The organism is Komagataeibacter oboediens, from assembly GCF_018491655.1.
Classification (GTDB): domain Bacteria; phylum Pseudomonadota; class Alphaproteobacteria; order Acetobacterales; family Acetobacteraceae; genus Komagataeibacter; species Komagataeibacter oboediens.
In genome coordinates, this window is sequence record NZ_JABLUU010000006.1 from 1 (window position 1) to 56,044 (window position 56,044).

The following is a 56,044-nucleotide window of genomic DNA, read 5'->3' on the forward strand; positions in this document are numbered from 1 at the left end:
GGTCCTTGAATAATGTGATGGAGTAACAGGCAACGTGTCAGCGGAAGAACGCCACCATGAAATTATTACACTGGTGCGCACCCAGGGGTATGTCTCGAACGAGGACCTGGCCCAGAGGCTGAATGTTGCAGTCCAGACCATTCGCCGTGATGTCAACCTGCTGGCCCGGCGCGGGCTGGTGGCGCGACATCATGGCGGAGCGGGGCTGGCGTCGTCGGTCGAGAATATCGCCTATTCCGAACGTCAGGTGCTCAACCGCCGCGCCAAGGAGGCCATCGGCCACCTTGCCGCGCGGCAGATACCGGACAATTCATCCCTGTTTGTCAGCATCGGCACCACCACGGAAGCTTTTGCCAAGGCATTGCGGCGGCACAAGGCGCTACGTGTGATTACCAATAACCTGCATGTCGCAACGCCGCTATCCGCTCAGACGGATTTTCAGGTCATCGTGACCGGCGGGCTGGTGCGGTTTTACGATGGCGGGATCACCGGGTCCACCGCCAGTACCTTTATCGAACAGTACCGCACCGATTTTGCCGTGATCGGCATAAGTGGGATCGAGGAAGATGGCACGCTGCTGGATTTTGACGCCGATGAGATCAGCGTGGCGCAGGCCATGATGCGCAATGCCCGGCGCGTCTACCTGCTGGCGGACCAGACCAAGTTCGGCCGCAGGCCCATGGGGCGGCTGGGACACCTGTCACACGTCCACGGTTTCTTTACCGACCGCCAGCCATCCGAACGGATATGCGCCCTGCTGCGTGAACATGACGTGGACCTGCATATCGCCTGATGGGCATGACCGGGCGCGCTGACCCGGTCATGCCCGTGGCGTTACTGCGCCAGATAGCCGCCATCAACCGGCAGGACCGCGCCGGTGATGAAGGATGCGTCATCGGACGCCAGGAACAGGATGGCGCTGGCGATTTCCGCAGGCTTGCCCATGCGGCCCATCGGGTGCATCTCGACCACCTTGCGGATGGCGTCCGCATCCATTTTCGCAACTGCCGGGGTATCGATCGTGCCGGGTGCTACGGCGTTGACGCGCACGCCCTTGTCCGCCAGATCAATGGCCAGGTGCTTGGTAATGCCGGACGCCACGAACTTGGCCGGTCCGTAAACCGCCTGTCCCTTCTGCCCCGCAAAGGCGGAAATGGAGGACAGGCACACGATCGCGCCCTGTCCGGCATGCACCATCTCGGCTGCGGCATACTTGCAACTCAGGAACATGCCGCGCGCATCCACCGCCATGGTATGGTCCCACAGGTCCGCCGTGGCGGTGGCGAGGTCGGCCTCCGGAATGACGCCCGCATTGGCGACAAGGATATCGATCCGGCCAAAATGCTTCATGGTTTCATGGACGACGCGCTGGATGTCCGCCTCGCTCGTCACATCCGCCGGAACCGAGATGACGGGCACGCCGCTTTTTTCAAACTGGCTGACCAGTTCCTCCAGCGCATCGGTGTTCAGGTCGGTCAGCGCCAGCCGCGCGCCCTCGGCGGCAAAGCGTTCGGCGGTTGCACGGCCAATCCCGCTTGCGGCGCCGGTAATAAGGGCAACCTTGTCCTGGATCCGTCCGGTTGAGGTGGCGGTCATGGGGTCTCCTGCTGTCATGTCATGTATTTCAGTATGTTGGCACATATGTTGTGCCTGCCGTTATGCGGGCTAACGCGGGGATTGGGTAGATGTTGCCCGGTATGTTCCCTGTTCAGACCTGCCATCGGATAGTGGAAAAAGAGCGCAGGCGCGTCCTGTCACGATAGATCGGGTTCTTTTGATCGCCTGTGCCGATAGCGCGTTTTTCCGTGCTCTGGCGCGGGAAACGGGCGCAACCTGTGGGGACGGGCTGCCTGTCCATGGCCGAATTTGCTGCCGTGCATGTTTCGGGCGCAGGGTGGATCGCCTATAATCCCTTTCGACACGAGTTGTATGGATGTGGCGTATCGGGGTTTTCCATGTCGGGACCGGGACGCTGTGCGAGCGGGTTTGGAGCATTATCGAGATGGCACAAAAGTTTCGGATCGTGATTGTTGGCGGTGGTGTGGCCGGGCTTGCGCTGGCCACCCGGCTGGGCAATTCGGTCGGACGATCGGGACGGGCCGAAATCACGCTGGTGGACAAGAGTTTCGCCCATGTGTGGAAGCCGATGCTGCACTGCTTTGCCGCAGGCACGGCCGCGAATGAAAATGACCGCATAAGCTTCATGTCGCAGGCCAGCCGCCATCATTTCGAATTCTGGCCCGGTGAGATCACGGCCCTTGACCGCAAGGCCAAGACCATCTCGCTTGCCCCCATCAAGGACCCCCAGACGGGGGAAATGGTGGTGGATGCCCGCACGCTGGATTATGATGCGGTGGTCCTGTCCATCGGCAGCCGGGCAAATGACTTTGGCACGCCGGGTGTTGCCGAGCACTGCATGTTCATCGACAACCTTGTGGATGCAAACGGGTTCAATGACCGTTTCCGCATGGAACTGCTGCGGGCATTCGCCAATCATCAGGAACTGGATATCGCCATTGTTGGCGGCGGGGCGACCGGCACGCAGCTGGCGGCGGAACTGCACAAGGCGCTGGATCTGGCGTCATTGTACAGTTTTGGTGAAAAGCCGCCCAAACTGCGGATTACCCTGCTGGAAGCCGGGCCGCGCATCCTGCCAGCTTTCCCCGAAAGCGTGTCGGATGCGGCGGTCAGGCAGCTTGAGGCCATCGGGGTGACGGTGCGCGCGGGGGCAATGGTCAGCGGCGCGGATGAAAATGGCTTCATCCTCAAGGACGGCAGCCGGGTGCCTGCAACGTTGCGGGTGTGGGCCGCGGGCGTGAAGGCGCCCGATGTGACCAGGCAGTTCGGCGGGCTGAAGCTGTCGCGATCCGGCCAGCTGGAGGTCAGGCCGACCCTGCAGGTCATGGATGATGACAACATCTTCGCCATGGGCGACTGTGCCTTCATTGCTGAAAAACCCGTGGCCCCCACTGCGCAGGCCGCGCGGCAGCAGGCACATCACCTGGCGAAGGTCCTGCCCGGGTGGATGATGAGTGGCCGCCCGCTGCCCGCCTTTACATTCCATAACAAGGGCGCGGTGGTTGCGCTGGGTGATTACAATGGCTGGGGCACGTTCCCCGGCGGCACGGTCTTTGGGGGTGGATGGCTGCACGGGCTGTCGGCGCGGCTGGTGCATCTCATGCTGTATCGCCAGCATCAGTTTGAACTGTACGGGCCGGTGCGGGGTACGATTTCGTGCCTGGTCGACTGGCTGGATGTGTTCGTGCGTCCCTCTGTCCGGCTGGACTGAGGGAAGGGCGGCATCATATTGAAAAACCGGGCGGATCAGTAGCCGGGCGCTGCAGGCCACGGGTTTCGGCCTGCCTGACGAAATCATGCAGCGTGACCTTGCTGTATTCCCGTGTCAGGATTCCGTCCATCTGATCCATGAAGGGGCGGACCACCGTATTGAACAGCGTGCCCCTGCGCCGCTCGGTCGGGATGTCATCATGCGCGGTGGCCCTGTATATGTCCGCCAGCAGGATCTCGCGCGCCGGGTGGCCCAGCCGGTATCCCCCATGCGGGCCGCGCACGCCCCGTAGCAGGCCGGACCGGGCGAGCGCCTGCAGGGTTGGTTCGATCCCACGTCGCGCCAGCCCGGTACGTGCGGCAATATCCATGGTGCTGACCGGCTGGCCCGCCGGGCTGTGGAATGCCACGTCCAGCATTATGATCAGGGCGGTGGTGGTCCGGTCACGTACGCTGTGCATGGGCGTTGCTCCCTGATTCATATATGGCGCAGATGGTCTGCAATCGTGGTCCTGCTGCCCGTATCATCCTTATGCGGTCAGGTGGGGACGGTGCGGGGGGCACCGTGCTCCTGCCGGGTTTCATGTCCAGATGATAGAAAACCGCGTGGATATTAGGCATGGTCTGATACCTTCGCCGGGTCAGGCTGTCCGCTCCAGCCATGCATCGCCGCGCGCCAGACGCCCGGCGGCAATATCCAGCGCGCAATCCGGTATGACGCGCGCGGGCTCCGGTGTGGTGACCGTTTCTACAGCGAAGGTCGTGTGTGCGATGGTCGTCTCGTAAATGCCGACAAGGCCACGTCTGTGGCGCAGATGCGCACGCGCACTGCCGCTGCCGGGCCGCAGGCGGATGTCAGCGGGACGGATCAGGATTTCTGCCGGCCCGTCGGTGGCCGGAGTTGCAACGGGCTGTATATCGGGCAGGGCAGGCATGAACACGCCATGTGCAACGTGGCCTGTAATCCGGACGACATCGCCGGTAAATGTCATGACAAAGGGATCAGCCGGATTATCCTCCAGTTGTCGCGCGGGGCCGGACTGCACGACGTGACCATTGCGCATCAGCACGACCGTATCCGCCAGTTCGGCGGCTTCCTGCCGGTCATGTGTCACAAGGATCGTGGTCAGGCCCAGCCGTTCATGCAGGTCGCGCAGCCAGCCCCGGATCTGCTGGCGCACCAGCGGGTCCAGCGCGCCAAAGGGTTCGTCCAGCAGCAGTACACGCGGTCCCGTCGCCAGTGCGCGGGCCAGCGCCACGCGCTGGCGCTGGCCGCCCGACAGTTCATGCGGATATCGCGCGCCCATGTGGGGAAGCTGCATGAGGTCGAGCAGGTCCGTCACCCGCGCGGCGATGTCCGCCTTGTCCGGTCGGGTGCGGCGGGGCCGGATGGATAGGCCAAAGCCGATATTGGCCGCCACCGTCATATGCGCAAACAGGGCGTAATGCTGGAATACGAAGCCGATGTTGCGTGCGTGTGCATCCTGCATGTCGACGCATGCGCCATCAATCATCACATGGCCATCCTGATGGGGGTCCAGCCCCGCAATGATCCGCAGCAGCGATGTCTTGCCTGCCCCTGATGGGCCGACCAGCGCGGTAAAGCTGCCATCGGGCACAAGCAGGCTGATGTCCTCCACAATGGGACGGCCGCCTTGGGGCAGGATGCGGGTGATATGGTCCAGTTGTACGCTCATGCGGTTTTTTCCGTCCTGTTCTGGCCACGTTCAAGAAACGTCCGGACTGCCACCACGATGGCCGCCATGAGGACAAGCAGCGCCGCCATGGTGAAGGCCGCCACCGTCTGGTAGCCGTTGTACAGGGTTTCGATATGCAGCGGCATGGTCTCGGTCAGACCCGGGATATGCCCCGATACGACCGAGACCGCGCCGAATTCCCCCATTGCCCGCGCCGTGGTCAGCAGCACGCCCGAAACCAGCGCCAGCCGTGCACCGGGCAGCGTGACGTGCCACAGCACCTGCCACAGGCTGGCCCCCAGCATCACGGCGGCTTCTTCCGCCGTGCGCCCGTTATGCGCCAGCATGGGCATGAGCGTGCGCGTGACATAGGGAAAGGTGACAAATATGGTGGCCAGCAGGATACCGGGTGGCGCGAACATGATGGGATGGCCCCAGCGTTCCAGCGCCGTACCCCACCATCCCTGCGTGCCAAACACCAGCAGCCATACCAGGCCACCAACGACCGGTGAAACGCTGAGCGGCAGCTCGATCAGGACAATCAGCAGGTTACGGCCCGGAAACCGGAAATGGGACAGGGTCCACGCCGCCATGACCCCAAAGATCGTGTTCACCCCGACCGTCAGCACCGTCATGATGATGGTCAGGCGGATGGCCGACAGCGCATCGGGGTCGGCAAAGGTGGCAAGGGCGGCGCCCATCCCGTGCGACAGTGCCATGGCAAGGACCATGAGCGGTGGCAACACCACCATTACACCCATCAGCAGGTAGATCAGGGCGGCGAATGCGAAACGTGCCATGTCAGGCACCTCCCTGCGTGCCATGGGACAGGTGACGGCGCAGCAGGCTGATCAGCGCAAGCGACAGCAGCGAGATCATGACAAGCACAAGCCCGATCAGTGTCGCCCCCTGCGTATCGTATTCCTGCAGGCGGATCACGATCAGCAGGGGGGCAATTTCCGTATGAAAGGGCTGGTTGCCCGCAATGAAGATCACCGACCCGTATTCCCCGATGCCCCGGGCAAAGGCCATGCCAAAGGCCGTGACCAGCGCTGGATACAGCGCAGGCAGGATCACGCGCAGCAGGACCTGCATCCGGTTTGCGCCCAGTATCCGGGCTGCATCCTCCACATCACGCGGCAGGTTGCGCAGCACCGGGGCGACGGTGCGCACCACAAATGGCAGCCCGACAAACATGATGGCCAGCACGATGCCTGTTTGTGTAAAGGCGATGCGCATCCCCAGCCGCCCCAGTGGGCCGCCAATCCAGCCATTGGGACCATAAAGCGTGGCCATGGTGATGCCGACCACGGCGGTGGGCAGGGCAAAGGGCAGGTCCACCAGCATGTCGATCAGGCGGCGGCCCGGAATGTCGCTGCGTGCCAGCGCCCATGCAATCAGAAGTCCGGGCACCAGATCCACCAGCGCGGCAATCAGCGCCGAACGGAAGCTGACCCCCAGTGCGGACAGTATCCGCCTGTCATGTGCCGCATGGGCAAAGGCCAGCAGTCCGCTATGAAGCCCTTCGCCCCAGGGACGTGCGATCAGTGCCACCATGGGCAGCATGACCAGTCCCGCCAGCCAGAACAGGGTCAGCCCCAGTCCCAGCCCGAAACCGGGCAGGGCGTCACGCTGCCAGCGTGCCCGGATGGGGAATGCAGCCCGTCGCATGATCATCTGGAATAGATGCTGTCGAATATGCCGCCATCGGCAAAGTGGTCTTTCTGCACCCTGGTCCATCCGCCAAGACTTGCGATGTCAAAGGTCGCGGTATCGGGAAACCTGTCGCGGTTTGCATCCAGTATGGTCGGGTTGACGGGGCGGAAATAATGCCTGGCCCCTATTTTCTGACCTTCGTCGCTGAACAGGTATGTGACATAGGCCTGTGCCACATCTGTCGTGCCATGGGCCTGCACGTTGCGGTCCACCACGGCCACCGGCGGTTCGGCCAGGATGGTTATGGGGGGCACGACAATGTCAAACTGATCCGGCCCGATGTCACGCGCCGCCAGCAGGGCTTCATCTTCCCACGCCAGCAGTACATCCCCCAGTCCGCGCTGCACAAAGCTGTTGGTGGCGCCGCGTGCACCGGTATCGAGTACCGGCACATGCGCGAACAGGGTCTTCAGATACGCACGCGCCGTATCCGCCGTGCCGTCGGGCTGGCGCAGTGCCCATCCCCATGCCGCAAGATAGTTCCACCGCGCCCCGCCCGAAGTCTTGGGGTTGGGCGTGATGACCTGCACGCCGTCACGGATCAGGTCGGGCCAGTCATGGATGTTTTTGGGGTTTCCCTTGCGGACCAGAAATACGATGGTGCTGGTGAACGGCGTGGAATTATGGGGCAGACGGCCCTGCCAGTCCGTTGCCAGCAGCCCGTGCTGTGCAAGAATGTCAATGTCATAGGCCAGGCCAAGGGTCACGACATCGGCTGGCGCGCCCTCCAGCACAGAACGTGCCTGCGCGCCCGACCCGCCGTGGGATGTACGGACCTGAACGGGGCTGTTTCCGTGGGTCTGGGCCCACTGGCGGGAAAAGCTGCGGTCAATGTCCTGATATAATTCACGTGTTGGATCGTATGATACATTCAGCAATCCGGTTGCCGCCCATGCCCGCAACGGGGGAAACGCCATGGCGACCCCTGTCGCCATGGTGGCATGCAACAGGCCGCGCCTGGTGATGGACCGTACTTCAACCATCGATATATTCCTTTGTTATATAAGGAACTATTAAAAAAGTGATCTGGTTTCGGGGGGCAGGGCTGGCGCATGTAGACGCACTTGTCTGTTCCGTATTTCCGTGCTTTTCATAAAACACTAAAAAACAACGTTATATTATCTTTATGCCGGGAAAATGCGGTTGTCAATCATACGATGCATATCGTTTTATGTGTGGCAAAAATACCTCGGCAGTGATGAGCATTTTGTTTATGGAACAAAAAAATATCATTAAATAACAATGATATATTTAATATCCATTCTGCCAGAACGTAATTTTCGGCGGTTTTCTCACGCAAATCCATAAATACGCATTGACGTGTCTTTATCAACATAATACGTCATTGTTTAGTGTTTAATGAGCCGGTATATCCCGCATATAGCGAAGTGGTATGTGACAATGTTGCCATCCCTGAAGTCTGCCGTGACCCTGAACGACCGACCTGTCCGCATTGGCGGCCGGAAAGTGACGGACTGTCAGGTGCTGGCCATGCTGCTCAGTCTGCCGACCGGCCTTGTCACCATGGGGCAGGGGGCATATGCCGCCGGTCCCATGCCCGCCAGCGCGGCCGGGACGATCGCGCCGGTGGGGCAGGAATCGCAATCCCAACCTGAAAACATGGTGGTGCATATAACGCCACGTCCCCCCATTCAGGTGTATCCGCACGCCAACCCGGTGGGGCAGCCTCTGCGGATGAGTGGCGCGGAAAACCGCAAGAATGGCCACCAGTATGACTGGGGCGTGTTCAATCGCGGGAATGGGGAAGCCGCGGGCTTCGGCCCGGTCGGTCGGTATGGTGTTGCCCCCTGGGCGGAAGACTGGAGCAACCTGCGCGATCGGAAAAAACGCAATGATCCCTTTGACGTGCTGAAATACATTCCCCTGACGCGCAGCGGGAATGTCTGGATCAGTTTTTCGGGCGAGACGCGCCTGCGGAACTGGTTTGAAAGCCGACCGCAGCTGGGAACGCAGAAGCCCAATGATTCCGGTCGTTTTGCCGTGCGCAACCTGTATGGCGCAGACCTGCATATCGGGTCGCACCTGCGCTTTTTCGGTCAGCTGGTCAATGCCGATGCCGCAGGCTGGGGCGGGTATGGTTATGGGTCGACCTATCGCAAGCGTCTGGATGCGCAGCAGGCCTTTGCCGAAGTGCGCTGGAACATGCTGGGGGCGAAAAGTGGTTTCATGTTTGGTCGGCAGCAGTTTCTCGATGCGCCGTCGTACATGCTGTACAACCGCGAAACGCCAAACGTGCCGCTGTCATGGGACGGGTTCCGCGCCTACATGGTCTGGAAACGCATCCGCATTGATGGCTGGGATTTCGTGCAGACATACGACAGTGAAAACAAGATGTTTCACGATACCGAAAACTATGCCACGCGGCTTTATGGTTTCAACACGACGTGGGCACCACCGGATTTCACCTTCATGGGACAGAAGGGATATTCTTTCGTTGATGCCTTTTATATCGGCTACAAGCTGAATGGGTCTGCTGGTGCGATTGCGGGACCGAACAATACTTCGGTCACGGGGTCCAATACACGCAACAATTTTGGTATGCGGTGGCATGGGCTTGCCGGCCCGATTGAATTTTCGGTCGGCGGAATCTGGCAGGGTGGCGTATTCCGCCAGTCGGGCACGACACAGGCACGCAATGTCAGTGCCTATGCCATCAATTCATCATTGGGGTACCGGTTTTCGGACAAAACGCTCAATACATTCGCAGGTATCCAGACGGATGTGTATTCGGGCGGTAACTCCAATGACCGCTCCGGCACGATTGGCACCTATATTTCGCCCTTCAATCCGCAGACCAACTATCTTGACACCACAACCTACATGACCGGGTCCAACCTGATCAGCTTTGCCCCCCTGATCCGTATTACGCCATTCAAGTCCGTCAGCATCCAGATCAAATATCCCCTGTTCTGGCGTGACAGTGTGAATGACCCTGTTTACCGATCCTCGGGGTTTTACAAATTTGCCGGTAATTTCCGGGGAAAGTTTATTGGCATGGCGCCACAGGCATCCGTGGCGTGGCAGATCAATACACATGTGTCATGGACGCAGTATGTGTCCCGTTTCATGACCTCGCGGTCACTTAATGAAGCCGGTGGGTCCAGCGGAACATATTACCAGTCGAATTTTGTATTCCGGTTCTGATAGTAAAATAGAAAGGAATATGGACCAATGAACTGTAAGACAGACATGCAGAATGGCGTGCCCCATATCCTTCTGGCCTGTGTGCCGTTCTGTACGATTATTGGCGTGTGTTATGCCGTATTGAGTGGTGGCCTCACGCTGGGGGATCTGCCATCCGCCACGTCCTCTTTGTTCAGATATTGACCTGAGCCGGCACGGGAGGGGTCTGTTCTATCTGGTCGGGTATCGTGCCTGTACACAACAGAAAGCGGCATTGGCATCCGGTCAGCTGTAAGGCACTTTCCGGGTGTCGCTCGTTTTTGGCAAAGACGACGTTTTCCGGAACATCCTGAAAACCGGCCGCACCCGCAATGCCTCTGGCATTGACGGGCCGTTCACGTACTTCTTCATTTTTCCATCACGACACCATCTGGCGGGGCAGGGGAGCCATACGGTTCCATTCCCTGCATGGGCTGTCTGCCATTCCGCCTGATTATCATGCGGCCTGCTGCTACAGGGTGGCCTGACACACGTCTACTGTCCTGTCATGATGGCTGTTCCCACCATGCGAAGCATCATGATGGCCGCCCTGTTCCGTAATATCCAGGAATGTATCGGCAGGGTGCTGCATAATACTTTTATTTATAAGTGTATTCCGCTTTGCGCGGGAATTGGCCTGTTCCGTGGCATGACCCGCCAGAGATGAAAAATACCCTGTCCACGTCATGCTGCTGCGTATGGAAAATTCGTGTCACCAAGTGTCTATATGCACCAGATGCGACCATTTTCGAGGCTGGAAACAAGACACAAAAATTAAATATTTTCGGATAAAAATTCATAACATACTGATATATAATAACTTACACCGTGGGACTTATGACACCAGATGCATAACTCACGGTTACGTTACCTCATTTCAGCTTGCGGTTTGGGTGCTGTCTATATATCGAGGGATATAGATGGTGCCCCGGTAGATACCGGGGTGTGTCCAGAAGGCGGCCCGGTTCAAAAGGCGCTCATGTTCACGCGACATGGCTGCCGTTTGAACGGGACCGTCATCCAGACCAGATCCATGACTATGTTTTGGGTTTACTGTAAAAATCAGGAATGGTTAGAGGGATCTAATCAAAAATCATACGTAATTTCTTTCTTTCCCCTGATTTGAAAATAATTTCTGGAGTAATATTTCCATGTCATCAGATAGCATATCAGCAGCCCCCCCGTTCAAGGCCCGTTATGGCAACTACATCGGCGGCAAGTGGGTTGCCCCGGTTGAAGGTCATTACCTGACCAATACATCCCCCGTGGATGGTCGCGTGCTGTGTGAAGTTCCTGCTTCCACCGCAGCGGATGTGGAGCTGGCACTTGATGCCGCGCACAAGGCGAAGGCCGCATGGGGCGAGATGGCGCCGGCCGACCGCGCGCTGATCCTGCTCAAGGCAGCGGATGTCATGGAAAAGAACCTCGACCTGCTTGCCCGGGCCGAGACATGGGACAATGGCAAGCCCATCCGTGAAACCCTGACCGCCGATATTCCGCTGGCCATCGACCATTTCCGTTACTTCGCCGGCTGCATCCGCGCCCAGGAAGGCACGCTGAGCGAGATCGACGCCACCACCATCGCCTACCATTTCCACGAACCGCTGGGTGTCGTGGCCCAGATCATTCCGTGGAACTTCCCGCTGCTGATGGGTTCGTGGAAGCTGGCTCCCGCACTGGTCGCCGGTAACTGCGTGGTCATGAAGCCCGCCGAAAGCACGCCCGCTTCCATGCTGGTGCTGATGGAACTGATCGGTGACCTGTTCCCGCCCGGCACGCTGAACATCGTCAACGGTCTGGGCAAGGACGTGGGTGCTGCCCTGTCCAACAGCGACCGTATTGCCAAGATCGCCTTCACCGGTTCCACCCCGACCGGCAAGATGATCGCGCATGCCGCTGCCGAACACCTGATCCCGGCTACGCTGGAACTGGGTGGCAAGTCGCCGAACATCTTCTTTGCCGACATCATGGACCATGATGATGACTATCTGGACAAGGCGATCGAAGGCTTCACCATGTTCGCCCTCAACCAGGGCCAGATCTGCTCCTGCCCCAGCCGTGCGCTGGTTCATGAATCGATCTATGAGAAGTTCATGGAGCGCGCGCTGCCCCGCATCAAGGCGATCCGCCAGGGCAACCCGCTGGACCCCAACACCATGATGGGTGCCCAGAACTCCCACGGTCATCAGGAAAAGATCCTGTCCTACATCGACATCGGCAAGGGCGAAGGCGCCCAGTTGCTGACCGGTGGTGGTCGTCCGGATCTTGGCGGTGACCTGAACAACGGGTGCTACGTGCAGCCGACCGTGTTCAAGGGCAACAACAAGATGCGCATCTTCCAGGAGGAGATCTTTGGCCCGGTTCTGGCCGTGACGACCTTCAAGACGGAAGAAGAAGCGCTGGCCATCGCCAATGACACCCCCTTCGGCCTTGGCTCGGGTGTGTGGAGCCGCGATGCAAACACCTGCTATCGCATGGGTCGCGGGCTGGAAGCTGGCCGCGTCTGGATCAACTGCTATCATGTCTATCCCGCGCATGCGGCATTCGGCGGGTACAAGAAGTCCGGTATCGGCCGTGAAACCCACAAGATGGTGCTTGAGCACTATCAGCAGACCAAGAACATGCTGGTCAGCTACAGCGACAAGAAGCGTGGCTTCTTTTGATCCGCTGACGCGGTGAAAATCGCACAGCCCTGATGGGCAGGGGGCGGCCGGGCCGGTTTTTCCGGCCCGGCCGTCCGGTGTCGTACCCCATGTGGGCAGGGTAAGAGGATATGGGTTGTTTTTGATTTATCATGCATGCGACAGGGTGTGTCCCACAGGGGCCGGGGCGCTGTGCGGCAGGGTTGGAGGGACGTAGGATGGCACAAAAGTTTCGGGTCGTTATTGTTGGGGGTGGCGTTGCCGGACTGGCGCTGGCAACCCGTCTGGGTAATTCCATCGGCAGGTCGGGCCGGGCGGAAATCACACTGGTGGACAAAAGCTTCGCCCATGTGTGGAAGCCCATGCTGCACTGCTTTGCCGCAGGCACCGCCGCGAACGAAAATGACCGCATAAGCTTCCTTTCCCAGGCCAGCCGCCACCATTTCGATTTCTGGCCCGGTGAGATCTCGGGCATGGATCGCAAGGCCAAGACCATCACGTTGGCCCCGGTTGTCGAACCCACGGGCGAGGTGATCCTGGATGAACGCAAGCTGGAATATGACGCGCTGGTACTGTCCATCGGCAGCCGCGCGAATGATTTCGGCACCCCGGGGGTTGCCGAAAACTGCCTGTTCATTGACAACCTTGTCGATGCCAACGGCTTCAACGACCGTTTCCGCGCGGAACTGCTCAAGGCCTTCGGAAATAACGAGCAGCTTGACATCGCCATTGTCGGCGGTGGCGCCACGGGCACGCAGCTTGCGGCCGAACTGCACAAGGCGCTTGGCCTTGCTTCCCTCTATACGTTTGGCAAGAAGCCGCCCAAGCTGAACATCACCCTGCTTGAAGCGGGTCCGCGCATCCTGCCGGCCTTCCCCGAGGCCGTGTCCACTGCGGCGCAGAAGGAACTGGAGGCCATCGGCGTCAAGGTACAGACGTCCGCCATGGTCAGCGGCGCGGATGACAAAGGCTTCATGCTCAAGGACGGCACGCGCATTCCCGCGACACTGCGTGTCTGGGCGGCAGGTGTGAAGGCACCCGATGTCACGCGCAAATTCGGTGAACTGAAGCTGTCGCGCTCCGGCCAGCTGGAAGTCCGCCCGACATTGCAGCTTGTGGAAGATGACAACATCTTCGCCATGGGCGACTGTGCCTTCATTGCGGAAAAGCCCGTGGCCCCCACTGCGCAGGCGGCCCGCCAGCAGGCCCACCATCTGGCCCGTTACATGCCTGCATGGATCAACGGTCGTCCGATGCCGGCATTCGCCTTCCATAACAAGGGTGCGGTCGTAGCTCTGGGTGATTACAACGGCTGGGGCACCTTCCCCGGTGGCAAGGTATTCGGCGGTGGCTGGCTGCGTGGCATCAGTGCGCGCATGGTCCATTTGATGCTGTATCGCCAGCATCAGTTCGAAATCTACGGCACGTTCCGCGGCCTTATGTCCTGCCTTGTTGACTGGCTGGACGTGTTTGTCCGTCCGTCCGTGCGCCTGGACTGACGCACGCGGTCCTTTTTTACCGCTGCCTGCCCGTCAGGCAGCGTCTTCTTCTGGCCCGTCGTCGTCATGACCGGGCCAGAGTGACGCCTGCAGTTCGTATGTTTTCTGCAAAAGCGGCACCAGCGCGGGCCGGCCCTTCAGCCGGATCCATTCATCCAGCGCCGTACGGAAAATGGCGATACCGCCCCGCGCCATAAGGCGCGCCGCCATGCGGCGGTTCCTGCGTTCGGTGATCCGCTTCGCCAGCCCTTCCGCCAGACAGTCTTCCCACTTGCCATATTTCTGCAGGCTGACGGTCTGAAGCGAAGGCGTCTTTTCAATCAGATAGACAAAAGCATAGGTATCCTGCCGGTTCGCCGCGATCCGGGGCACCAGTGATGTAAAGGCATGCATCATCGCATCCGCCGGGTGCATGTCGGCAGGGCAGGTCGCCAGCGCATCATTCAGCGTCTGGGTCATGCCCCGCGTCCATGCCAGCACGATATCCCCCTTGGTTTCGAACATGCGGAACAGGGTGCGGCGTGACACTTCGGCGGCGTCAGCAATTTCGTCCACCGTGGTCTGATCATACCCCTGGGCGGAAAACAGCCGCATCGCCTCGGCAATCAATGTGGTGCGCGCGCGTGCCTGCTTACGTTCACGCAGGCCCGGCTTGGGGGAAAGGGTGGGGGCGACGGGCTTCATTCAATCTCCTCTTGTCCGGGTCATCATGCAGCAGCGCATCGTGAACATTCAAGACGCGAGAAAATGGTGGCTCCTGTCCGGCATGGGCGTACGTGCCCATCATGCCCGTAACATTGACAGGCAATGGGTTCTGCCACGAGTATCGGATCATGTCGAGCCACGGGGGCGGAAGGGCGCCATGTCCCTCCACCTGCACGCAACGGTCCCGCCCCGTTCATGCCTGCCTGCGGCGCAAGGCCGGACAGTGCACGAAATGTCCCGGTACATATTTGGTCACGTGGACTGTGTCAGGCGCCAGCCTGCCATCTTTCCACCCGGATGGAGAGTGTCGTGTTACGTGCGTCGTATAAAAACGCTATGTTGACCCTTCTGCTGGCCGTAACCGGCGCAACCTCTGCTGTGGCGGCGGATGACCTGTCCCGGCCGGTGCAGGCAGGCCCGACGCCCGGACACATGATTGAATCCACGCCACTGGCGCCCGCCCTGGGACTGCCGGGGCAGGGGGCGGCCTATCATATCCTGTACACATCAACCGATGGCGTGACGGGCAGGGGCACGGTTACTGTGTCCGGTGCTGTCTATTACCCGTCGGGCAGGCCACCGGCGGGGGGATGGCCCGTTGTCGCGTGGGCGCATGGTACGGTTGGCAATGCCGATCGGTGCGCCCCGTCCGTCAATGTCCATACGCCACGTGATACGGCCTACCTGTCGGCATGGCTGAAGCGGGGTTTCGCCATTGTCGCTACGGATTACGAAGGGCTGAGCACGCCGGGGCCGCACCCATACCTCAATACCCGTGTCGAGGCATTCGGCGTGCTGGACTCCGTGCGGGCGGCACTGGGCAGCCTGCCCGACCTGACAGACCGGGTCATGATTGTCGGGCAGTCGCAGGGTGGAGCAGCGGCTTTTGCATCCGCGGGGTACGCGCCCCTCTACGCGCCTGAAATCAATATACGGGGTACGGTTGCAACTGGCGTGCCCTATATGTCGCCCGCCGTCATGCAGACGCTACCTGCGGTCGCCATGGCGTCCACGTTCCGTCCTGATCCACTTGCGACATATGTCCTGCTGATGGCGGCGGGTGAAGCGGGGATTGATCCGCATTTCCGGCCCGAAGATGTCTTTACTCCGCAGGCCATGCCGTTTTACCGGATGGTGGACACTACATGCGTTTTCCAGCTTGAAGACGCGGTGAACAGGGCTGGCCTGACCACGGCCGCCATCCTGCGGTCGCAGGCGGTCCGGCTTCTGGCTCCGGTGTTCCAGGCCATGATGTACCCGACACTCAAACTGTCACGCCCGGTCTTTATTGGAACCGGTAGCGAGGACCGCGACGTGGCGACGTCCGGGCAGCTTCTGCTGGTGCATGACGCCTGTGCCGCGGGCAGTAAGGTGGAGGCCCATCTCTATAAGGGGCTGGATCATTCCCGAACCGTTCTGGCGTCCTTGCCGGATTCCGCAATCTTTACGCAAAAGGTCATGACGGACCAGACGGTTTCCAGCATCTGCTCGCCGGTTCCGCAATAATGGCGTGGTAATGCGCTGGGGCAGGAACGTGGCGTGTATCCTGCTTTCCCGTCTGTAAAGACGTTTCTGGCAAAGCTTTTTTTCACACAGGGCCAGAAAGTGCCACCTGTGGCAATAAAGGCGCCGCCGGGAGACTTTAGTTATTTGCGGACTTCCACGCTTTCCTGCTGCCACCCCCCGCCCAGCGCGCGGGCAAGCTGTATGGTGGCGGTCGTGCGGGCGTCCTGATTGCTCAGGACGCTGGCCTGTGCATCCAGTGCCGTCATGCGCGCGCTCAGCACATCGCCAAACGTGCGCTGGCCACCTGTGTACAGCCCCATCATGTCACGGGCGACCTGTTCGGCCTGATGCTGTGCCCGGGTCAGGTCCATATCGCGGCCATCAAGGCTGAGGCGGTTTTCATACCCGTCCTCGACTTCCGCCAGGGCATGCAGGATGCTGTTGTCATAGCCTGCCACCGCTGCATCCAGCCGTGCGCTGGCGGCATGTATGCGGGCCTGTATGCGGTTGGCGGTAAAGATCGGCAGGTACGTGGTCAGCGCGATCAGTCCCCCCGTGCCCGACAGGCCGGGAATGCCGTCAAAGCGCAGCCGTCCGTCTCCGCCAAAGAATTCCAGGCCGAAACGGGGCAGCAGGTCGGTTTTCGCACTTTTCAGTCGGTTGAGAGCCGCATCCACCTGATCCCGCCGGGCACGGATATCGGGGCGACGCTCCAGCACGGTATCGGGCATCTGTCCCGCCGGTGCCGGGGGTACGTAATAGGTGGGCGGCGGCGTAAGCGCGGGCAGCCCTTCGGGTACCTGACCCGACAGCACGGCCAGTCGCCTGCGCACAAGGTCAAGCTGGGCCACCAGCACCGGCCTGCGCGCCTTCAGGTCAGACAGCTTCTGGTCAACGCCCGTCACGTCCGCCGCTGTTGCCTGCCCGGCGGTAAAGCGTGCCTGGGCATAACGGCGTAGCTGTTCAAGCATGCTGATGCTGCGGTCGGTCAGGGCGATCTGGCGCTGCACTCCCTGCGCCTGCAGGTAGTCACTGGCTGCATCGGCGGCGATGACCATCTGCACGCCGTGGAAATATTCTTCTTCCGCCTGCATGCCCGCCTTTGCGGCCTTCACATCCGCATGGCGCCCGCCAAACAGGTCCGGTTCCCATGATGCGCCGATACCGGCAAGATGCCCGTCGGTGCCAGGATCACCACTGGTGGGCAGGGCGCTGGGGTTGCGCCAGTACATGCCGCCACCCATCATGTTTCCCGTCGCGCCCACGGTGGGATACAGCGCGGATTTCGCGACCGTATGCATCGCACGCGCCTCACGCACGCGATCACGCGCAATGCGGATGTCGGGACTGGCGGCAAGGGCCGCGTCCACCGCCTGCACCAGGGCAGGGTCATGCCATGCTTCCCACCAGCGTGTCAGGTCTGTTGATGGGACCGTGGATGCGGGGGCCTGTGAAAACTGTCCCGGTACCACGACGTGCGATGCCGGTGTGCGCGTGTGGAATGGCGAACACCCCGCCAGACCCACGGCCATTGCAACGCCCCCCATGCAGGCGACCCGTGCCAATCTGTTCCTCATTATTCCTGCCTTGCCAACATGGATCTGAAGCGCGCGAGCGCAAATACAAGAAAGACAATCCCCGTCACGGTCACGGTCAGCAACGGCTGGATGATCGCCCCCAGCCCCGCATCGCGGTACAGAATGGCCTGTGACAGGTTTACGAACTGCGTGGTGGGCAGGAAGCGCACCACCACCTGCATGGCGGGGGGCATGCTTTCCACTGGCGTTGCCGCCCCCGACAGCAGGTACGCCACCGCATAGACCGGCACGACCAGCAGCCCGAACTGCGGCATGGTGGGGGCAACCGTCGCCAGCATGATACCCAGCGCCGTGGCCGAAAACAGGTACAGCAGCGAACACGCGGCAAACAGCGTGATCGATCCCGCCAGCGGCACCCCCAGCCAGACATGCACCACCAGCCACAGGGAAATGATGGCCCCCACGAAAATGACCAGCCCGTTGGTGACGATCTTGGCCACCGCGATCTCGCTGGCCGTGACGGGCATGACCAGCAGGTGTTCCAAGGTGCCATGTTCGCGTTCGCGTATCACCGCCGCCCCCACCAGCACGATGGACAGGATGGTGATGTTGGTCACGATCTGCATGACCGAGGTAAACCATTTCGATTCACTGTTGGGGTTGAAGCGGATACGGCTGGGTGCGGTAAAGGGGATCTGGTCCACCAGTGCGGGCGCATGCAGCATGTCGGTAACTTCCGCCAGCATGATTTCATTCAGGTACGCCGTGCCCAGTCCCGCCTGCGTCATGGCGGTGGCGTCCACCCGCAACTGTATGGCGGGCACGCGCCCGGCCATGACGTCGGATTCAAAATTGGGCGGGATGTCGACCACGAAAATGTAGTCGCCCTCATCCATGCCATGCAGGGCCTGCGCGCGGTCCACCAGCACGGGGGGCTTGAAATAGGGCGGCAGCACCGCGTCGCGCATCCGGCGTGACAGGGCGGAATGGTCTTCATCGATAAAGGCGATGGTGGCGTTGGAGACCTCCACCTTCACCCCGTTGGCCACCAGCAGCACGCCTGCGGAAAACGCAAATACGATCAGCCCCAGCAGCACGCGATCATGCATAAGGCTGCGCAGTTCCTTGCTACACAGAAGACCCACATTGACCAGCCAGCGCATCATGCCGTCATGCTTCCTGTTTTTTCAGCAGCAGGCGGGCCGCCAGCATATAGACGGCCCCGAAGGCAGCCAACGCGAGATACATGGGCCAGAAGCTGCTGATCCCCAGGCCCTTGGTAAAACAGCCAAGGCTGATCAGCTGGTACCATGATGCCGGAAAGCCCAGTCCCACGATGCGGCTGATCCCTGTCAGTGTTGACGCGGGATATAGCAGCCCCGAAAAATTGACCGCCGGGATCAGGCAGATGATGGACGTGCCGAAAATGGCTGCGACCTGCGAACTGACAAAGGTCGAGATCAGCAGGCCAAGCCCGGTGGCCGACAGCACGAACAAAACACCCCCCACCGTCAGCGCCAGCAGCGAGCCCTTCAGCGGCACGCCCATGATGATCACGGCCACCGCCACCAGCATGAAATAGCTGATCGTCGCCAGCGCCACATACGGCGCCTGCTTGCCCATGAGGTACTGCCCGACCGATGCGGGGGAGGCATACAGGTTGACGATCGACCCCACCTCCTTTTCACGCACCACGCCCAGCGCGGTCAGCATGGTCGGGATCAGGATCAGCGCCAGCATGATGACGCCGGGGGTCATGGCGTAAATGCTGCGGAATTCCTGATTATAGGAAAAACGCGGCTCGATCGTGATGGGTGTTGCCGGTCCCCGTGGCAGTTCCTGCCCCAGCGTGGACGCATATCCCCCAAGTACGCCGGTGACATAGGCGCGCACATTTGCCGCAAGGAAGGGAACCGCGCCATCAATGATCACACCCACTTCCGGCCTGCGTCCCGCTTCCATGTCGCGCGCGAAGCCTGCGGGAATATCCAGCGCCAGCTGGACGCGCCCGTTGCGGATAGCGCGGTCCAGCGTATCGGCATCGGCCACGGGGGCTCGTTCATGGAAATAGGCCGAGCCGCGGAAACTGTCGATCAGCTGGCGGCTGATGGTGGTCCGGTCATGGTCGCTGACGGTAAAGCCGACCCCTTCCACATCGAACGAAATGCTGGATGCCGCAACCACCAGCAGGATCAGCGGCCCGAGCAGCGCGAAGGTCAGGCGCAGCCGGTCGCGCAGCAGTTCGACTGCCTCGCGCCGGGCGAAGGCCCATGCCCGTGGCAGCCAGCTTCCGCCCACCCGGCCAAGGCGGGTGGCCAGCGTGCTGCTGACGCCGTGCCACCATGCGCGCGTGGGCGTGGCCGGTTTTGGCGGCGGGGTCTGCGCGTCGGTCGCGGCCTCGGCATCTTCCAGATAGGCGATGAAGGCCGCTTCCAGATTCGGCGCCCCGCGTTTCTTGACCAGTTCGGCCGGCGTGCCGACCGCCAGAACGTGCCCCCGGTGCATGAGCGAGATCCGGTCACACCGCGCCGCTTCGTTCATGAAGTGGGTGGACACGAAAATTGTCACATGCCCTTCACGTGACAGGCGGATCAGGTGCCGCCAGAACATGTCGCGCGCGGCGGGGTCCACGCCCGAGGTCGGTTCGTCAAGGATCAGGATTTCGGGGTTGTTGATGCATGCCGCCGCCAGTTGCAGTCGCTGGCGGATACCCAGCGGCAGGGATGCGGGGCTGACATCGGCATAGGGGCGCAGTTCAAACGAATCAAGCGACTGTTCGACCGCCTGCGCGGCGCTGCCTGCGGGCATGCGGTACAGCCGCGCCTGCAGCATGAGGTTCTGCCGCACGGTCAGTTCCTCATACAGCGAAAACGCCTGCGACATGTAGCCGATGCGCATGCGGGTTTTCATGTCGCCCGCCGTGATCTGTTCCCCGAACAGCTTTGCCGTGCCGCTGGTCACGTCCAGCAGACCGGTCAGCATCTTCATGGTCGTGGACTTGCCGCAGCCGTTGGAGCCGAGGAAGCCGAAAATCTCGCCCCGGCTGATGGTGAAGCTGACATCGCTGACCGCCGTGAAACTGCCAAAGCGGCGGGTCAGGTGTTCGGCCTCAATGGCGGGCGGCCCGCCGGGATCGGTATAGGGCGGGATGACGAAACCGCTGGCCTGCTGGCGCTTGTTATCGGGCAGCAGCGATATGTAGGCATCTTCCAGTGATGTGGTGTGCGTGCGTTCCAGCACGCTATGGGTCCGGTCACTGATCAGGACCCTGCCGCCATCCATGGCCACCAGCCACGAAAACCGCTCCGCCTCATCCATATACGCGGTGGAGACGATGACCGTCATGGACGGCCGTTCCTTGCGCAGCTGGTCCACCAGTGTCCAGAACTGCTGGCGTGACAGCGGATCGACGCCCGTGGTCGGTTCATCCAGGATCAGCAGGTCGGGGTCATGCACCAGCGCGCAGCACAGGCTGACCTTCTGTTTCATGCCACCCGACAGATGGCCTGCCGCCCGGTCGGGGAAGGGGGCCAGGCCCGTGGCGTCCAGCAGGCGCTGGATGCGCGCGTCACGCGCCTGCGCGTCCAGCCCGAACAGGCGGGCGAAGAAATCGATGTTTTCCCAGACAGACAGCGTGGGGTACAGGTTGCGGCCCAGCCCCTGCGGCATGAAAGCGACACGTGGCAGGAACGCCTCACGCGCGCGGCGGTCCCCCATATCCGACCCCAGTACGTTCAGCGTGCCGGCCTGCAGCCGCCGCACCCCCGCGATCAGGCCCAGCAGGGTGGACTTGCCCACCCCATCCGGCCCGACAAGACCGATGGTGGTGCCCGCAGGCAGGTCGAGCGTCACGTCATCCAGCGCCGTGACCGTGCCATAGCGGTGCGTAACCCCCGCAATGGTGATGCCCGCCGGGTTATGCGGCGTATCGGCGCTCATTGCGGGGCATCGGCTACATCAAGTGTCGCGGGCCAGCGGGCGGACGGGTCGGTGCGCACATACCCGTCGCCTGTCATGCCCGATTTCAGCACGTCGCCATAGTGTCGGGCCGTTTCGGGGGAGACACGCAGTTTTACCCGATAGACCAGCTTGTCCCGCTCGGTTGCGGTTTCGACATATTTGGGCGTGAACTGCGCTTCGGGCGAGATGAAGGAGATCGTGGCCGGGATTACCTGCTGGTGCAGGGCGTCAAGTGCAATACGCGCCTGATCCCCCACGCGCAGCCGTCCGGCCTGCTGCGAGGGGAAGAAAATGGTCAGGTACATGTCCGTCGGGTCCAGCAGCGAGGCCACGCGCCCGCCGCCGGGCAGCACGGCGCCCTTTTCCACGATGCGGTATTCGATCCGGCCCGCCACCGGTGCGCGGATCGTCATGTCATCATCGGCGGAGGCCGCTTCCGTCACCTGCGCCTGCGCGGCATCCACGGCCGCCTGTGCTGCGTCCACGGCCCGGCCTGCTGCATCGGCGGCGGCAGTCGTGGTGTCGAGGTTTGTCTGGTGCTGCGAAACTTCCATGTCGGATACCAGATGCTGGCGGAACATGGTGCGGGCATGGTCAAGGTCAAGCTGGGCAAGATGCTGGGCCGACAGGCGCGCGTCATGTTCCGCTCCCGCGCGGGCGACGTCGGCCTGTGCTGCACGCAGGCGCGCGCGGGCCGCATCGACCTGTGCACGCGCGGTGGTATCGTCCTCACGCGCCAGAACCTGGCCGCTGGCGACCGTATCCCCTTCATGGAAATCCAGTTCGGTGATACGGCCGGGATACTTGACCGCCACATCAATGCGGGCCAGTTCCAGCCGTCCGTTGGCGCATGCCAGGCCCGCGGGCAGGTCGCCGCGGTGCTGGACGACATACCATCCCGCCCCACCAGCCGCCACGATTACGGCAACACCCGCGCCAATCGCTGCATCACGCCACTTCATGCTGCGGCACCTTCCGGCTGTCCCGCGCAGGTCGTATGCAAATGAAATGACGCGATCATGAATCTTTCCTCAAAGGTCAACACGGGCAGCCCTGCCGTTACGGGGTATATGCGATGAAAAAGTAAGGTCATGCATTGATCCAGAGGCGGATATCTGAACTTTTCGACGGAAAAATCACACCCGGGCTGCAGGGAAGGCGGAAGATATTGGGAATTCTAATATGTATACGCATAAGTGTATTTTAAATTTAAAAAAGAAAGCAACCCGAAAAATATCCCGTACGGTGTATTTTACACTCTGGCATATGCCATGTGTGCGTTATGCGCGGCCCGTGTAACGGGGCCGGTCGTCAGTGCAGAAGGAAAGCAGCAGCAGGATGCCAGGCAAGGAACACACTCGTCCCGGTCGTATGGGACGCCCGTCCATTGCGGAGGCCGCGACATTGTCCGAACGGATTCTGGAGGAAGCCGTCCGGCTGTTCTTCGATCAGGGATTCAGGGCGACCAGCGTAGACATGGTGGCGGATGCGGCGGGGGTTACGAAACGTACCCTGTACGCACGGTACCGCAGCAAGGCCGTACTGTTTGAAGCCGCCGTCAGCGCCACGATTGACGTGCGGCTGGATGCGCTGGCGCTGCTGATGCCAGCCGACGGGGATATCCGGTCGCGGCTTGTTTCAGTCTGCACGCTGCTGCTGGACTGGCTGCTGACGGACCGCAGCGTGGGGATGTACCGCGTGGTATCCGCCGAAAGCCGGCAGTTTCCGGCCCTTGCCCGCAATATTCATTCACACGGCGCCCGCAGGGCTGCCGGCCTGATTGGTGATGTCCTGCACGAAGGTGTGCGCAAAGGGGAAATCGAAATTGACGATATCGGTTTCGCGGCGGATTACCTAACGGCTGCGGTAATCCAGTACCCGTTCCAGCAGGCAGTTCTGGGGCTGGTCGCGGCAAGGCTGGATGATGCCACGCGCCACCATATCGATCAGGCTGTGGAACTGTTTCTGGCCGGAACGCTGCCCCGCGGCCGATGGGCGGGGCAGCCATAGGCCGGCCACACTTCCCGTAAGGAAAGCGTGGCCCGGTTTCCCCGGTTATTCCTGATCGGGGGCAGGGGCGGAGTTGAGCTGGATGTAACGCTCGATCCCGACCTGACGGATCAGGTCGAACTGACGGTCGAGGAAGTCCTCATGTTCTTCCTCATTGACCAGGATCTTGAGCAGCAGGTCGCGGGAGACGAAGTCGCGCACGCTTTCGCAGTAGGCGATGCCTTCGCGCAGGTCGCCAATGGCCTTTTCCTCAAGCTTCAGGTCGCATTTGAGGATTTCCTCCACGTCCTGTCCCACTAGGATCTGGTTGTAGCGCTGCACGTTGGGCAGGCCACCCAGATACAGGATGCGCTCGATCAGCCAGTCGGCGTGGCGCATTTCCTCGATCGATTCCTCATATTCCTTCTTGCCCAGCAGGGTCACGCCCCAGTGGCGCAGCGTGCGGGCATGCAGGTAATACTGGTTGATGGCCGTCAGCTCGTTCGTCAGCTGCGTGTTCAGGTGTTCGATAACCTTGGGATCTTTGATCGGCATGGCGTGACTCGCTGTCATATATGGTGCAGGATACGATATATTGAATGTAACCTGGAGTTGTAAATCAAAAATTATTATATATCAGTGCATTAATAATGATAATTCTTATTCTCAAAATATTTGGGCATGTCTTCTTTTCACCCGTCCGCCATCGCGACATTTCCATGGGAATGACGTCCGGGAACAGGGCATGTGCCTGATCGTTACGGTCGCCGGTGAATCCGGCGGTTTTCTTTCATCATGCATGCCGGGTAATCCCTGCTGCGCCTGATTTCTCAGCTACAGGGTCGTCTCGCTGTCATGCTTTCCACCATCATTGCCGCCATGCTGCCCCTCATCGTGGTTTTCCTGCTGGGGTATCGTGCCGGATGGCACCATGATTTTACGGGGGAGCAGGTATCGGTCCTCAACCGGATGGTCATGCAGTATGCCTTTCCCCTCAACCTGTTTGTCGGGATTGCGGGGATGCCGCGTACCATTCTTGCGGGGCAGTTGCCGCTGGCGGCATCCGTGTTCCTGATTATGTGCGGCAGTTTTGGCGTGGCATATGGCCTGTCGCGTCATGTGTTCCGGCGGGATGCCGCGACAGCCACCCTGCAGGGACTGGCGATGGGGGCGCCGTCGGTTCCCTTTATCGGGTCGGCCATGCTGCCGGTACTGGTGGGCCATGCCAGCACCGCCGTCGCGATTTCGTCGGCCGTATTTGCCATGGTGCTGGTCCAGACGCCGGTCTGCATGGTCATGCTGGCCAAAAGTGCGCATAAGGGACCGTCGGAGCAGGCCCGGCTTGTGCCGCAGATCATCGCGTCATTCCGCGAACCGATCGTGTGGGCCCCGATTGTTGCGACCCTGCTGGTGGTATCGGGCATTCACCTGCCGAAATCACTCCTGAACGCCGGGGAACTGCTGGGTAATACGGCGGCGGGGGTGGCGCTGTTTGCGTCTGGTATTGTCCTGTTCCTGCAGCGGGTATCGGTGACGTTGCCGGTTGTTGTCACTGTGGCGGTCCGTAATATTGTCATACCGGCTGTATCATGGCTGCTGCTGACCCTGCTGGGCCTGTCGCATGAGGTTATCCGGACGGCCGTCCTGTCGCTGTCCATTCCGGTGGGAACGGTTGTGGTCATTCTTGCCGTACGGTTCGGGACAGATGAACAGGAAGCCGCGTCCACCCTGTTCCTGAGCGCCGTGGTGTCGGTGGTGACAATGGCGCTGTTTATAGCCTGCGTGGGGTAATGGCAGAAAACCACCTTGAAATTCCTCTTAAACCCCCGGAAAGTCTTTGGTGAAGCTTTTTTCAAAAAGCTTCGGAAAAGGTTATTTAAAAAAAAAGACAACACTGGAATTCTTATGCATCCATCCTATCTTAAGGTTCCCTGACTATACTTGTAATTCATTAAATTATGCCATTTATAATTGATAATTAAACAATATAAAACATATAGATATTTTCTTTTATGTTTGGTTGATTTCTAATTTCATCAAATATTCATATTATACGCCGTGGGCTGTCCTATATCTCTGCATGCCTATGGTCTGAATAGGCGCATGTACAGGAATGGATATCATGAAACCGGATTCCGAACCGAAATCGCCGCAGATCCATGAAGAATGGCGATCCGCCGTTGTTCTGGTGTGGAAGGATACACGGGGCCAGGCCAGGCAGACCCCTCCCGCACCGGTTCCTGAACTAGTGGAGGAAGATGAAGCCTACATCCATGATGAATTCTGATTTTCTTCCGCCCGTAATGTAATCAGGAAAACAGATGGAGAAGACCCCGACATGACCGAAATCCCCGGCAGCGATGCAGCATCGTGGGAACGGAACCGCCTGCGAGAGGAGGTACTGGACGATATTGATGAAGAAATAGAGCTGGAACTGGATGATGTCCGCCTGGGTTCGGACAGGGATAAGGGCACGCCTGATTTCAGACGGGCGTATTTCCGCGAACTGCTGACCCTGCAGGGGGAACTGGTCAAGCTGCAGGACTGGGTCAAGGAAACCGGGCACAGGCTGGTGGTAATCTGTGAAGGACGGGACGCGGCGGGCAAGGGCGGCGTGATCAAGCGCATTACCCAGCGCCTGAACCCGCGCATATGCCGTGTTGCGGCCCTTCCTGCCCCTAATGACCGCGAACGGACGCAGTGGTATTTCCAGCGTTACGTCAGCCACCTGCCGGCGGCGGGGGAAATCGTGCTGTTTGACCGTAGCTGGTATAACCGCGCGGGCGTTGAGCGGGTCATGAATTTCTGTACGGATGATGAGTATGAGGAGTTCTTCCGCTCCGTGCCCGAATTCGAACGGATGCTGGTGCGTAGCGGAATACAGATTGTCAAATACTGGTTTTCCATTTCCGATGACGAACAGGAACTGCGCTTCCGCGCCCGCATGGAAGATCCGCTGAAGCAGTGGAAACTCAGCCCCATGGATCTGGAAAGCCGGCGGCGGTGGGAATCCTATACGCTGGCCAAGGAGATCATGCTGGAACGTTCAAATATTGACGAAGCACCATGGTGGATCGTTCCTGCTGATGACAAGAAGAAAGCACGCCTGAACTGTATCAGTCACCTTCTGTCACAGGTGCCTTATCATGATGTCAGCAAGCCCGAGGTACGCCTGCCCGAACGTGTCTTCAGTCCTGATTACATTCGCCAGCCCGTGCCCGAGACCATGATCGTGCCGCAGACATACTGAATGCTTTTCAACATTGGGGACTGATACAGATAAACGGTTTCCGGATGCCGCCTTTGTTCCAAAGGCGGCATTATTTTTTGAAAAATACTCATCAGACATGATGCTGACCGGGACATCTCAGTCAGACAGGGCATAGTAATGTATATACGCTGTCCATGAAAAAACCGGGACCGCAGGGCATGCGATCCCGGTTTCGTCTTGTCAGCCATTCAGTGAATGTCAGGAATTCAGCAGATAGAACAGGCCGGCAGCAAGCGTGATGGTGACCGGCAGGGTGCATATCCACGCCAGCGCGATCTTGACCAGCATGCCACGGTTGATGCCAGATCCCGATCCCAGCATGGTGCCCGCGATCCCGGCGGTTATGATATGTGTCGTGCTGACCGGCAGGCCGGTATAGCCTGCGGTTGCGATCAGCCCGGCACCCACCAGTTCGGCCGATGCCCCCTGGGCTGGTGTCAGGTGGGTATTGCCGATCTTTTCACCCAGCGTATGCACGATCCGCTTGTAGCCGATCATGGTGCCGATCCCCAGGCACAGCGCGCTGAGCAGGCGCACCCACCACGGTGCATATTCCACGACCGGGCGCATCTGGTTACCGAGCACCTTAGCCTGCGCGCGCTCATGGGTTGAGGCGGAGGGATTGACGGATACAGCCTTCAGTCCCGCCACAACTTCATACATGTCCGCACGCAGGACGGAGGGAACGACATTCTGCGCATCGGTGTGGGACAGGCGGCCAACCGCCGCAATCGCTTCGTCACGCAGGCCGTCATGGTCGTACTGTTCAATCAGCGGTGCGGCGCTGGTGGCATATTCGGCAATATGCGGGATGCGCGGTGTGCTGTCGGGGGCAAGGGCAAAGGTTGCGGGCAGGATGCCGATAATGGTCAGCATGATCAGGCCAATGCTTTTCTGACCATCGTTGCTGCCATGGGAGAAGCTGACACCGGTGCAGGTCAGGATCAGCAGGCCACGGACCCAGCCACGGGTCGGTCTGTCACCCTGCGGCGGCTGGTACAGTTCGGGATCGTGGACAAGGTGCCGGATGATGAAATACAGGCCACCCGCGCCGATCAGCCCCAGCAGGGGGGAGATGGCCAGTGCGCGCAGGATTTTCCAGATCTGTGACCAGTCAACGCTATTGCCCAGGTCACGCGTGTGCAGCAGCGCATCCCCGATGGCAATTCCGATCAGTGCCCCGATCACACAGTGGGAGCTGGAGTTCGGGATGCCGAACCACCATGTAAACAGGTTCCACGCCAGCGCCGTGCCAAACAGCGAAATCAGCATCGGCACGGCTGGATCACCATTGGGGGGCGACAGCACGTCCGCCGGCAGCAGTTCAACCAGCCCGTAGGCCACGCTGATTCCGCCCAGCAGGACACCGACAAAATTCATGCAACCTGACCAGATCACGGCGGTCCGGGGTTTGAGTGACCTGGTATAGATAACGGTCGCAACGGCGTTGGCCGTGTCATGAAAGCCGTTTACGAATTCAAAGACACAGACAAGCGCAAAACATACGACCAGTGCGATGATCGAAAATGCCGAATAGGGGGCGAAGTGGAGCATGAAACAATACACCAGTAAGTTACTGTTGCACGCACCATAAATAAGTAAAAAGTAAAATATAAGAGGATAGTTTCGGGTTTAATATAATATTCATATTTGAATATATGCTAAATATATATCAGCATGTCGGGGCGGAAAAGGAATGTCTCACGCCCGCAGTCGCGTGGCTTCCATGGCGCGGGCGGGCTTGTACCGGCCCGTCCGGAACCGGGTGCGGGCCCGGGCTACGGCCGCTTCGAATGTGGGCAGGATGTCACCGTCCATCTGCGTGACACGTTCATGCATGGCGCGGAATTTGTATGGCTCGTCAGGGCTGTTGTGGAAAACGATGCCGACAAAGATGCCATCGATTTCTATAACGCTGGATTCAAACATAAGGGTGAGTCCTGTCTGTTTTACCTGGGGAATGCCGTAAGGCGCCGTTTAACCCCGCTGCGGGTGCTATGCAGTAGTTCAGGTGCCCGCGCAACCGAAAATAGATGAACTTTCTATGACATGCATAATATACATGGGATGACATTTATGTAGTGACTGGTGTCATAAAAACTTCATACAAAATAGATCAAGTTATTATTGCCACGGCGTGATGTTGCGGCCTAGTGCTGCTGATGTGTCATACACAGCAGGAATTACATGATGGAAAGTCCATCCACCATTACGGTCCGCGATGGCGTTGCAATGGATACGAATACGCGCGGGTGGTTCGGTGATCTGGTTTTCGGCATGCTCGCCCGCCTGGCCGGATGGTTCATCCTGCTTGTCATGGCCGGTATCATCATCGTGCTGGTGAGTGGGGGGTGGCGGGCATTTTCCGCCTTTGGCCCCGGCTTCATCACCAGCACGGCCTGGAACCCGATTTCAGATCACTTTGGTGCCGCGACCTCCATTTTCGGCACGCTGGTCACGACGCTGATCGCGCTTGTCTTTGCCGTGCCCTTTGCATTTGGCGTGGCCTTCTGGCTGGTGGAAATGGCTCCTCCGGCGCTGGCGCGGTTTATTGAAACCGCGGTGCAGCTTCTGGCGGCGGTGCCCTCCATCATCTTCGGCATGTGGGGGTTTTTCATAGTGGTGCCGTTCATGGCGCATTACATTGAACCTGTGGCCACGCATTACCTTGGCCATGTGCCCGGCATGGGCCTGCTGTTTCGCGGTGCGCCCTACGGGACGGGGCTGCTGACCGGCGGCCTGATCCTGGCCATCATGATCACGCCCTTCATCTGTTCCGTCATGACGGATGTATTCGTCTCCATTCCCGCCGTGCTGAAGGAAAGCGCCTTTGGCCTTGGCGCCACGCGGTGGGAGGTGATGCGCGATGTCGTGCTGCCGTGGTCGCGGCAGGCGGTCATGGGGGGCATCATGCTGGGCACGGGCCGTGCGCTGGGGGAGACGATGGCCGTGACCTTCGTCATTGGCAACAGCAACCGCCTTGGCTGGTCACTGTTTGCGCCGGGTAACACCATTGCCTCGCTGATCGCGCTGGAATTTCCCGAAAGCTCGGCCGGTAGCCTGAAGCTGTCCGCCCTGCTGGCGCTTGGTGCGATCCTTATGATCATTTCATTCATCACCCTGGCCTGCTCGCGCATTTTCCTGCAGCGCGGCGTGTCGAACTGAGGAAAGCCATGATGTCAGCCCCCCAATCGCAATCCATTGATGCCGGTGGATGGCAGCGCGGCGGCGCAATGGCCGTGCGGCGCAGGCTGGTTGAACGGTTTGTCAGCCTGCTGTGCAATGTGGCGACGGTTGTCGTACTGTTCCTGCTGTTTTCGATCCTGTGGACACTGGTGACGCAGGGGGCAGGGGGGCTGACGCTGCCGACCTTCGTGCACAGCACGGCATCCCCCGGCAGTGGCGGCGGCCTGGCGAACGCCATTATCGGCAGTTGCGAACAGACCGGCCTTGCCGCCCTGATCGGCACGCCGTTGGGCATGATGGCGGGGATCTACCTGTCCGAATTCGGTCAGGACGGACGGATTGTCATGCTGGTCCGGTTCGTGTCGGACATGCTGCTGTCGGTGCCGTCCATTCTGGTGGGTCTGTTCATCTACCTGATCATTGTGGAACCGGCAGGCCATTTTTCCGGCATGGCGGGCACGCTGGCGCTGGCGGTACTGTTCATCCCCATTGTCGTCCGCACGACGGAAGACATGCTGCGTCTTGTCCCGCGCGCCATGCGTGAAGCGGCCTATGCGCTGGGCGCGCCGGGGTGGCGGGTGATCCTGAGTGTCTGCCTGCGTTCGGCGCGTGGCGGGATCATGACCGGCATCCTGCTGGCGCTGGCGCGGATCTCGGGCGAGACTGCGCCCCTGCTGTTTACCTCGCTTGGCAACCTCAACTGGTCCACCAACCTGAACGAACCCATGGCCAGTCTGCCGGTCACGATCTACCAGTACGCCGGTTCGGCCTATGATGACTGGGTGCAGATGGCATGGACCGGGGCATTGCTGATTACTGTCGCGGTGCTTGCAACAAACATCCTGGCCCGCTGGTGGCTAACGCGCAATGGATCTGCACAATAATGAACAAACCTATCATGGATGATACGACGGGCCACGATACCTCAGCCCTAGCGCTGGCCATACGCAACCTGGACTTCTGGTATGGCAGCAACCATGCGCTGAAGGACATATCGCTGGATTTTCCCGCGCGTCAGGTCACGGGCATGATCGGGCCGTCCGGCTGTGGCAAGTCCACGCTGCTGCGTATCCTCAACCGGATGTATGACCTTTATCCCGGTCAGCGCGCAACGGGGGAAGTCCTGTTTGACGGGCGCAACATCCTGTCCCCCAGCCTGGATGTCAACGTGCTGCGTTCACGCATTGGCATGGTGTTCCAGAAACCCACGCCGTTTCCCATGTCCATTTATGACAACATCGCCTTTGGCGTGCGGCTGCATGAACGCCTGTCGCGCACGGATATGGACCAGCGCGTGGAAGGGGTGCTGCGGCGCGTGGCGTTGTGGAACGAAGTAAAGGATCGCCTCGGTGCATCGGCCGCCGCCCTGTCGGGCGGTCAGCAGCAGCGGCTGTGCATTGCGCGCACCATTGCAACGCGCCCTGAAATCATCCTGCTGGATGAACCGACCAGTGCGCTGGACCCGATTTCCACGGCCCGGATCGAGGAACTGCTGGATGAACTGAAGCAGGAATTCTCCATTGCCATCGTGACGCACAACCTGCAGCAGGCGGCACGGTGCGCGGATCGGGTCGCGTTTTTCTACATGGGCGAACTGGTGGAAGTGGATACGGCTGACAAGATGTTCACCGCGCCGCACGCCAAACGCACCCAGGATTATATTACCGGCCGCTTCGGCTAAAAGCGAAAGCAGTAATGATGCCACATGAATCCGTACATACGGTCCAGAGTTATGAGCAGGAACTGGAACAGCTCCGTTCGCTGGTAAACCAGATGGGTGGGCTGGTGGAACGGCAGGTGGCGCAGGCCATTACCGCCGTGGTCGAACATGATGAGGTCGCAGCCCTCGACGCGCCCGAAATGGACCCGCAGGTTGATGAACTGGAACGTGAGACCGAGGCACTGGTCATCCGCCTGCTGGCCCTGCGCGCGCCCATGGCGGGCGATCTGCGTGAAGTCGTGGTCGCGCTGAAGATCTCGGGCGATCTGGAACGTATCGGGGACTGCGCGGCTTCCATCGCACGCCGGGCCATGCGCAACGAACTGCTGTCATGTCCCATCTCACTGACGGGACTGCACAGCATGGGGCGACTGGTGCAGGAAAACCTGCGGCGTACCATCGACGCCATGGACCAGCGTGATCCCGAACTGGCGCGTCTTGTCTGGCATTCGGATACGGCGGTGGATGAACTATATGTTTCCCTGTTCCGTGAACTGGTGACGTACATGATGGAAGACCCCCGCAATATTGGTCCGTGTGCGCACCTGCTGTTCATTGCCAAGAACCTTGAGCGTATTGGCGACCATGCAACAAATATTTCAGAGCGTGTGTACTACGCCGTAACCGGCAATATCCTGCCGATCGTGCGCCCGCGCGGGAAAACGTTCGACTGAGGCGCCCTGCTTGCACGACCGCACCATGGCGGCGGTGCGGGCCATACGTATGTTGATGCGGCTGGATACGATTTCGCGGGTCACGGGGTGTATTGCTGGTTAGAGCATGTCGTCAGTTGGCATCTGGCACGATGAAGCCTGTAATCCCGTTTGATCTGTGATGTTTTCTCCCTGTTTTCAGGGAGAGAATGAATGCGACGATATGGCCTGAGTGACAGCCAGTGGGAACGGATAAAAGATCTTCTCCCGGGTCGTGAAGACCATGTCGTCGGAACGGCTGCCGATACCCGTCTGTTTGTGGAAGCGGTTCTGTATCGTTACCGTGCCGGCATTCCGCGGCGTGACCTGCCTGCCCGGTTCGGGGACTGGAAAAACGTCCACCGGCGACTGCGTCGCTGGTGCGAAGGCGGCGTGATCGAACGGATTTTCCGGCAGCTGGCCGCCGATCGTGACAACGACTGCATGATGATCGACAGCACGATTGTCCGGGCTCACCAGCACAGTGCGGGCGCCCGTAAAAAAGGGGCGCGGATCAGGCCATCGGGCGGTCCCGTGGGGGACTGACTTCGAAAATCCACGCCATTGTCGGTGCCGCAGGAAAGGCGGTCGCCCTGTCCCTGACGCCCGGGCAGAGAGCGGATATCACGGAAGCAGCCCCCCTGCTGGATGAAGTCGATCCTGCAGCCTTTATCGCCGACAGGGCTTATGATGCTGATCCGCTTATCGAAGAGCTCGAAGAACGGCAGATCACACCGGTTATCCCGTCAAGGAAAAACCGACGCGATCCATGGAAACTCAGCTTCCGGCTCTACAAAAACAGAAACATCATTGAACGCTTCTTCGCCAGGCTAAAGTCAACATTTCCCGCAGCAGTGTAACCCGTTTCCGTCATCATCGGAATTAACTGACGACACGTCCTGGTGGTCTGATGTCAGTCCCCACGGGCACGGGCACGGGCATGGGCATGGGCACGTTGCGTCCGTTCATGTCATGCAGGGCATGTGCCGGGAACGCAGCAGTTGGCATGGTCATTGGCGTCGGTGTTGTTACAATGGCGTTTTGCCGTTTTCTGTCCGGATGAGTCCTCGAATGACCGATTGCCCTTCTTCCCCAGCCGACCGTCTTGCCAGTGTGCTGTCCACACTGCGCGAAAATGGCATGGCGGCGCGGATCAGTACATCCCACTCGGTGCTGGAAGCCCACAGCCATGGCGAGGCCATGGATGCCGCGAACCTGCCCGGCGCCGTGGTCTTTGCCGAAGCGACGGATGATGTCGCCACTGTCCTGCGGGCATGCCATGCCCATCGGGTGCCTGTCGTGGCCTTCGGGGCCGGGACATCGGTGGAAGGACACGTGACCCCGGCGGATTACGCCATAAGCCTTGACCTGTCGGCCATGACGGACATCGTGGAAGTGAACGCGGAGGATCTGGACTGTCGCGTGCAGGCGGGCCTGACCCGACAGGCCCTGAATGCACAGATCCGCGATACCGGCCTGTTCTTCCCGGTTGACCCCGGTGGGGAAGCCACGCTGGGTGGTATGTGCGCAACCCGTGCATCGGGCACGGCGGCCGTGCGCTATGGCACGATGAAGGAAAATGTCCTCGGGCTGACGGTCGTGCTGGCAACGGGGGAAGTCATCCGCACGGGTGGCCGTGTACGCAAGTCCTCCACCGGGTATGACCTGACGTCCCTGTTCGTCGGATCGGAAGGCACGCTGGGAATTGTGACCGAGGTGCAGTTGCGCCTGCATGGACGGCCGGAAACCATTTCCGCAGCCGTGTGCCAGTTTGCCGACCTGAATGACGCCATACAGACCGCCATTGAAATCATCCAGTGCGGCATTCCCATCAGCCGCGTTGAACTGCTGGATGACGTGCAGATGGCGGCATCCATCCGCTATTCCGGCCTGACGGGATATGAACCGCTGACGACCCTGTTCTTTGAATTCGCGGGCGCGCCCGCAGCCGTGGCGGAGCAGGTGACCCAGACCGAGGGGATCGCCCTGTCCAATAATGGCCTGTCCTTTGCCTGGGCCGAGACGGCGGAAGACCGCACGCGGCTGTGGAAGGCGCGGCATGACGCATTCTGGGCCGCCAAGGCGATCGAACCGACCGCGCGTGTCATTTCTACCGACTGCATCGTGCCCATTTCCCGTCTGGGGGAACTGATTGCCGGTGTGCGGGAAGACATTGCCCGTTCCGGCCTGCGCGTGCCGCTGCTGGGTCATGTGGGGGATGGCAATTTCCACGCCCTGATCATTACCGACCATACACCCCAGGGCTACGGGCGCGCGCTGGATCTGGACCGGAAAATCGTGTCCCGTGCGCTGGCGCTGGGTGGATCCTGCAGCGGGGAACATGGCGTAGGCATGGGCAAGCTGGAATTTCTGGAAACCGAGCATGGCGAGGGCACACTGAGCGTCATGCGCGCGCTGAAGAATACCATGGACCCGCACCACATCCTTAATCCCGGCAAACTGCTGCCGCCGGGGCGTGTGTATCAGGGCTGACCTGCTTGCGCTGGGTGGACCGGGCAGGGGTGGCAATCCCTGCCGCGCCCGGAAACTTTGTACCTTGGGGCTGGCTGTAACAGTCAGACAGCTGCGTCATAGTCTGCAGGATGTTTCATGAACAGCCGCAGATATGCAAAGAGGCCAACAGCCACAAAAGCAACGACGCTCCCTATCGCCGGTTGCGGGCATCGTCCCGGCGTGCGGCAGGGAAGTCACGCTTGGACAGCATGCTGCACAGGCGATGGATCACATCATCCCATTTTCCGCTGTGGATCTGGCGTATGATACGCAGGGTAGGATACCACGGGCTGTCTGTCCGGCCCGAAAGCCAGCGCCAGCAGTTATCGAACCGGTCCAGCAGGATAACGGGACACCCCATCGCCCCCGCCAGATGGGCAACCGATGTATCAACCGACACAACCACATCCAGCCCCGCGATCAGCGCGGCCGTATCGTCCATGTCACGCACGCTTTCCATCGGGTCATACAGGCGCATGCCCGCGGGCATGTCGTGCATCTGCCGGGCATAGGTACCTTTCTGCAGGCTGACCAGACTGATCCCGGCCATTCCGGCCAGCGGTGCGAATTTCCGCAGCGGGATCGACCGTCGGCGGTCCATGGCATGGGCTGCGGGAATGTCAGGACGGCTGGCCCCACCCCAGACCAGCCCCACGCGCAGGTCCGTGCCCATGGGCAGGAATGGCGCCCACTGCCGCACCAGTTCCGCGCTGGCGTGCAGGTAGGGCACGCTGGCTCCCGCATGGCCAGGCGTGTTGCGCAGGACATGCGGCAGGCTGAGGAAGGGGCAGTGCCAGTCATGTGGCGGCAGGGATATCCGTTCACTGAATACACGCCGGATGCCGCCCATGCGCCGGATCAGGCCATGCAGCGTATCGGGGGCCTGAATGCTGACCCGCGCGCCCATGCCCACCAGCACAGGCACGAAGCGCAGCATCATCAGCATATCCCCCAGTCCACCTTCACGGGTGATCAGGATGGATCGGCCCCGCAGGTCGGCATCCGGCGGCAGGACAGGCAGCATGCGCTGTTCGGGCAGGCGCTGGCGGCCCGGCATTTTCCGCCGCCATTCATATTCGGCCCAGCCATCATCCATGCGGCCGCTTTTCAGTAGCGCCAGTGCATGGTTCATGCGCAGCCGCGCATCATCCGGGCGCAGCGCCAGTGCGCGGGAATGCGCCGCCAGTGCCGCATCCAGCCTGTTCCATGCGCCCAGCAGGTGGGCAAGGTTGGCCTGCGTCATGGCGCTGTCGGGATGGTGCTGCACAATATAGGACAGCAGGTCGTGCGCGGCCGCGAATTCCCCCTGTTCCATAAGGCAGACGGCCATGAGGTTGCCGGTACTCAGCTGTGCGGGCGACAGGGCCAGACCCTCGGCCAGGACTTCCTGCGCTTCCGCCGTCCGGCCGCGTTGCAACAGCAGTTCCCCCAGCATGTCATGGGTGCGGATGTCCTGTCGCGCGCGCTGGCGGACGGCGCGCAGCACTGCCTCGGCTTCTTCCACCCGGTCATGCGGCAGCAGCAGGCCCAGCATATCATGTGCCGGATGGCGCGCGCCGGGATTGGCCACGGCCTGGCGGCACAGCAGGCGGGCGGCTTCCTGCACGCGGTTGCAGCCCGCATGGGCATGCGCCAGCAGGATTTCAACACGCGGGGAGGGACGGCAGTCCTCCAGAATGGAACGGGCATGGGCGAACTGCCCCCGACGCAGCAGGTCCAGCGCAAGCGCCAGTGTATGGTCAGGTGTACCGGACATATGGGGCAGGGATCTGGTGCGGAAGAAAACGGATCATGCCATGTTGTGTCTTATATCGGGCCTGCCGCGCAAGGGGCGTGGCACCCCGCCATGATCATGGCATTTCGGGCGTGGTCAGGCCGAAATGCTGTTCCAGCAGGGTGACGTTGCGCAGGTCCGCCTTGAAGGCGGTGTCGAATACATCGCCCAGCACGGGCACAAGGTCGGCTGCGGCTTCCACCACAACATTGGCCAGCATGCGTGCAAGGGTGGGGCGGCCCACCCCCAGACGCCAGCTTTTCCATACGATGTAAAGTGAGGGCAGGAGCATGAGCGCCGTCCCGCCTACGGGCAGAAGCCCGATCAGCGTATCCAGTCCCCAGCGCGCCTTCGTGCCGGGAATGCGGAAGGCTGCATCAAGCAGCGTCGCAAGCCTGCGCAGGCGCGCCACTTCCTGACGGATGTCGTGGCTGCCCGCGGCGTGCGCGGCGGTGGGGGCATATGATGTGATCATACCCGTTAGTATGGTGTGGGCGGGGGGACGTTACAATGTGCCCGGCGGGTCGTGCGGCGCTGTTTTTTCACGGTCGATATGGCCCATGTCCCGGTCGGGGGCGATGACGTCCCGCACGCGCTGTTTCAGTTCCTTCGGTCCCGGGAAACCGCCGTCGCGCTTGCGTTCCCATATGGTGTGGCCGTCAACGGTGATTTCAAAATGGCCACCGCTGCCGGGGACCAGGGTGACACCGCCCAGATCCTCGCCAAAGGTGGACAGCAGTTCCTGCGCCATCCATCCCGCCCGCAGCAGCCAGTTGCACTGCGTGCAGTACACGATGGAAACATGGGGCCGGTGGGCCGGCGGGGTATCAGTGGTCATGGGATGCTGCTTTCTGCCTGTCCTGATGCCGGGCATACCCTGTCCGGCTGCCTCCTTATTGTGGGGGTTGGGGGCAGCCGGGGGCAAGGGGTCAGACGGCGTGGACGTGGCTTTCACGTTCCCACAGGCGCAGTGCGCCGCAGGTCTGGATGAAACGGGCCGCGTCCTGCGCGCTGTGTATGGCGATCACGCCGTTGTCGCGTGCCTTGGGGTGCAGCCCTGCTGCGGCCAGCACGATTTCGGCGGCATCGTTATGCGCAATGAACTTGGCATGGGCGAAAGCATCGGAAATGAAGTCGCGCATGGTGGCTTCGTGGCGCAGGACATTTGCCCCTTCAACCGTCGGCAGCAGGGCAACGGCGTCATACAGCACGGAAGGGCCGCCATTGATTTTCTGCTGCGCGGTCAGGTCGTGGCCCGCGCTGTCCTTCAGGCCGCCCACGGTGGGCGCGATCAGTTCCACCGTGGCATCCGCATTTTCGGCGGCATCGCGCAGGGCGGCCAGCAGGGTCGCGTCCACCCCGTTCGTGACGACAATGCCCAGCTTGCGGCCGGCAAAGCTGTCCGGTCCGCTTTTCAGGATGCTCAGCGCAGGCGATGGCTCCAGCCCCTCGACCACGGGCCGCGCCGCCGTCGCGGGTGCAGGCATGGGCGACAGGCCCAGCCCCGTCGCCACCGCTTCGGCCAGCCCACGATCCACATGCAGCAGGTGGCTGACCATGCGCGCGCGGATGGCGGGGGTTTCCACCTTGCTCAGTTCAAAGACGAATGCGTCACGCATATGCGTCTGTTCCACCGGGGTCTGGCTGATGAAGAACTGCCGGGCCTGGCTGTAATGGTCGGCAAAGCTTTCGGAACGCTGGCGCACCTTCTGGCCCGACACGGCATCGGGGTAAGACCGGTATCCATCCACGCTTTCACGCGGGCCACCGGTGGGCTGGGACCACGAATTGGGTTCGTAATTGGCCCGGCCCTTCGGGTTGTGCATGGCCATGTGCCCGTCCTGCTGGAAATTGTGGAACGGACATTTGGGCGCGTTTATGGGGATATGCGTGAAGTTGGGGCCGCCAAGGCGCTTGGTCTGGGTATCAAGGTAGGAGAAATTGCGCCCCTGCAGCAGCGGATCGTTGGTGAAGTCGATGCCGGGCACGACATTCTGGGTGCAGAAGGCAACCTGTTCGGTCTCGGCAAAGAAATTGTCGGGCATGCGATCAAGCACCAGACGGCCCACGCGGCGGACGGGCACCTGTTCCTCCGGGATCAGCTTGGTGGGATCGAGGATGTCGAAGGGGAAGCTGTCGGCAAACTCGTCATCAAACAGCTGCACGCCCAGTTCCCATTCCGGAAAATTGCCGCTTGTGATCGACTGCCACAGGTCGCGGCGGTGAAAATCAGGATCGGCACCGTTGATCTTGAGCGCCTCGTTCCACACGACGGACTGCAGGCCCAGCTTCGGCTTCCAGTGGAATTTGACGTAGGTCGAGCGCCCTTCGTCATCGATCAGGCGGAAGGTATGCACCCCGAACCCTTCCATGAAGCGGAAGGACCGCGGTATGGCACGGTCGGACATGGCCCAGCAGACCATATGCGTGGCTTCGGGCGACAGCGATACGAAATCCCAGAAATTGTCATGTGCGGTCTGGGCCTGCGGAAAGTCACGGTCGGGTTCCTGCTTGGCTGCATGGACGAAATCGGGGAATTTGATGGCATCCTGTATGAAAAAGACAGGGATGTTGTTGCCCACAAGGTCCCAGTTGCCCTGCTTTGTATAAAGCTTGACGGCAAAACCGCGCACGTCGCGCACCACGTCTGCCGACCCCTTGTTGCCCGCCACCGTGGAAAACCGGACGAAAGCTGGCGTGCGTTCGCCTACATTGCGGAAGATATCGGCCTTGCACACATCGGCCAGACTGTCGGTCAGTTCAAAATACCCGTGGGCGCCATAGCCCCGGGCATGGACCACGCGTTCGGGTATGCGTTCATGGTCGAAATGGAAGATCTTTTCCCGGAAATGGAAATCCTCCAGCAGCGCCGGTCCATTGGCGCCCGCGCGCAGGGTGTTCTGGTCATCCGATACCGCGACACCCTGCTGGGTGGTCATGACGGGGGTTTCACCGCCCGCGGTCTGGTGGGTTTCGCCGCCTGCTCCGACATGCGTGGTGGAGGGGGCAGGGGTATGTGATGTCTTTTTCATGATGGCGTGCGGGTCCGTGCAGGTTGGAAAAACAGGCAGGTGTGAGGGAAGATTCGACGTGTCCAACGGACCGGGGCGGGCAGGGTTCCATTCCCGTGCGGCATGACGGTTGCCAACAGCGCGGGGACAGGGCACAGGGGCGGCACGGATCACGTGTCGGGGGAGTGCTGCCGTTCATGCGTATGTTTTCTGGTTTCCTGTCCGGGCTGGCGCTGGCGCTGGTGCTTGTGGGATCGTCCGCGCGGGCGTCCGCGCCGGATACGGTTGATTTTGCCGACCTGACATGGACCGAAATCCGCGATGCCATCCATGCGGGCGACACCACAATCATCATTCCCGTCGGCGGCACGGAACAGAGCGGCCCCTACATTGCGGTGGGCAAGCATGACGTGCGGGCCATGATCCTTGCGCGCCGCATTGCCCGGACCGCGGGCCATGCCCTGGTCGCGCCGGTGGTGGCGTATGTACCCGAAGGGGGCACGTCGCCGCGCACGTCGCACATGCGCTTTCCCGGTACGATCAGCATTACGCCCGCAACCTTCCGGGCCCTGCTCTCGGATGCGGCCGAAAGCTTCCGGGTACAGGGTTTCCGCCGCGTGGTGCTGATTGGCGACCATGGCGGCTATCAGAAGGACCTGCGCGCGGTGGCGGATACGCTCAACCGGCGCTGGCTGTCGCAGGGCGCGCACGTGCTGTATGTCGCGAATTATTATGACGTGGTGCCGGGGGCCTATTCCACCTGGCTGCGCCAGCACGGGCATGCGGCGGAAGTGGGCATGCATGCCGACCTGTCCGATACGTCGCTTATGCTGGCGCTGGACCCCGACCTTGTGCGCACGCAGGCCCTGCGGGCGGCAGGCATGCCCACCCCGGCACAGGGCGTGTACGGCGGTGACCCCCGACAGGCCAGCGCGGCACTGGGGCAGGTGGGCGCCGACACGCAGGTGGCAGCGGCCGTGGCGGCCATGCAACACGATCCAACAGGACAGAATTCGCACTGATTGCACCGTCGGCACGGCGTGCTATAGGGGCCGCAAGGAACAGGATCACACTATGATACAAAAGAAAAAACTGCCGGTTCTGGGGCTGGGCACGCTTCTGCTGCTGGGCGGCAGCGCGCTTGCGCAGGCCGTGGACACCATTCCCGGAATGCCACCCGTGGTGGACCCGAAAAACATCTATACCGAAACGCGGGCCGGGAACCTGAATCCCGAAGTCGCGCAGGATCCGCCGCGTATCTATGTGCCCAACCTGCGGTCGAATAATGTGTATGTGATCGACCCGCAGACATACAAGGTCGTCGCACGCTTCAAGGTTGGCAAAAGTCCGCAGCATGTCGTGCCGTCATGGGACCTGCGTACCCTGTGGGTCACGAACAATGCCGAAGGCACGACCAATGGCAGCCTGACGCCCATCGACCCGCGCACCACGCAGCCGCTGCCCAATGTGGCGGTGGATGATCCGTACAACATGTATTTCACCCCCGATGGCAAATCCGCAATTACGGTTGCCGAGGCACGTGAACGGCTGGATTTCCGTGACCCGCATACAATGGAAATGCAGGGTTCGGTCTCCGTTCCGCAGTGCAAGGGGGTCAACCACGCCGATTTTTCGATTGACGGGCGCTATGCCATCTTCACCTGTGAATTTGGCGGCTACCTGGCCAAGGTCGATACCGTCAACCGTACGGTCATGGGCTACCTGAAACTGTCGGGCGGCGGCATGCCGCAGGATATCCTGACCGCGCCGGACGGCCATAAATTCTATGTGGCGGACATGCATGCGGACGGAGTGTTCGTGATTGATGGCGATACGTTCCGTGAAACGGGGTTCATCCCCACCGGTGTTGGCACGCATGGGCTGTATCCCAGCCGCGACGGTACCAGAATGTATGTGGCCAACCGCGGATCTCACAAGATCCACGGGCCGCCGCATGGCAAGGCGGGCGGGGTCAGCGTAATTGACTTCGCAACCGACAAGGTAGTGGCCAACTGGCCCATTCCCGGCGGCGGCAGCCCCGACATGGGCAATGTCAGCAATGACGGCGGGACGCTGTGGCTGTCCGGCCGGTTTGATGACGTGGTCTATGCCATCGACACCACGACGGGGGCGACACGCAAGATTCCCGTCGGGCAGGAACCGCATGGCCTGACCGTGTGGCCGCAGCCGGGACGGTATTCCATCGGGCATACCGGAATCCTGCGTTAATGGCCTGAATAAAGGGTTCCGGGTGCGGCCTTTCTAAAAAAGCGGCACCCGGAAGATCTTTCAACGGACCGGATGCCCTGGGGCGTGCCGTCAGTCTGCATCTGGCGCCATGAGGCTTGTACTCCCGTTTGATCTGTGATGTTTTCTCCCTGTTTTCAGGGAGAGAATGAACGCGACGATATGGCCTGAGTGACAGCCAGTGGGAACGGATAAAAGATCGTCTCCCGGGTCGTGAAGGTCATGTCGGCGGAACGGCCGCCGATAACCGTCTGTTTGTGCAAGCCGTGCTGTATCGTTACCGTGCCGGCATTCCCTGGCGTGACCTGCCTGCCCGGTTCGGGGACTGGAAAAACGTCCACCGGCGACTACGTCGCTGGTGCGAAGGCGGCGTGATCGAACGGATTTTCCGGCATCTGGCCGCCGATCGTGACAACGACTGCATGATGATCGACAGCACGATTGTTCGGGCGCACCAGCACAGTGCGGGCGCCCGTAAAAAAGGGGCGCGGATCAGGCCATCGGGTGGCCCCATGGCGGACTGACCTCGAAAATTTACGCCATTGTCGGTGCCGCAGGAAAGGCGGTCGCCCTGTCCCTGACGCCCGGGCAGAGAGCGGACATCACGGAAGCAGCCCCCATGCTGGATGAGGTCGATCCCAAAGCCTTTATCGCCGACAGGGCTTATGATGCTGATCCGCTTATCGAAAAACTCGAAGAACGGCAGATCACACCGGTTATCCCGTCAAGGAAAAACCGACGCGATCCACGGAAACTCAGCTTCCGGCTCTACAAAAACAGAAACATCATTGAACGCTTCTTCGCCAGGCTGAAGCAGTTCAGAGGCATTGCAACACGCTACGACAGGCTGACGTCAACATTCCTCGCAGCACTGCAACTCGTTTTCGCCATCATGAGAATTAACTGACGACACGTCCTGGCGATGCCAATGAGGATGATCCATGAAGATGTGCGTGTCATGCCAGTAAAATACTGATTTTACCTCAGCACTGACACGCAGGCTGCGTCATGCGGCAGGACCGTGCCGTAGGTTTCGCTGTAGCGTGACGCAAACGCTTCCCGTTCCAGCCGCTCGCAATAGTCAAGATACCGGATCAATGCCCGCTCGGCACGCGTCGTGCGTCCATAGAGCCGTCTGTAATGCTGCCAGAGCATCATGACGTTGACCGACCAGGCATCATAGGCATGCGCAGCCACCCGCTGGCGGATCGCTGCGGGCAGGGCGTCAAAGGCTGCCCAGTCATTGCCTGCATACCGCCGCCACATCTCGTGGCGTAATGTCCGTTCGTTATCTGCCTTCACCTTACGCATCTGCCATTTCTCCTTGCCCCCAGACCGGGAATGGATCAGGCAGATGGGCGAACAGCAGCGGATTGAATCGCCCTGCATCAAACTCGGGTACAAGGCAGGCCTCCAGAACTGCTGCAATGGCGGCATCGTCCATCTCTGCCGTGCCGATAAATACGATTTCCTGCCGTCGGTCCCCATAAACCGGATCCCATTTCGACAGGATCAGGTCGCGCCATTCATCGCTGTCCGGCCACTGGTTTTGGGGAATGGTCACCCACCAGCGCCCCATGGCCTGCGTACGGACCAGTGCACCGGCCTGCCCCAGTTCGCCCACCCATTGCGGGCGGGTCGCCAGCCAGAAATGGCCCTTGGCCCGGATCACGCCCGGCCAGGTAGAGTCGATAAAGGCCTTGAACCGTTCTGGCACCAGCGGGCGGCGGGCACGCCAGACGAACGTGTGGATGCCATATTCCTCGGTCTCGGGGACATGGTTATGGAATTCGAACAGTTCCTTGTACCAGAGCGGGTGTTTGTGCGCCCGGTCATAATCGAAGCGGTGCGTATCCAGAATGCGTGCGCAGGGCACGATGCCCTGATCGGTTTCGATAATATCCGCGTCGGCATTCAGGGCCTGAATGACCTGCCGTGCGGCCTCGCGCTGCGCCACTGTGGAGGTCGAGACCTTGTTCAGCACAACCACATCGGCAAACTCGATCTGTTCGACCAGCAGGTCAACCAGTGCCCTGTCATCCCCGTCGCCTGCCGTCTCGCCCCGGTCGCGCAGGAAGTCCGTCGAGGCGTAATCCTTCAGAAGGTTGACGGCATCCACCACCGTGACCATCGTATCGAGCCGCGCAATGTCGGACAGGCTCTCGCCCGCTTCGTCACGAAACTCGAATGTCGCTGCAACCGGAAGCGGTTCTGCAATCCCTGTCGATTCAATCAGGAGGTAATCGAAGCGCCCTTCTTCCGCAAGCCGTCGGACTTCATGCAGCAGGTCATCGCGCAACGTGCAGCAGATACAGCCATTGCTCATCTCGACCAGCGTTTCATTGGTGCGGGACAGGTCGCTGCCGTCGCGCACCAGATCGGCGTCAATGTTCACGTCGCTCATGTCGTTGACGATTACCGCGACTTTCCGGCCTTCGCGGTTATTGAGCACGTAGTTGAGAAGCGTTGTCTTCCCGGCTCCCAGAAAGCCGGAAAGCACCGTTACCGGAAGTCTTTCGTGCATGACGGACACCATTCATTCGGTTGCGATCCGCCGAACCTATATGTTACGTTATAATATAACAATCCCTAAAGGACCCCGACATGAGACAGTCCTGTCCGACCCGTGTGCCGCCTGCCATCCCCATGCCGTTCCAGAACATCGATAGAACCGACTGTTTCATCGTTCAGGAAGAGCGCCACACGGAGCAGGAGATCATGCAGGCCGCGGCATTGTGGAATGCCCATGGCCCGGATCTGTTTTTGCGTCGGGGGAGCATTGAAATTCTTGAGACCCAGTTGGGGGCGCTCCTGCCAGCAGGCACGAAGGCGCTTGCTGAAGACGCCCTGAATCTTGTCCGCCGCTATCAGCGTCTGTCAGGTACGGCGGAAATCCGCTTCCGACTGGAAAAGGTCCGTCATGATAGTTGCCGCCGCTTTCATGTTGACCATGTTCCGTTACGCCTCCTGTGCACCTACACCGGTCCCGGGGTTCAGTGGAAATACGCTGACAGCGAGACCATCTATGAAACGCCAGCGGGCTGGATTACCCTTCTGAAAGGGCAATTATATCCCGGCTGGTCGACAAAAGGGGCGGTACTGCACCGTTCGCCGCCAATATCGGATCGCCCGGTTCCTGTTACGCGCCTGCTTCTGACCCTTGACCATCCGGACGCATGTGGCATGGGACGGCAATGACGCCTTAACGCCGTAGCGTTCAGGCTGCTTCCAGCCGGGATCGCCAGACGTCAGGATCACGTATCCGGCCTGTCCCTCATCATAACAGTCTTCCACATCGGAGAATCTCCGGACCTTACGCCATGCGGATATACCGGGCGCCTGCTGGAGAATCCCAAGGTCGCAAGCGAGGTGACCGCCCGCGACCGTGGAGCCGGTTTTATCTGCTGGCAGCCTCAAGCAGGACTTCAGCCGCCAGTTTGCCAAGATTGTTCGATGCCAGCGGGCTATCGCCCGTCAGCAGGTTACGATCACGGTGCACCTGGCCGGTAATCCCCGTGTTGACGATCTTTACGTTGTATTCCCGGAGTTTTTCACTGACCAGCCACGCCATCGGACCCGGGATGTAGCCAATTTCGATATTGGCCCCGGCGTCCAGACTGTCTGGAAAGACGCACATCTCATAGCCTTCATATGCGAACCTGCCACCATCGACCGCTGTCGCGAGCAGGCTGGCGGGGCCATGACAGAGCGAGATCGTGAAACGTCCGTTGCTCTGTGCCCAGCGCAGGACATCACCGACCTGCCTGCTGAATGGCACCCCATTGAGAACGCCGTGACCGCCCGGAATGAACACGCCGAGATACGGCGATTCAGCGGTAAGGCCCTCGCCTGTCACGTCGGCAAGCTTCTTCGGTGTTTTGAGCTGCTTTTCGTATTTCTTGTAGATCGATTTGACGGCCTCGTCCTCATGCGGGAAGGCCCACCACTCGAACTTCACCGGATCGCCGGAGATGGTCGCGATATCGATCTCAAATCCCGCAGCGTCCAGATGATACAGGGGCAGAAGCATTTCAACCGGGTGATTGCCGGTCGAAAAGAACTCGCCGCCTTTCATCATCAGGTAACGCTCCTGCGTGCCGATCATCAGGATCTTCCACTTTCCCCCGTGTAGGGCTCAGGGTAGGTGGTGCCGTCAAAATCGGTTTTTGAGGACGTATATTGCGTCAGGGAATATTCTGACGGGAAGAAGGCGTTGTCCTCTGCCCGGTCAGCCACCGGCATTCGGCTCAACTGTTCATCGCTCATGTTTATTCTCCTGTTGTCAGCCTTGTCGCGCATGACAGGCCTGCGGTCAGGCCGCGCTACGTCCGCATGCAGAAGGTGCGGCAGGGTATGCACGAAACCATACGTTGCTTCGCAGCAAAGATGAATAAGGGAAATTCCGCAAAACCACCTGTCGGCTCAACAGAAAACATGTTGGACGGGCAACGCTCGGCCCATCCCTGCATGCGCGTATCGGTTGGCTCTGCGCGCGGCAGACATGAGCAGCAGCGATGATGCCAGGTACCTGCCTTGGGCATGGGCCCCCGAAAGGCGTCCCTGTCGTTTCGGGTCGGCAGGATGATCGGCTTATGCAGGCGCAGGCGCGCGCTTTCATAGAGTGCCGCCATCCGGATCTGGTCCTGCAGCCCTTCCTCGCCCGGCATGCACGGGCGTTGCCTCGAGCGCACGCACTGGGCGAAGTGATCGATTTCAATTGCAAACTGCCTGCGCTGCGGCAGGGATACGACCGAAACCAGCTCGGCAGGCCCGTCGCGTCGTGCAATCGACAGGCGCTGCCCTTCATAGGCAAATGCGTTTTCAATCCCGGCTGCGGCCTCGGTGCCATAGCCGCGAAAGTCCCGGCGTTCATGCGCGGCATAACTCGTCGAACAGGTTGCGATGGCACCGGAAGGGAATTTTAGCGTGAACGCAACACTTGCCTCGACCTCCCTGAAACAGGGATCATCGACCTGACTCCACTGCGTTGCAAATAACTCGACTGGTTCCTCACCCAGCAGCGCGCGCCGTGTTGAGGCAGTAAAGACCGATACCAGGCAATGCCCCGCCGCTGGCCAGCGCCCTTGATTGCCGCCATTGGTGGGGGGCGCCCTGATGTTGCACGTTCACGGCATCGATCAGACGGATATCGCCAAACCTGCCTGCACGTGCCTGACATGCCACCTCGGCATTACAGCTCTCATACTGGCAGCGATAGGCGATCATCAGCAGGCGACCTGCATCATGGCAGGCTGTGACCATGTTCTGCACCTCTGCAACAGAAGTCGCCACGGATTTTTCACACAGCACATGCTTGCCTCTGCCTTGGCCGCGGCGATAACGCCATCGCGGTGCAGCGCATTTGGCGTCACCACATAGACGGCCTCGATCGCGGCGTTGTCGCGGATGCGGCCGATCGAGGCGTAATCGTAGCAGGCATCGGCCGTGATCCCGTATCGCGCTGCAATCGCCCGGTATTTGGCGCTGTCACCGCTGATCAGCGCGACGGGCCTGGCATGCCTGCATTCCGCGAAGGCGGGCAGGATCTGACCGAGCGCCAGACGACCAAGCCCCATGATGGCAAAACCGACACGACGGGCTGGAGGGGCCGGGTTGGGCAATGGCGGTGCCGGGCGTTCGGCAGCGGCATTAATGGGGGAAGGTGACGTCTGCGCTCCGGATAAGGCCCTCGTCTACTGGCGGTACGTTTTCCTAGCCCGGCGCTGCATTGGCGGCGCGAACTGCCGTAGCAGGGAACGCTGCTGCCGTGGCCGCCCAGAAAATCACCGCACGACGCGCAATGTCCTGTTCATCTGGCTTGCTGCCCATCATCGTTCTCCGCGCCTGCGGGCTGGCTGTCGGGATAGAGTAACTGCCGGTTGCTAACGCGGGGGGGCTGGGGCGGCCCTCTCACGCGGAATTGCGCCCCACGACCAGATATTGACCGGGCACTTGCGAAGCCAGATTGATGAACGTCCCCCTTTTTTTCCTGCCCTGAAGTCAGGCTTCGCGGCAGAAGCGTCGCACGCTAGTCTTTCGATATGAAACGCATAGTCCTTGTTCTGGGCGATCAACTGACGCCGACACTCTCCTCCCTTCGGGCGGCCGACCGGTCAAACGATGTGGTGCTGATGGCGGAAGTCGCCACTGAAACGACCTATATCCGCCATCACAGGAAGAAAATCGCGCTGGTCCTTGCGGCGATGCGGCATTTCGCGGCGGAATTGCGTGAAGCCGGCTGGCATGTCGATTACGTTACCCTGCGCGATCCGGCCAATTCCGGCAGCCTGTGCGGCGAGGTCAGACGGGCCTGCGCCCGGCATGGTGCTGTGCATGTGCTGGCAACCGAGCCCGGCGAGTGGCGGCTGATGCGCGACATGGCCCAATGGCCATCCACCACCTTGCTGCCTGATGACCGTTTTGTGGCCGACCGCCACGGCTTTGCCACCTGGGCTGAAAAGCGCACGGGTATGCGCATGGAGCATTTCTACCGGCTGATGCGCCGCAAGACAGGCCTGCTGATGGAAGGCAACCAGCCTGCCGGGGGGAGATGGAATTTCGACCACGACAATCGCAATCCTGCACCCGGTCCGCTGGGTCTGCCACAGCCGCTGCGTTTTGAGCCTGATGCCATCACACGTGAAGTGCTGGAGATGGTGGCGGCGTGTTTCCCCGATCATTTCGGAGATCTGACACCTTTCTGGTTTGCAGTTACCCGCGCCGGGGCCGAGGCCGCTTTTGTCCATTTCCTGCGGCATGGTCTGCACGATTTCGGCTGCTATCAGGATGCGATGCTCAGCGGGCATCGTTTTCTGTGTCATTCCGTGGTGTCGGCCTATCTCAACCTTGGGCTGCTCGACCCGCTGGCGATGTGCTGTGCGGTCGAGATCGAATGGCGTGCCGGGCGGGTGCCGCTCAACAGCGCGGAAGGGTTCATCCGCCAGGTCATCGGCTGGCGTGAGTTCGTGCGCGGCGTTTACTGGTGGCGCGGGCCGGACTATGCGCACAGTAATGAGCTGGATGCCCATCGGCCCCTGCCAGCTTTTTACTGGAGCGCCGACACGCCCATGCACTGCGTGCGTGCCTGTGTGACCCAGACGCGCGAGGAAGCCTATGCACATCATATCCAGCGGTTGATGGTCACCGGCAATTTTGCGCTGCTTGCCGGTATCAACCCGCATGCGCTGCACGAATGGTATCTGGCCGTCTATGCCGATGCGTTCGAGTGGGTCGAACTGCCCAACACCATCGGCATGAGCCAGTTTGCCGATGGCGGCCTGCTGGCCAGCAAGCCCTACGTGGCCAGCGGTGCCTATATTCACCGCATGAGTGATTACTGTGCCGCGTGTTCCTACGACGTCAAGGCAAAGGAGGGGCCGAAAGCCTGTCCGTTCAACCTGCTTTACTGGCATTTTATCGCGCGGCATGCTGGCCTGCTGCGTGGCAATCCGCGCATGGCGCAGATGGTGCGCACATGGGAGCGGTTCACGCCCGAAAAACAGGCGCGACTAACGCGTGATGCCGGGCATTTTCTCGCCAGCCTTGGCTGAGCGGCAGCGATCGGAGCAGTAACGCACGGCCTTCCAGTCGCGCGCCCATTTCTTGCGCCACGCGAAGGGCCGCCCGCAGGGCTTGCTGGGCAGATCGGCTTTCCTGCGCATCTTTACCATGGCAGCCTTTCTCCATTCCACGCAATCAGGGTGCCGCTATCGGCAGGGGGCAGGGAGGGGCCCCGATCACCGGCAGGAAATGGTCCGCTGCCGTGGCGGGCGAAAACAGCTTTCCTGCTGGCACACCGCCCTGAAAGGGTGCTGAAAGCGCGGTGCCGACGGTGCCGGGGGCAGGGCTACCACAATCACTTCAGGGTGGGGGCGCCGCATCTCGATGGTGAAATTGACCACCATCATGTCAAGTGCCGCCTTGCTGGCACGGTAGGCATGCCAGCCCCCAGCCGGTTGTCGCCAATTAGAGCCGCCCCCTGCGGAAAGAACCGCGAATACCGCACGCCGCTCACGCGGCAGGCGCGGCAGCATGTGCTTGGCAATCAGCGCTGGTCCGGTGGGGTTGATGGCAAAGGCGCGGGTCATGGATGCGGCATAGAGGCTGCGCATTGTCTTTCCGGGGAAAATGTTCCGCGTGGCATTATGCCATATCCCGGCGGTGACCAGAGCCAGTTCCGGAGGGGCATCGATCTTGGTTACAGCATCGGCAATGCTGTCCTTATCCGTCAGGCCGAAGCCGCTGCAGGGGCCGACGTGACCAGGCATGGATGCGCGCATGCTGTCCGGACTGCGCAAGGCGGCTGACAACAGCATGGCCAATGCCGCTGCCTACTCAGAACACAGCGGCAATCTTTATCTTACCCAGCGTTGCAGGATCGGCCGCACCCGCAGGAACCGGCGATAGGCCACCTCAAGCCCCCATAGTATCGGTGGCAGCCGGGCCAGTTCGCCAAGTGGCCGCAACACCGGAATGGCGCGCCACATGGCGGCAAAAGCGGCTGCGCCATCGTAGATTACGGTGCCTTTGCGGGCATGGAAACGATCGAGCAGCAATTGCCGGTCAAGCGGGCAGGGCTGTGCGGGGTCGGCAACGTCGACAAAGTGAATGTGATTCGCACGGTCCAGTCGACGCATTAGCGCAATCTCGCGCAGGCAGAGCGGACAGCCGCCATCGTACCATACGGTCAGGATATCGTCGTCGGATCGGTCACTCATGGTCACACAATACAATACCCCGCGGCCCGTGACGACCTGGCAGTTCGGGAAAGATGCTGGACTGCCGGGTGATGGCCCGGTGCCCATGTGTAAAGTGATGTTTCCACCCATGCGCCGTGCTGCGGAGATCTCTGGCGTCCTGTCTATGCCCGCCCCCTATTTTTTTTCTTGAAAACATACCGTCCGGACGGTATTTAATGGACATGACCAGAAAACCAAAACGCACCAACAAACCCGAAGTCGTAAAGAACGACCTGCTCAACGCAGCAGGCCGGATACTGGTCACGAACGGGATTCAGGCGTTTACCCTGGAACTGGTGGCCAGGGAGGCAAACGTCAGCAAAGGCGGCCTGCTGCACCATTTTCCGAACAAGAAAGCCCTGCTTGACGGGCTTTTCATGCGTGAAATGGACCTGTTCAGGCATGAGATGCTTGCCTCCATGCAGGATGATCCTGTTGCGTTCGGCAGGTCTGCGCGGGCGTATATCGGGTTTAACCATGATGGAGCGAAAGAGACGCCGGTCATTATTCGCCATCTGCTTGCTGCCATGTTGATTGATCCGCAACTCAGTCAGGAATGGATCCAGCATTACTGGAGCGTTATCCGCTCCATCGGCCTGTTCGAGAACATGACACCAGCCCTTCTGCTCGCCTGTATGGCTGCTGATGGCCTTTCGCTGTGGGACATCCTGGAGGCTGGCATTGTAGACCAGACTATGCGCGACAGTCTGCATGACCTGATGGTGCAGTTAACGCAGGCCCCTGATAAAGCCGGCTGAAATGCAGGGCGTTTTCTCTTTGTCAGGGGCGGTTGTCTCTGGTGCCGTGGCAACTGCCGCGCAAAAACAGGCGCTGGGTTTTGCCAGAATTCCGCCAATGACCGTCATGACAGCAGGCTATATCTCGTCCTTCATCTTTTTTTCTGTCTGGTTTTACTTTCGGAACCGGTTTGATGGGCAACAGGCCACCATGATTATTCTTGTCCTGTTGGGAATTTCGGTTATCGCGGCACTGCCGTAAAGAAAAAAGTCTGTATTTTTCGGAAATCAATATGCCCTGTCGAACGCGCACAGACATCCTGACAAGGGCGCTGCCCCTGTTTGCAGCATTATGCCTTTTAGGGTGTAAGCCGACATCTTCCCCGGTAAAGCACGCGCCCCTACCTGCCGTACAGGCCATCAGGGTGCATGACGCCTCACCACGGAAGGCTGTCTTCATGGGATCATACGGGGCCGAAAGAACTATTCCCCTCGCACCGACACAGGCCGGGCGTCTGACATCGGTATCGGTTACCAGCGGTCAATATGTTCATCAGGGCGATGTTCTGGCCACATTTGAAGACAGGCTGCTGCTGGAGATGGAAGCCCAGGCACAGGGCGAGGTTGATGCCGCCCGCGCCGAAATGAATCAGGCTGCCGCAACATATAAAAGAAGCCGGGGACTGGACACCATAGGGGGGCTGTCCTCTGGGACGGTCGAAGAACGTGCCTATTCATGGCACCTGGCTCAGGCAAAATACAGATCAGCCCTTGCAGCCCTGACGCAGGCCCAGATTCAGGTGGCTGAAAGCAGGATCCGGGCGCCTGAAGATGGCTGGATCATGAGCGTCACGGGTGTTCCGGGTAGTCTGGTTGGCGCCGGGAGCGAAATCATACGATTGTCCGCAGGGGCGTCTGAAGTCCACTTCAAGGTTCCATCATCCTCATCCTGGAGTGCTGGTGACAGGGCGGAAGTTGACCTGCCTGGTCAGGATGGCCAGCCCGTTCAGGCTGCCATCAGGGAAATTGGCGCGGTTGACGGCACAAGTCAGATGCGGGATGTCAAATTGGAACTGGACCATCCGCTTCCCGTAGCCGTCAACAGCCTCGTCATGGTTGTTCTTGCCGCGCATGACGTGTCCCATGCCGTGCGTGTGCCGCTTACTGCCGTAGATTCAGCAGACCAGATGCATGCCCATCTGTGGGGGCTGACGGATGGGCAGGCGCCGCATCTTGTCCTGCGGCGCGTCCGTATTGTCGGGCTGAGAGGAGCAGATGCGTTAGTTGAAGGCCTGACGGACGGTGAATGGATTGTCACCAATACTGACGGTTCGTTCCAGCAGGGACAGGCTGTTCTTGTTGCCGGGCAGGCAGGTGAACGCTGATGATGGATCGTTTCAACGTCTCACGCTGGGCTGTCGGCCATCCGGCACTTGTCAGCTTCATGATGGCCTGTCTTTTCCTTGCTGGTGGATATGGTTTTCTTCACCTTGGCCGGGCTGAAGACCCCGCTTTCACGCTCAAGAACATGGTTGTTTCCGCACAATGGCCGGGCGCAGGCGCCCAGCAGATGCAAAGGCAGGTGGCCGAACCGCTTGAGCAGGGCCTGCGTGATATCGAAGCCATAGATGTTCTCAGTACATATTGCATTCCGGCAGCCTGCGTGACGCAGATTTTCCTGCGCGATGATGAACGAAAGGAACGTGTTCCGGTTATCTGGCAGAAGGTCCGCAACAGGTTATCCGACCTTGCTCCTGGCCTGCCGTCTGGCGTGGCACTTGCCGCCAATGATGATTATGCCGATGTCTATGGGTATGTGTTTGCCCTGACCGGGGGAGAAAATGCAGACCTCATCAAGACATCCGAATATCTGAAGAAGATTTTTCAGGCTGTTCACGGTGTGGGGAAGGTCCAGATCAGCGGCGAGATCCCGCAGCAGGTTACCGTCGATCTTGATCCGCAACAGGCTGCCGCAAGGGGAATCAGTCCCGATCAGGTTGCAAGGTCGCTTCAGGGGCGATCAACTCTGGCATCTGGTGGTTCGGTAGATTTTACAACCGTTGTTCCCCTGAATGTGTCCGGAGCCCTCGACGGTGTGCAGTCCGTTGAAGAGACGCCACTGGCAGGCCATTCCGGCACCATCCGTGTCAGGGATATTGCCCAGGTGAGCCGTGAGTATGCAGATCCGGCACCTTCGCTGATCCGTTACGGGGGCAGGCCGGCCGTCGTCATTGCTGTCGCAATGGCTGAGGGCGCGGACGGACTTGCGCTGGGCAGGGCGCTTGAGAAGGCGGCGGCTACAGCCGTGCTGCCCGCGGGCATGAAGCTGACGCAGGTGGAAGACCAGAGCCGGGTCATCCGGGAGGCCGTGAATACATTCCTGATCAAGTTCGTCGTGGCGCTGAGTGTTGTGCTTCTGGTTGCTTTTGTCAGCCTGGGCCTGAAAGCCGGGATTATTGTGGCCTGCTCCGTGCCGCTGACGCTTGCCGGGGTCAGCCTGTACATGGGCACGGAGCATATCGGGCTTGACCGTATTTCGCTTGGGGCCCTTATCCTGTCCCTCGGGCTGCTGGTGGATGATGCCATCATCAGTATCGAAGCGATGGTCGTGCAGCTTGAACAGGGGCGCAGCCGCGAAGAGGCAGCCTCTTTCGCGTGGAGCCACACCGCATTCCCGATGCTGACGGGCACGGTGCTGACGGTTGTGAGCTTCCTGCCGGTTGGCCTGGCGCAGTCGACAACGGGTGAATACGCCGGTGAAATTTTCTGGGTCAGTGCCGCGGCACTGCTGTTCAGTTGGGTTGTGGCGGTCGTTTTTATCCCGTTTCTGGGGGTTCATCTGCTGCCTGAGGCCAGACAGCCCTCACAGGCATCACGTGAGTCCCGGCTGACGGGTATGCTGCGCCACATGCTTGGCACCAGCCTGCGATATAAAAAAGCCGTAGCGGGTGGCACGGTCATGCTGCTGATCGTGGCGTGCGGCGGTTTTATGTTTGTTGACCAGCAGTTTTTTCCGCAGTCCGATCGCCCGGAAGTGATTGTGGATGTTGCCATGCCACCGGGAACAGCCATTGGGGAAACCGATGCGGCCGTCGGCATTCTGGAAAAGCACCTGGGGGGAAGCCCATCGCTGCGTCATATGGAGGCTCATATTGGCGATGGCGCGCCGCGCTTTTACCTTCCGTATGCCCCGGCCACACCCAGTGCCGCCCACGCGACACTCCTGCTTGTTGCACAGGACCTTGATGCGCGGGAAAAGCTGATCCAGCAGGTTGAGGCCATGTCCCTTCCTGTAGGCGTGCACCTGCATGTGCAACGTCTGTCCCTGGGGCCTACTGCTGACTTCCCCGTGCAGTACCGCATCATAGGGCCAGACCCGGACACCCTGCGGGCGATTGCACGTAGGGTGGATGACATCCTGCGCGGCACCGAAGGCGCGGTCTCGGTGCAGGCGGATTGGGGGAACCGGACACCCAGCCTGACCCTTGAAGCGGATCCGGATAAACTTGCGTATTTCCAGACAGATCGCGCCAGTGTCGCCGCACAGCTCCAGGCAGCCATTTCCGGAGAGGTCGCAGGTGATATGCCCGATGGGCACCATCATATCCCGGTCATGGTGCGGGCCGCCCGCACCGTGCGCTCTGATCCCGACCTGTGGACGAACCTTCCCATTGTAACAGGAAACGGGGTCGTGCCGCTTGGTCAGCTTGGCACCATACGGGTGACAACCGACTTCCCGATCCTGTGGCAGAGAAATGGCGAACTCTGCATGACCGTTCAATCGGGTGTTGCAACGGATATCCAGCCCGCGACTGTGGTGCAGCGCGCAACGCCAGCAATGGAAGCCCTGCGCATGGGCCTTCCTGCGGGATACAGAATTGAAACGGGGGGAGATGTGGAGCTTTCCTCGACAGCGGATAGTGCGATCTTCGCTTTCCTCCCGCTGACCGGGGGGCTGATGCTTCTGGCGCTGATGATTCAGTTGCAAAGCTTCAGCCGCTCCCTGCTCGTGCTGTTTTCGGCACCGCTTGGCCTGATCGGGATGGTGTCCGGCCTACTGGTGACAGGGGCGCCGTTTGGCTTTGTGGCCCTGCTGGGGCTTATTGCCCTGGCGGGCATGATCATGCGCAATACGATCCTGCTGGTCGATCAGATCCAGTCCAGTCATCAGAATGGCACATCGCTGCATGCGGCCATCATTGATGCGACCCTGACCCGCGCGCGCCCTGTCTGCCTGACGGCGGTGGCGGCAATTCTGGCTTTTATTCCCCTGAGCTTCAATGTGTTCTGGGGGCCAATGGCCATTGTCATGATTGGCGGGCTTGTTGGTGGAACAGCACTGACCCTGATTGCCGTGCCCGCATTTTACGCTGTCCTGTTCGACCGTACGGCTACCACCGCAGAAGCATCCGCCCATGTCTGAGACGCGTT

General features: G+C 60.4%; 54 protein-coding genes and 1 pseudogene (1 of these 55 cut by a window edge). 27 read left to right on the forward strand and 28 right to left on the reverse strand.

Annotated elements, in window-relative coordinates:
- The first annotated feature begins 34 nt into the window (after positions 1-34).
- Positions 35-793, forward strand: coding sequence for a DeoR/GlpR family DNA-binding transcription regulator (locus tag HNO79_RS06870; protein ID WP_039736020.1), 759 nt, complete (start codon positions 35-37; stop codon positions 791-793).
- 41 nt (positions 794-834) lie between these two features.
- Here HNO79_RS06870 and HNO79_RS06875 read toward each other — a convergent pair whose 3' ends face one another.
- Positions 835-1,596: an SDR family NAD(P)-dependent oxidoreductase gene (locus HNO79_RS06875; RefSeq protein ID WP_010516028.1), complete on the reverse strand. Its 762-nt coding sequence runs from the start codon at positions 1,594-1,596 to the stop codon at positions 835-837.
- A gap of 406 nt (positions 1,597-2,002) precedes the next feature.
- Here HNO79_RS06875 and HNO79_RS06880 point away from each other — a divergent pair, with 406 nt between their 5' ends.
- On the forward strand, positions 2,003-3,289 hold the full coding sequence (locus HNO79_RS06880; RefSeq protein WP_010516029.1) for an NAD(P)/FAD-dependent oxidoreductase: 1,287 nt from the start codon (positions 2,003-2,005) through the stop codon (positions 3,287-3,289).
- A 13-nt stretch (positions 3,290-3,302) separates the two neighbouring features.
- On the opposite strand, the gene HNO79_RS06885 is transcribed toward HNO79_RS06880, so the two are convergent.
- The 5 genes from HNO79_RS06885 to HNO79_RS06905 form a co-directional block, all read right to left on the reverse strand.
- A complete protein-coding gene (locus HNO79_RS06885; RefSeq protein ID WP_010516031.1) occupies positions 3,303-3,749 on the reverse strand; it encodes an RrF2 family transcriptional regulator in 447 nt (148 codons plus the stop codon).
- A gap of 180 nt (positions 3,750-3,929) precedes the next feature.
- Positions 3,930-4,985 (reverse strand): sulfate/molybdate ABC transporter ATP-binding protein, encoded by a 1,056-nt coding sequence (locus HNO79_RS06890; RefSeq protein WP_214165035.1) that lies wholly within the window; start codon positions 4,983-4,985, stop codon positions 3,930-3,932.
- Positions 4,982-5,785: a sulfate ABC transporter permease gene (locus HNO79_RS06895; protein WP_214165036.1), complete on the reverse strand. Its 804-nt coding sequence runs from the start codon at positions 5,783-5,785 to the stop codon at positions 4,982-4,984. Before HNO79_RS06895 ends, HNO79_RS06890 begins: the two co-directional genes overlap by 4 nt.
- 1 nt (position 5,786) lies before the next feature.
- The gene (gene cysT, locus HNO79_RS06900) at positions 5,787-6,662 is read right to left on the reverse strand and encodes a sulfate ABC transporter permease subunit CysT (protein ID WP_214165037.1); all 876 of its coding nucleotides are present in this window, start codon (positions 6,660-6,662) and stop codon (positions 5,787-5,789) included.
- Positions 6,659-7,684, reverse strand: coding sequence for a sulfate ABC transporter substrate-binding protein (locus HNO79_RS06905; protein ID WP_214165038.1), 1,026 nt, complete (start codon positions 7,682-7,684; stop codon positions 6,659-6,661). The genes cysT and HNO79_RS06905 overlap by 4 nt, the downstream gene beginning before the upstream one ends.
- Before the next feature lie 418 nt (positions 7,685-8,102).
- Here HNO79_RS06905 and HNO79_RS06910 point away from each other — a divergent pair, with 418 nt between their 5' ends.
- The 4 genes from HNO79_RS06910 (at position 8,103) to HNO79_RS06925 (ending at position 14,025) form a co-directional block, all read left to right on the forward strand.
- Entirely contained in the window at positions 8,103-9,866 is a 1,764-nt protein-coding gene (locus HNO79_RS06910; protein ID WP_214165039.1) for an alginate export family protein, read from the forward strand.
- A gap of 27 nt (positions 9,867-9,893) precedes the next feature.
- Positions 9,894-10,049, forward strand: a complete 156-nt coding sequence (locus HNO79_RS06915; protein WP_200409785.1) for a hypothetical protein — start codon at positions 9,894-9,896, stop codon at positions 10,047-10,049.
- Positions 10,050-11,035: 986 nt separating this feature from the next.
- Complete coding sequence (locus tag HNO79_RS06920; RefSeq protein WP_010516038.1) at positions 11,036-12,547, forward strand: aldehyde dehydrogenase family protein; 1,512 nt, start codon at positions 11,036-11,038, stop codon at positions 12,545-12,547.
- Positions 12,548-12,744: 197 nt separating this feature from the next.
- Positions 12,745-14,025: an NAD(P)/FAD-dependent oxidoreductase gene (locus HNO79_RS06925; RefSeq protein ID WP_010516039.1), complete on the forward strand. Its 1,281-nt coding sequence runs from the start codon at positions 12,745-12,747 to the stop codon at positions 14,023-14,025.
- Positions 14,026-14,058: 33 nt separating this feature from the next.
- On the opposite strand, the gene HNO79_RS06930 is transcribed toward HNO79_RS06925, so the two are convergent.
- Complete coding sequence (locus HNO79_RS06930) at positions 14,059-14,709, reverse strand: TetR/AcrR family transcriptional regulator (protein ID WP_048856538.1); 651 nt, start codon at positions 14,707-14,709, stop codon at positions 14,059-14,061.
- A gap of 357 nt (positions 14,710-15,066) precedes the next feature.
- Between HNO79_RS06930 and HNO79_RS06935 the strand changes: the two genes are divergently transcribed.
- Complete coding sequence (locus tag HNO79_RS06935) at positions 15,067-16,236, forward strand: lipase family protein (RefSeq protein WP_244987451.1); 1,170 nt, start codon at positions 15,067-15,069, stop codon at positions 16,234-16,236.
- Between the two features lie 140 nt (positions 16,237-16,376).
- Here HNO79_RS06935 and HNO79_RS06940 read toward each other — a convergent pair whose 3' ends face one another.
- The 4 genes from HNO79_RS06940 to HNO79_RS06955 are packed head-to-tail and all read right to left on the reverse strand — an operon-like array spanning position 16,377 to position 22,696.
- The gene (locus HNO79_RS06940; RefSeq protein WP_214165041.1) at positions 16,377-17,813 is read right to left on the reverse strand and encodes a TolC family protein; all 1,437 of its coding nucleotides are present in this window, start codon (positions 17,811-17,813) and stop codon (positions 16,377-16,379) included.
- Positions 17,813-18,940 (reverse strand): ABC transporter permease, encoded by a 1,128-nt coding sequence (locus tag HNO79_RS06945; protein WP_048856541.1) that lies wholly within the window; start codon positions 18,938-18,940, stop codon positions 17,813-17,815. The genes HNO79_RS06940 and HNO79_RS06945 overlap by 1 nt, the downstream gene beginning before the upstream one ends.
- Before the next feature lie 4 nt (positions 18,941-18,944).
- A complete protein-coding gene (gene rbbA / locus HNO79_RS06950; RefSeq protein ID WP_214165042.1) occupies positions 18,945-21,713 on the reverse strand; it encodes a ribosome-associated ATPase/putative transporter RbbA in 2,769 nt (922 codons plus the stop codon).
- Positions 21,710-22,696, reverse strand: coding sequence for an HlyD family secretion protein (locus HNO79_RS06955; protein WP_214165043.1), 987 nt, complete (start codon positions 22,694-22,696; stop codon positions 21,710-21,712). Before HNO79_RS06955 ends, rbbA begins: the two co-directional genes overlap by 4 nt.
- A 376-nt stretch (positions 22,697-23,072) precedes the next feature.
- On the opposite strand from HNO79_RS06955, the gene HNO79_RS06960 reads away from it, so the two are divergent.
- Positions 23,073-23,744: a TetR/AcrR family transcriptional regulator gene (locus HNO79_RS06960; RefSeq protein WP_244987452.1), complete on the forward strand. Its 672-nt coding sequence runs from the start codon at positions 23,073-23,075 to the stop codon at positions 23,742-23,744.
- A gap of 45 nt (positions 23,745-23,789) precedes the next feature.
- Here the strand turns inward: HNO79_RS06960 and bfr are convergent, their stop codons facing one another.
- Positions 23,790-24,278, reverse strand: a complete 489-nt coding sequence (bfr, locus tag HNO79_RS06965) for a bacterioferritin (protein WP_010516049.1) — start codon at positions 24,276-24,278, stop codon at positions 23,790-23,792.
- A 300-nt stretch (positions 24,279-24,578) separates the two neighbouring features.
- Between bfr and HNO79_RS06970 the strand changes: the two genes are divergently transcribed.
- The 3 genes from HNO79_RS06970 (at position 24,579) to ppk2 (ending at position 26,973) form a co-directional block, all read left to right on the forward strand.
- A complete protein-coding gene (locus HNO79_RS06970) occupies positions 24,579-25,514 on the forward strand; it encodes an AEC family transporter (protein ID WP_010516051.1) in 936 nt (311 codons plus the stop codon).
- A gap of 331 nt (positions 25,515-25,845) precedes the next feature.
- The gene (locus HNO79_RS06975; RefSeq protein ID WP_214165132.1) at positions 25,846-26,010 is read left to right on the forward strand and encodes a hypothetical protein; all 165 of its coding nucleotides are present in this window, start codon (positions 25,846-25,848) and stop codon (positions 26,008-26,010) included.
- Positions 26,011-26,061: 51 nt separating this feature from the next.
- Positions 26,062-26,973 carry a polyphosphate kinase 2 gene (ppk2, locus tag HNO79_RS06980; protein WP_110507714.1) on the forward strand — a complete coding sequence of 304 codons (912 nt, stop codon included), beginning with the start codon at positions 26,062-26,064 and terminating at the stop codon, positions 26,971-26,973.
- Positions 26,974-27,192: 219 nt separating this feature from the next.
- Here ppk2 and HNO79_RS06985 read toward each other — a convergent pair whose 3' ends face one another.
- The gene (locus tag HNO79_RS06985) at positions 27,193-28,548 is read right to left on the reverse strand and encodes an inorganic phosphate transporter (protein ID WP_048857127.1); all 1,356 of its coding nucleotides are present in this window, start codon (positions 28,546-28,548) and stop codon (positions 27,193-27,195) included.
- A 147-nt stretch (positions 28,549-28,695) separates the two neighbouring features.
- Positions 28,696-28,923 carry a hypothetical protein gene (locus HNO79_RS06990; protein WP_110507716.1) on the reverse strand — a complete coding sequence of 76 codons (228 nt, stop codon included), beginning with the start codon at positions 28,921-28,923 and terminating at the stop codon, positions 28,696-28,698.
- Positions 28,924-29,181: 258 nt separating this feature from the next.
- Here HNO79_RS06990 and pstC point away from each other — a divergent pair, with 258 nt between their 5' ends.
- The 6 genes and pseudogenes from pstC to HNO79_RS07020 all read left to right on the forward strand — a co-directional run bounded on the left by pstC (position 29,182) and on the right by HNO79_RS07020 (position 35,085).
- Positions 29,182-30,159, forward strand: a complete 978-nt coding sequence (gene pstC / locus HNO79_RS06995) for a phosphate ABC transporter permease subunit PstC (protein ID WP_010517157.1) — start codon at positions 29,182-29,184, stop codon at positions 30,157-30,159.
- An 8-nt stretch (positions 30,160-30,167) separates the two neighbouring features.
- Complete coding sequence (gene pstA, locus HNO79_RS07000; protein ID WP_110507717.1) at positions 30,168-31,064, forward strand: phosphate ABC transporter permease PstA; 897 nt, start codon at positions 30,168-30,170, stop codon at positions 31,062-31,064.
- The gene (pstB, locus tag HNO79_RS07005) at positions 31,064-31,861 is read left to right on the forward strand and encodes a phosphate ABC transporter ATP-binding protein PstB (protein ID WP_010517153.1); all 798 of its coding nucleotides are present in this window, start codon (positions 31,064-31,066) and stop codon (positions 31,859-31,861) included. The genes pstA and pstB overlap by 1 nt, the downstream gene beginning before the upstream one ends.
- 17 nt (positions 31,862-31,878) lie before the next feature.
- Positions 31,879-32,574, forward strand: coding sequence for a phosphate signaling complex protein PhoU (gene phoU / locus HNO79_RS07010; protein WP_029329775.1), 696 nt, complete (start codon positions 31,879-31,881; stop codon positions 32,572-32,574).
- Positions 32,575-32,766: 192 nt separating this feature from the next.
- A pseudogene (locus tag HNO79_RS07015) lies at positions 32,767-33,428 on the forward strand (IS5 family transposase); the annotation flags it as partial.
- A gap of 235 nt (positions 33,429-33,663) precedes the next feature.
- Positions 33,664-35,085, forward strand: coding sequence for an FAD-binding oxidoreductase (locus HNO79_RS07020; RefSeq protein WP_200409792.1), 1,422 nt, complete (start codon positions 33,664-33,666; stop codon positions 35,083-35,085).
- Between the two features lie 172 nt (positions 35,086-35,257).
- On the opposite strand, the gene HNO79_RS07025 is transcribed toward HNO79_RS07020, so the two are convergent.
- The 4 genes from HNO79_RS07025 to HNO79_RS07040 all read right to left on the reverse strand — a co-directional run bounded on the left by HNO79_RS07025 (position 35,258) and on the right by HNO79_RS07040 (position 39,912).
- Complete coding sequence (locus HNO79_RS07025; protein ID WP_214165045.1) at positions 35,258-36,862, reverse strand: tetratricopeptide repeat protein; 1,605 nt, start codon at positions 36,860-36,862, stop codon at positions 35,258-35,260.
- A 94-nt stretch (positions 36,863-36,956) separates the two neighbouring features.
- Positions 36,957-37,355: a DUF4112 domain-containing protein gene (locus tag HNO79_RS07030; RefSeq protein WP_200409794.1), complete on the reverse strand. Its 399-nt coding sequence runs from the start codon at positions 37,353-37,355 to the stop codon at positions 36,957-36,959.
- Positions 37,356-37,385: 30 nt separating this feature from the next.
- Positions 37,386-37,718 carry a SelT/SelW/SelH family protein gene (locus tag HNO79_RS07035; protein ID WP_214165046.1) on the reverse strand — a complete coding sequence of 111 codons (333 nt, stop codon included), beginning with the start codon at positions 37,716-37,718 and terminating at the stop codon, positions 37,386-37,388.
- 91 nt (positions 37,719-37,809) lie between these two features.
- Positions 37,810-39,912, reverse strand: coding sequence for a catalase (locus HNO79_RS07040; protein WP_214165047.1), 2,103 nt, complete (start codon positions 39,910-39,912; stop codon positions 37,810-37,812).
- Positions 39,913-40,088: 176 nt separating this feature from the next.
- Here HNO79_RS07040 and HNO79_RS07045 point away from each other — a divergent pair, with 176 nt between their 5' ends.
- From HNO79_RS07045 to HNO79_RS07055, 3 genes are all read left to right on the forward strand, one after another.
- On the forward strand, positions 40,089-40,913 hold the full coding sequence (locus HNO79_RS07045) for a creatininase family protein (RefSeq protein WP_214165048.1): 825 nt from the start codon (positions 40,089-40,091) through the stop codon (positions 40,911-40,913).
- A gap of 52 nt (positions 40,914-40,965) precedes the next feature.
- Positions 40,966-42,120: a YVTN family beta-propeller repeat protein gene (locus HNO79_RS07050; RefSeq protein WP_010516839.1), complete on the forward strand. Its 1,155-nt coding sequence runs from the start codon at positions 40,966-40,968 to the stop codon at positions 42,118-42,120.
- Between the two features lie 185 nt (positions 42,121-42,305).
- Positions 42,306-43,045 (forward strand): IS5 family transposase gene (locus tag HNO79_RS07055; protein WP_214165118.1). Its coding sequence is split into 2 segments (ribosomal slippage): positions 42,306-42,621 and positions 42,621-43,045, totalling 741 coding nucleotides; the frame shifts between segments, so codons are not numbered across the junction.
- Positions 43,046-43,116: 71 nt separating this feature from the next.
- Here the strand turns inward: HNO79_RS07055 and HNO79_RS07060 are convergent.
- A complete protein-coding gene (locus HNO79_RS07060) occupies positions 43,117-43,449 on the reverse strand; it encodes a DUF6525 family protein (protein WP_010516434.1) in 333 nt (110 codons plus the stop codon).
- On the reverse strand, positions 43,442-44,674 hold the full coding sequence (locus HNO79_RS07065) for a GTP-binding protein (protein WP_214165049.1): 1,233 nt from the start codon (positions 44,672-44,674) through the stop codon (positions 43,442-43,444). The genes HNO79_RS07060 and HNO79_RS07065 overlap by 8 nt, the downstream gene beginning before the upstream one ends.
- Before the next feature lie 68 nt (positions 44,675-44,742).
- Between HNO79_RS07065 and HNO79_RS07070 the strand changes: the two genes are divergently transcribed.
- Complete coding sequence (locus tag HNO79_RS07070; RefSeq protein WP_214165050.1) at positions 44,743-45,336, forward strand: DUF1826 domain-containing protein; 594 nt, start codon at positions 44,743-44,745, stop codon at positions 45,334-45,336.
- Between the two features lie 199 nt (positions 45,337-45,535).
- On the opposite strand, the gene hchA is transcribed toward HNO79_RS07070, so the two are convergent.
- Genes hchA through HNO79_RS07090 form a run of 5 tightly spaced genes read right to left on the reverse strand, consistent with a single transcriptional unit; the run spans position 45,536 to position 47,759 of the window.
- Positions 45,536-46,243 (reverse strand): glyoxalase III HchA, encoded by a 708-nt coding sequence (gene hchA, locus HNO79_RS07075; RefSeq protein ID WP_244987453.1) that lies wholly within the window; start codon positions 46,241-46,243, stop codon positions 45,536-45,538.
- Positions 46,243-46,404 (reverse strand): hypothetical protein, encoded by a 162-nt coding sequence (locus tag HNO79_RS17220; protein WP_244987454.1) that lies wholly within the window; start codon positions 46,402-46,404, stop codon positions 46,243-46,245. The genes hchA and HNO79_RS17220 overlap by 1 nt, the downstream gene beginning before the upstream one ends.
- Positions 46,405-46,460: 56 nt before the next feature.
- A complete protein-coding gene (locus tag HNO79_RS17495) occupies positions 46,461-47,255 on the reverse strand; it encodes a Gfo/Idh/MocA family protein (RefSeq protein ID WP_408887041.1) in 795 nt (264 codons plus the stop codon).
- Positions 47,149-47,400 (reverse strand): Gfo/Idh/MocA family protein, encoded by a 252-nt coding sequence (locus tag HNO79_RS07085; protein ID WP_408885696.1) that lies wholly within the window; start codon positions 47,398-47,400, stop codon positions 47,149-47,151. Before HNO79_RS07085 ends, HNO79_RS17495 begins: the two co-directional genes overlap by 107 nt.
- Positions 47,364-47,759, reverse strand: coding sequence for a Gfo/Idh/MocA family oxidoreductase (locus tag HNO79_RS07090; RefSeq protein WP_214165053.1), 396 nt, complete (start codon positions 47,757-47,759; stop codon positions 47,364-47,366). Before HNO79_RS07090 ends, HNO79_RS07085 begins: the two co-directional genes overlap by 37 nt.
- Before the next feature lie 420 nt (positions 47,760-48,179).
- On the opposite strand from HNO79_RS07090, the gene HNO79_RS07095 reads away from it, so the two are divergent.
- Positions 48,180-49,688, forward strand: a complete 1,509-nt coding sequence (locus tag HNO79_RS07095; protein WP_214165054.1) for a cryptochrome/photolyase family protein — start codon at positions 48,180-48,182, stop codon at positions 49,686-49,688.
- On the opposite strand, the gene HNO79_RS07100 is transcribed toward HNO79_RS07095, so the two are convergent.
- From HNO79_RS07100 to HNO79_RS07110, 3 genes are all read right to left on the reverse strand, one after another.
- Positions 49,647-49,808, reverse strand: coding sequence for a DUF2256 domain-containing protein (locus tag HNO79_RS07100; RefSeq protein ID WP_408885697.1), 162 nt, complete (start codon positions 49,806-49,808; stop codon positions 49,647-49,649). The two genes, HNO79_RS07095 and HNO79_RS07100, sit on opposite strands and share 42 nt — an antisense overlap.
- Positions 49,809-49,874: 66 nt before the next feature.
- Complete coding sequence (locus tag HNO79_RS07105; protein ID WP_214165055.1) at positions 49,875-50,405, reverse strand: SDR family NAD(P)-dependent oxidoreductase; 531 nt, start codon at positions 50,403-50,405, stop codon at positions 49,875-49,877.
- Positions 50,406-50,492: 87 nt separating this feature from the next.
- The gene (locus tag HNO79_RS07110) at positions 50,493-50,855 is read right to left on the reverse strand and encodes a thiol-disulfide oxidoreductase DCC family protein (protein WP_214165056.1); all 363 of its coding nucleotides are present in this window, start codon (positions 50,853-50,855) and stop codon (positions 50,493-50,495) included.
- A gap of 197 nt (positions 50,856-51,052) precedes the next feature.
- On the opposite strand from HNO79_RS07110, the gene HNO79_RS07115 reads away from it, so the two are divergent.
- The 5 genes from HNO79_RS07115 to HNO79_RS07135 all read left to right on the forward strand — a co-directional run.
- Positions 51,053-51,634, forward strand: a complete 582-nt coding sequence (locus tag HNO79_RS07115) for a TetR/AcrR family transcriptional regulator (RefSeq protein WP_244987456.1) — start codon at positions 51,053-51,055, stop codon at positions 51,632-51,634.
- Between the two features lies 1 nt (position 51,635).
- Complete coding sequence (locus HNO79_RS07120) at positions 51,636-51,875, forward strand: hypothetical protein (protein ID WP_200409805.1); 240 nt, start codon at positions 51,636-51,638, stop codon at positions 51,873-51,875.
- Between the two features lie 196 nt (positions 51,876-52,071).
- Positions 52,072-52,998 (forward strand): efflux RND transporter periplasmic adaptor subunit, encoded by a 927-nt coding sequence (locus tag HNO79_RS07125; RefSeq protein ID WP_214165057.1) that lies wholly within the window; start codon positions 52,072-52,074, stop codon positions 52,996-52,998.
- Complete coding sequence (locus HNO79_RS07130) at positions 52,998-56,036, forward strand: efflux RND transporter permease subunit (protein WP_214165058.1); 3,039 nt, start codon at positions 52,998-53,000, stop codon at positions 56,034-56,036. The genes HNO79_RS07125 and HNO79_RS07130 overlap by 1 nt, the downstream gene beginning before the upstream one ends.
- Positions 56,029-56,044, forward strand: partial view of an efflux transporter outer membrane subunit gene (locus HNO79_RS07135; protein WP_214165059.1) — the start only. It continues 1,436 nt past the right edge of the window; 16 of the gene's 1,452 nt are visible here — the first part of the coding sequence; its start codon is at positions 56,029-56,031; its stop codon lies off the right edge, out of view. Before HNO79_RS07130 ends, HNO79_RS07135 begins: the two co-directional genes overlap by 8 nt.

What these genes read in the sequence shown, in the direction of transcription:
- HNO79_RS06875 (WP_010516028.1), bottom strand. Translation starts at nt 1,596, where the DNA reads ATGACCGCCACCTCAACCGGACGGATCCAGGACAAGGTTGCCCTTATT.
- cysT (WP_214165037.1), bottom strand. Translation starts at nt 6,662, where the DNA reads ATGATCATGCGACGGGCTGCATTCCCCATCCGGGCACGCTGGCAGCGT.
- HNO79_RS07020 (WP_200409792.1), top strand. Translation starts at nt 33,664, where the DNA reads ATGACCGATTGCCCTTCTTCCCCAGCCGACCGTCTTGCCAGTGTGCTG.
- HNO79_RS06960 (WP_244987452.1), top strand. Translation starts at nt 23,073, where the DNA reads ATGCCAGGCAAGGAACACACTCGTCCCGGTCGTATGGGACGCCCGTCC.
- HNO79_RS06910 (WP_214165039.1), top strand. Translation starts at nt 8,103, where the DNA reads ATGTTGCCATCCCTGAAGTCTGCCGTGACCCTGAACGACCGACCTGTC.
- HNO79_RS07100 (WP_408885697.1), bottom strand. Translation starts at nt 49,808, where the DNA reads ATGGTAAAGATGCGCAGGAAAGCCGATCTGCCCAGCAAGCCCTGCGGG.
- HNO79_RS07035 (WP_214165046.1), bottom strand. Translation starts at nt 37,718, where the DNA reads ATGACCACTGATACCCCGCCGGCCCACCGGCCCCATGTTTCCATCGTG.
- HNO79_RS06975 (WP_214165132.1), top strand. Translation starts at nt 25,846, where the DNA reads ATGAAACCGGATTCCGAACCGAAATCGCCGCAGATCCATGAAGAATGG.
- HNO79_RS06905 (WP_214165038.1), bottom strand. Translation starts at nt 7,684, where the DNA reads ATGGTTGAAGTACGGTCCATCACCAGGCGCGGCCTGTTGCATGCCACC.
- HNO79_RS17220 (WP_244987454.1), bottom strand. Translation starts at nt 46,404, where the DNA reads ATGAGCGATGAACAGTTGAGCCGAATGCCGGTGGCTGACCGGGCAGAG.
- HNO79_RS07045 (WP_214165048.1), top strand. Translation starts at nt 40,089, where the DNA reads ATGCGTATGTTTTCTGGTTTCCTGTCCGGGCTGGCGCTGGCGCTGGTG.
- HNO79_RS07025 (WP_214165045.1), bottom strand. Translation starts at nt 36,862, where the DNA reads ATGTCCGGTACACCTGACCATACACTGGCGCTTGCGCTGGACCTGCTG.
- pstA (WP_110507717.1), top strand. Translation starts at nt 30,168, where the DNA reads ATGATGTCAGCCCCCCAATCGCAATCCATTGATGCCGGTGGATGGCAG.
- ppk2 (WP_110507714.1), top strand. Translation starts at nt 26,062, where the DNA reads ATGACCGAAATCCCCGGCAGCGATGCAGCATCGTGGGAACGGAACCGC.
- HNO79_RS06935 (WP_244987451.1), top strand. Translation starts at nt 15,067, where the DNA reads ATGTTGACCCTTCTGCTGGCCGTAACCGGCGCAACCTCTGCTGTGGCG.
- hchA (WP_244987453.1), bottom strand. Translation starts at nt 46,243, where the DNA reads ATGATCGGCACGCAGGAGCGTTACCTGATGATGAAAGGCGGCGAGTTC.
- HNO79_RS06920 (WP_010516038.1), top strand. Translation starts at nt 11,036, where the DNA reads ATGTCATCAGATAGCATATCAGCAGCCCCCCCGTTCAAGGCCCGTTAT.
- pstB (WP_010517153.1), top strand. Translation starts at nt 31,064, where the DNA reads ATGAACAAACCTATCATGGATGATACGACGGGCCACGATACCTCAGCC.
- HNO79_RS06895 (WP_214165036.1), bottom strand. Translation starts at nt 5,785, where the DNA reads ATGGCACGTTTCGCATTCGCCGCCCTGATCTACCTGCTGATGGGTGTA.
- HNO79_RS06945 (WP_048856541.1), bottom strand. Translation starts at nt 18,940, where the DNA reads ATGATGCGCTGGCTGGTCAATGTGGGTCTTCTGTGTAGCAAGGAACTG.
- HNO79_RS06880 (WP_010516029.1), top strand. Translation starts at nt 2,003, where the DNA reads ATGGCACAAAAGTTTCGGATCGTGATTGTTGGCGGTGGTGTGGCCGGG.
- HNO79_RS07110 (WP_214165056.1), bottom strand. Translation starts at nt 50,855, where the DNA reads ATGAGTGACCGATCCGACGACGATATCCTGACCGTATGGTACGATGGC.
- HNO79_RS07040 (WP_214165047.1), bottom strand. Translation starts at nt 39,912, where the DNA reads ATGAAAAAGACATCACATACCCCTGCCCCCTCCACCACGCATGTCGGA.
- HNO79_RS07115 (WP_244987456.1), top strand. Translation starts at nt 51,053, where the DNA reads ATGGACATGACCAGAAAACCAAAACGCACCAACAAACCCGAAGTCGTA.
- HNO79_RS07065 (WP_214165049.1), bottom strand. Translation starts at nt 44,674, where the DNA reads ATGGTGTCCGTCATGCACGAAAGACTTCCGGTAACGGTGCTTTCCGGC.
- HNO79_RS06940 (WP_214165041.1), bottom strand. Translation starts at nt 17,813, where the DNA reads ATGAGGAACAGATTGGCACGGGTCGCCTGCATGGGGGGCGTTGCAATG.
- bfr (WP_010516049.1), bottom strand. Translation starts at nt 24,278, where the DNA reads ATGCCGATCAAAGATCCCAAGGTTATCGAACACCTGAACACGCAGCTG.
- HNO79_RS07085 (WP_408885696.1), bottom strand. Translation starts at nt 47,400, where the DNA reads ATGGTCACAGCCTGCCATGATGCAGGTCGCCTGCTGATGATCGCCTAT.
- HNO79_RS06885 (WP_010516031.1), bottom strand. Translation starts at nt 3,749, where the DNA reads ATGCACAGCGTACGTGACCGGACCACCACCGCCCTGATCATAATGCTG.
- HNO79_RS06925 (WP_010516039.1), top strand. Translation starts at nt 12,745, where the DNA reads ATGGCACAAAAGTTTCGGGTCGTTATTGTTGGGGGTGGCGTTGCCGGA.
- HNO79_RS06990 (WP_110507716.1), bottom strand. Translation starts at nt 28,923, where the DNA reads ATGTTTGAATCCAGCGTTATAGAAATCGATGGCATCTTTGTCGGCATC.
- HNO79_RS07030 (WP_200409794.1), bottom strand. Translation starts at nt 37,355, where the DNA reads ATGATCACATCATATGCCCCCACCGCCGCGCACGCCGCGGGCAGCCAC.
- HNO79_RS07070 (WP_214165050.1), top strand. Translation starts at nt 44,743, where the DNA reads ATGAGACAGTCCTGTCCGACCCGTGTGCCGCCTGCCATCCCCATGCCG.
- HNO79_RS06955 (WP_214165043.1), bottom strand. Translation starts at nt 22,696, where the DNA reads ATGAAGTGGCGTGATGCAGCGATTGGCGCGGGTGTTGCCGTAATCGTG.
- HNO79_RS06930 (WP_048856538.1), bottom strand. Translation starts at nt 14,709, where the DNA reads ATGAAGCCCGTCGCCCCCACCCTTTCCCCCAAGCCGGGCCTGCGTGAA.
- HNO79_RS07050 (WP_010516839.1), top strand. Translation starts at nt 40,966, where the DNA reads ATGATACAAAAGAAAAAACTGCCGGTTCTGGGGCTGGGCACGCTTCTG.
- HNO79_RS07095 (WP_214165054.1), top strand. Translation starts at nt 48,180, where the DNA reads ATGAAACGCATAGTCCTTGTTCTGGGCGATCAACTGACGCCGACACTC.
- HNO79_RS06890 (WP_214165035.1), bottom strand. Translation starts at nt 4,985, where the DNA reads ATGAGCGTACAACTGGACCATATCACCCGCATCCTGCCCCAAGGCGGC.
- HNO79_RS06985 (WP_048857127.1), bottom strand. Translation starts at nt 28,548, where the DNA reads ATGCTCCACTTCGCCCCCTATTCGGCATTTTCGATCATCGCACTGGTC.
- HNO79_RS06915 (WP_200409785.1), top strand. Translation starts at nt 9,894, where the DNA reads ATGAACTGTAAGACAGACATGCAGAATGGCGTGCCCCATATCCTTCTG.
- HNO79_RS07120 (WP_200409805.1), top strand. Translation starts at nt 51,636, where the DNA reads ATGCAGGGCGTTTTCTCTTTGTCAGGGGCGGTTGTCTCTGGTGCCGTG.
- HNO79_RS07130 (WP_214165058.1), top strand. Translation starts at nt 52,998, where the DNA reads ATGATGGATCGTTTCAACGTCTCACGCTGGGCTGTCGGCCATCCGGCA.
- pstC (WP_010517157.1), top strand. Translation starts at nt 29,182, where the DNA reads ATGATGGAAAGTCCATCCACCATTACGGTCCGCGATGGCGTTGCAATG.
- HNO79_RS07125 (WP_214165057.1), top strand. Translation starts at nt 52,072, where the DNA reads ATGGGATCATACGGGGCCGAAAGAACTATTCCCCTCGCACCGACACAG.
- phoU (WP_029329775.1), top strand. Translation starts at nt 31,879, where the DNA reads ATGCCACATGAATCCGTACATACGGTCCAGAGTTATGAGCAGGAACTG.
- HNO79_RS07060 (WP_010516434.1), bottom strand. Translation starts at nt 43,449, where the DNA reads ATGCGTAAGGTGAAGGCAGATAACGAACGGACATTACGCCACGAGATG.
- HNO79_RS06970 (WP_010516051.1), top strand. Translation starts at nt 24,579, where the DNA reads ATGCTTTCCACCATCATTGCCGCCATGCTGCCCCTCATCGTGGTTTTC.
- rbbA (WP_214165042.1), bottom strand. Translation starts at nt 21,713, where the DNA reads ATGAGCGCCGATACGCCGCATAACCCGGCGGGCATCACCATTGCGGGG.
- HNO79_RS07105 (WP_214165055.1), bottom strand. Translation starts at nt 50,405, where the DNA reads ATGCCTGGTCACGTCGGCCCCTGCAGCGGCTTCGGCCTGACGGATAAG.